This window comes from Clostridium guangxiense, assembly GCF_021043395.1.
Lineage (GTDB): Bacteria > Bacillota > Clostridia > Clostridiales > Clostridiaceae > Clostridium_S > Clostridium_S guangxiense.
On the sequence record NZ_JAJNKE010000022.1, the window covers coordinates 1 to 57671 of the forward strand.

At 30.4% G+C, this 57671-nt stretch carries 52 protein-coding genes, 1 pseudogene and 1 riboswitch (1 of these 54 running past the window's edge); of the genes and pseudogenes, 43 read left to right on the forward strand and 10 right to left on the reverse strand.

Annotation, left to right across the window (positions count from 1 at the left end):
• Nucleotides 1–282: 282 nt before the first annotated feature.
• From speC to LQK79_RS12985, 12 genes are all read left to right on the forward strand, one after another.
• Nucleotides 283–2436: an ornithine decarboxylase gene (gene speC / locus LQK79_RS12930; RefSeq protein WP_231016801.1), complete on the forward strand. Its 2154-nt coding sequence runs from the start codon at nt 283–285 to the stop codon at nt 2434–2436.
• Between the two features lie 259 nt (nt 2437–2695).
• Nucleotides 2696–3424, forward strand: a complete 729-nt coding sequence (locus LQK79_RS12935; RefSeq protein WP_053242997.1) for an ABC transporter ATP-binding protein — start codon at nt 2696–2698, stop codon at nt 3422–3424.
• Complete coding sequence (locus LQK79_RS12940; protein ID WP_053242996.1) at nt 3424–4170, forward strand: ABC transporter permease; 747 nt, start codon at nt 3424–3426, stop codon at nt 4168–4170. The genes LQK79_RS12935 and LQK79_RS12940 overlap by 1 nt, the downstream gene beginning before the upstream one ends.
• Nucleotides 4171–4210: 40 nt before the next feature.
• Nucleotides 4211–5035: a MerR family transcriptional regulator gene (locus tag LQK79_RS12945; RefSeq protein WP_231016802.1), complete on the forward strand. Its 825-nt coding sequence runs from the start codon at nt 4211–4213 to the stop codon at nt 5033–5035.
• A gap of 249 nt (nt 5036–5284) precedes the next feature.
• The gene (locus LQK79_RS12950) at nt 5285–6667 is read left to right on the forward strand and encodes a radical SAM protein (RefSeq protein ID WP_053242995.1); all 1383 of its coding nucleotides are present in this window, start codon (nt 5285–5287) and stop codon (nt 6665–6667) included.
• Nucleotides 6668–6740: 73 nt separating this feature from the next.
• A complete protein-coding gene (gene rbr / locus LQK79_RS12955; protein ID WP_053242994.1) occupies nt 6741–7328 on the forward strand; it encodes a rubrerythrin in 588 nt (195 codons plus the stop codon).
• Nucleotides 7329–7518: 190 nt separating this feature from the next.
• Nucleotides 7519–8589 carry a butyrate kinase gene (gene buk / locus LQK79_RS12960; protein WP_231016803.1) on the forward strand — a complete coding sequence of 357 codons (1071 nt, stop codon included), beginning with the start codon at nt 7519–7521 and terminating at the stop codon, nt 8587–8589.
• 137 nt (nt 8590–8726) lie between these two features.
• Nucleotides 8727–9500, forward strand: a complete 774-nt coding sequence (locus LQK79_RS12965; protein ID WP_231016804.1) for an alpha/beta hydrolase — start codon at nt 8727–8729, stop codon at nt 9498–9500.
• Nucleotides 9501–9574: 74 nt separating this feature from the next.
• A complete protein-coding gene (locus LQK79_RS12970; protein WP_053242991.1) occupies nt 9575–10450 on the forward strand; it encodes a metallophosphoesterase in 876 nt (291 codons plus the stop codon).
• Between the two features lie 385 nt (nt 10451–10835).
• Complete coding sequence (locus tag LQK79_RS12975; protein WP_053242990.1) at nt 10836–11831, forward strand: ABC transporter ATP-binding protein; 996 nt, start codon at nt 10836–10838, stop codon at nt 11829–11831.
• A 3-nt stretch (nt 11832–11834) separates the two neighbouring features.
• Nucleotides 11835–12653, forward strand: coding sequence for an ABC transporter permease (locus LQK79_RS12980; protein ID WP_231016805.1), 819 nt, complete (start codon nt 11835–11837; stop codon nt 12651–12653).
• A gap of 4 nt (nt 12654–12657) precedes the next feature.
• Complete coding sequence (locus LQK79_RS12985; RefSeq protein WP_053242989.1) at nt 12658–13449, forward strand: ABC transporter permease; 792 nt, start codon at nt 12658–12660, stop codon at nt 13447–13449.
• 487 nt (nt 13450–13936) lie between these two features.
• On the opposite strand, the gene LQK79_RS12990 is transcribed toward LQK79_RS12985, so the two are convergent.
• From LQK79_RS12990 to LQK79_RS13015, 6 genes and pseudogenes are all read right to left on the reverse strand, one after another.
• Nucleotides 13937–15568: an NAD-dependent malic enzyme gene (locus tag LQK79_RS12990; protein ID WP_231016806.1), complete on the reverse strand. Its 1632-nt coding sequence runs from the start codon at nt 15566–15568 to the stop codon at nt 13937–13939.
• 344 nt (nt 15569–15912) lie between these two features.
• Nucleotides 15913–16320 carry a beta-galactosidase trimerization domain-containing protein gene (locus LQK79_RS12995; protein ID WP_331000753.1) on the reverse strand — a complete coding sequence of 136 codons (408 nt, stop codon included), beginning with the start codon at nt 16318–16320 and terminating at the stop codon, nt 15913–15915.
• An 11-nt stretch (nt 16321–16331) separates the two neighbouring features.
• Entirely contained in the window at nt 16332–16811 is a 480-nt protein-coding gene (locus tag LQK79_RS13000) for a beta-galactosidase (RefSeq protein WP_231016808.1), read from the reverse strand.
• Nucleotides 16812–17158: 347 nt separating this feature from the next.
• Nucleotides 17159–18151: a Gfo/Idh/MocA family protein gene (locus LQK79_RS13005; RefSeq protein WP_231016809.1), complete on the reverse strand. Its 993-nt coding sequence runs from the start codon at nt 18149–18151 to the stop codon at nt 17159–17161.
• A gap of 102 nt (nt 18152–18253) precedes the next feature.
• Nucleotides 18254–18810, reverse strand: a pseudogene (locus tag LQK79_RS21080) (Gfo/Idh/MocA family oxidoreductase).
• A 154-nt stretch (nt 18811–18964) separates the two neighbouring features.
• Nucleotides 18965–20449 carry a BglG family transcription antiterminator gene (locus LQK79_RS13015; RefSeq protein ID WP_231016810.1) on the reverse strand — a complete coding sequence of 495 codons (1485 nt, stop codon included), beginning with the start codon at nt 20447–20449 and terminating at the stop codon, nt 18965–18967.
• 164 nt (nt 20450–20613) lie between these two features.
• On the opposite strand from LQK79_RS13015, the gene LQK79_RS13020 reads away from it, so the two are divergent.
• The 5 genes from LQK79_RS13020 to LQK79_RS13040 all read left to right on the forward strand — a co-directional run bounded on the left by LQK79_RS13020 (nt 20614) and on the right by LQK79_RS13040 (nt 23503).
• The gene (locus tag LQK79_RS13020) at nt 20614–20838 is read left to right on the forward strand and encodes a hypothetical protein (RefSeq protein WP_053242550.1); all 225 of its coding nucleotides are present in this window, start codon (nt 20614–20616) and stop codon (nt 20836–20838) included.
• A gap of 13 nt (nt 20839–20851) precedes the next feature.
• Nucleotides 20852–21481 carry an energy-coupling factor transporter transmembrane component T gene (locus LQK79_RS13025; protein WP_231016811.1) on the forward strand — a complete coding sequence of 210 codons (630 nt, stop codon included), beginning with the start codon at nt 20852–20854 and terminating at the stop codon, nt 21479–21481.
• Nucleotides 21469–22314, forward strand: coding sequence for an energy-coupling factor ABC transporter ATP-binding protein (locus tag LQK79_RS13030; protein WP_231016812.1), 846 nt, complete (start codon nt 21469–21471; stop codon nt 22312–22314). The genes LQK79_RS13025 and LQK79_RS13030 overlap by 13 nt, the downstream gene beginning before the upstream one ends.
• Nucleotides 22307–22723 carry an energy-coupling factor ABC transporter ATP-binding protein gene (locus LQK79_RS13035; RefSeq protein ID WP_231016813.1) on the forward strand — a complete coding sequence of 139 codons (417 nt, stop codon included), beginning with the start codon at nt 22307–22309 and terminating at the stop codon, nt 22721–22723. The genes LQK79_RS13030 and LQK79_RS13035 overlap by 8 nt, the downstream gene beginning before the upstream one ends.
• 96 nt (nt 22724–22819) lie before the next feature.
• The gene (locus LQK79_RS13040; RefSeq protein ID WP_231016814.1) at nt 22820–23503 is read left to right on the forward strand and encodes an isochorismatase family protein; all 684 of its coding nucleotides are present in this window, start codon (nt 22820–22822) and stop codon (nt 23501–23503) included.
• A 72-nt stretch (nt 23504–23575) separates the two neighbouring features.
• Here the strand turns inward: LQK79_RS13040 and LQK79_RS13045 are convergent, their stop codons facing one another.
• Nucleotides 23576–23950 carry a hypothetical protein gene (locus LQK79_RS13045; protein WP_053242554.1) on the reverse strand — a complete coding sequence of 125 codons (375 nt, stop codon included), beginning with the start codon at nt 23948–23950 and terminating at the stop codon, nt 23576–23578.
• Nucleotides 23951–24502: 552 nt separating this feature from the next.
• Between LQK79_RS13045 and LQK79_RS13050 the strand changes: the two genes are divergently transcribed.
• The 9 genes from LQK79_RS13050 to pdxT all read left to right on the forward strand — a co-directional run bounded on the left by LQK79_RS13050 (nt 24503) and on the right by pdxT (nt 33379).
• Nucleotides 24503–25201 carry a response regulator transcription factor gene (locus LQK79_RS13050; RefSeq protein ID WP_053242555.1) on the forward strand — a complete coding sequence of 233 codons (699 nt, stop codon included), beginning with the start codon at nt 24503–24505 and terminating at the stop codon, nt 25199–25201.
• Entirely contained in the window at nt 25177–26583 is a 1407-nt protein-coding gene (locus LQK79_RS13055; RefSeq protein WP_231016815.1) for a sensor histidine kinase, read from the forward strand. Before LQK79_RS13050 ends, LQK79_RS13055 begins: the two co-directional genes overlap by 25 nt.
• A 14-nt stretch (nt 26584–26597) precedes the next feature.
• Nucleotides 26598–28040 (forward strand): hypothetical protein, encoded by a 1443-nt coding sequence (locus LQK79_RS13060; RefSeq protein ID WP_231016816.1) that lies wholly within the window; start codon nt 26598–26600, stop codon nt 28038–28040.
• 59 nt (nt 28041–28099) lie between these two features.
• A riboswitch (FMN riboswitch) is annotated at nt 28100–28214 on the forward strand.
• Between the two features lie 158 nt (nt 28215–28372).
• Nucleotides 28373–29455: a bifunctional diaminohydroxyphosphoribosylaminopyrimidine deaminase/5-amino-6-(5-phosphoribosylamino)uracil reductase RibD gene (gene ribD / locus LQK79_RS13065; protein WP_231016817.1), complete on the forward strand. Its 1083-nt coding sequence runs from the start codon at nt 28373–28375 to the stop codon at nt 29453–29455.
• Between the two features lie 4 nt (nt 29456–29459).
• Nucleotides 29460–30101, forward strand: a complete 642-nt coding sequence (locus tag LQK79_RS13070; RefSeq protein ID WP_231016818.1) for a riboflavin synthase — start codon at nt 29460–29462, stop codon at nt 30099–30101.
• A gap of 11 nt (nt 30102–30112) precedes the next feature.
• The gene (locus LQK79_RS13075; protein WP_331000751.1) at nt 30113–31318 is read left to right on the forward strand and encodes a bifunctional 3,4-dihydroxy-2-butanone-4-phosphate synthase/GTP cyclohydrolase II; all 1206 of its coding nucleotides are present in this window, start codon (nt 30113–30115) and stop codon (nt 31316–31318) included.
• Nucleotides 31319–31346: 28 nt separating this feature from the next.
• On the forward strand, nt 31347–31811 hold the full coding sequence (gene ribH, locus LQK79_RS13080) for a 6,7-dimethyl-8-ribityllumazine synthase (protein WP_053242560.1): 465 nt from the start codon (nt 31347–31349) through the stop codon (nt 31809–31811).
• A 132-nt stretch (nt 31812–31943) separates the two neighbouring features.
• The gene (gene pdxS / locus LQK79_RS13085; RefSeq protein WP_053242561.1) at nt 31944–32813 is read left to right on the forward strand and encodes a pyridoxal 5'-phosphate synthase lyase subunit PdxS; all 870 of its coding nucleotides are present in this window, start codon (nt 31944–31946) and stop codon (nt 32811–32813) included.
• 2 nt (nt 32814–32815) lie between these two features.
• Nucleotides 32816–33379 carry a pyridoxal 5'-phosphate synthase glutaminase subunit PdxT gene (pdxT, locus tag LQK79_RS13090; protein WP_053242562.1) on the forward strand — a complete coding sequence of 188 codons (564 nt, stop codon included), beginning with the start codon at nt 32816–32818 and terminating at the stop codon, nt 33377–33379.
• A 97-nt stretch (nt 33380–33476) separates the two neighbouring features.
• On the opposite strand, the gene LQK79_RS13095 is transcribed toward pdxT, so the two are convergent.
• Complete coding sequence (locus LQK79_RS13095) at nt 33477–35510, reverse strand: methyl-accepting chemotaxis protein (protein ID WP_231016819.1); 2034 nt, start codon at nt 35508–35510, stop codon at nt 33477–33479.
• 122 nt (nt 35511–35632) lie between these two features.
• Between LQK79_RS13095 and LQK79_RS13100 the strand changes: the two genes are divergently transcribed.
• From LQK79_RS13100 to LQK79_RS13110, 3 genes are all read left to right on the forward strand, one after another.
• Nucleotides 35633–36010 (forward strand): GntR family transcriptional regulator, encoded by a 378-nt coding sequence (locus LQK79_RS13100; protein WP_053242567.1) that lies wholly within the window; start codon nt 35633–35635, stop codon nt 36008–36010.
• Nucleotides 36011–36046: 36 nt separating this feature from the next.
• Complete coding sequence (locus LQK79_RS13105) at nt 36047–37174, forward strand: DUF1648 domain-containing protein (RefSeq protein ID WP_231016820.1); 1128 nt, start codon at nt 36047–36049, stop codon at nt 37172–37174.
• 654 nt (nt 37175–37828) lie between these two features.
• Entirely contained in the window at nt 37829–39382 is a 1554-nt protein-coding gene (locus LQK79_RS13110) for a WG repeat-containing protein (RefSeq protein ID WP_231016821.1), read from the forward strand.
• A 103-nt stretch (nt 39383–39485) separates the two neighbouring features.
• Here the strand turns inward: LQK79_RS13110 and LQK79_RS13115 are convergent, their stop codons facing one another.
• Nucleotides 39486–41162 carry an acyl-CoA dehydratase activase gene (locus LQK79_RS13115; protein WP_231016822.1) on the reverse strand — a complete coding sequence of 559 codons (1677 nt, stop codon included), beginning with the start codon at nt 41160–41162 and terminating at the stop codon, nt 39486–39488.
• On the reverse strand, nt 41159–42433 hold the full coding sequence (locus tag LQK79_RS13120; RefSeq protein WP_231016823.1) for a 2-hydroxyacyl-CoA dehydratase subunit D: 1275 nt from the start codon (nt 42431–42433) through the stop codon (nt 41159–41161). The genes LQK79_RS13115 and LQK79_RS13120 overlap by 4 nt, the downstream gene beginning before the upstream one ends.
• A 327-nt stretch (nt 42434–42760) precedes the next feature.
• Here LQK79_RS13120 and ftsH point away from each other — a divergent pair, with 327 nt between their 5' ends.
• From ftsH to LQK79_RS13190, 14 genes are all read left to right on the forward strand, one after another.
• On the forward strand, nt 42761–44617 hold the full coding sequence (ftsH, locus tag LQK79_RS13125; protein WP_053243061.1) for an ATP-dependent zinc metalloprotease FtsH: 1857 nt from the start codon (nt 42761–42763) through the stop codon (nt 44615–44617).
• A complete protein-coding gene (locus tag LQK79_RS13130) occupies nt 44581–46755 on the forward strand; it encodes a HelD family protein (RefSeq protein WP_231016824.1) in 2175 nt (724 codons plus the stop codon). The genes ftsH and LQK79_RS13130 overlap by 37 nt, the downstream gene beginning before the upstream one ends.
• Nucleotides 46756–46903: 148 nt before the next feature.
• On the forward strand, nt 46904–47503 hold the full coding sequence (locus LQK79_RS13135; protein WP_407928534.1) for a GTP pyrophosphokinase: 600 nt from the start codon (nt 46904–46906) through the stop codon (nt 47501–47503).
• Between the two features lie 223 nt (nt 47504–47726).
• Entirely contained in the window at nt 47727–47891 is a 165-nt protein-coding gene (locus tag LQK79_RS13140; RefSeq protein WP_207642178.1) for a hypothetical protein, read from the forward strand.
• Between the two features lie 126 nt (nt 47892–48017).
• Nucleotides 48018–48881, forward strand: a complete 864-nt coding sequence (locus tag LQK79_RS13145) for a PhzF family phenazine biosynthesis protein (protein ID WP_053243059.1) — start codon at nt 48018–48020, stop codon at nt 48879–48881.
• 26 nt (nt 48882–48907) lie between these two features.
• A complete protein-coding gene (locus LQK79_RS13150) occupies nt 48908–49765 on the forward strand; it encodes an SDR family oxidoreductase (protein ID WP_053243058.1) in 858 nt (285 codons plus the stop codon).
• Between the two features lie 580 nt (nt 49766–50345).
• Complete coding sequence (locus tag LQK79_RS13155; protein ID WP_053243438.1) at nt 50346–50891, forward strand: GNAT family N-acetyltransferase; 546 nt, start codon at nt 50346–50348, stop codon at nt 50889–50891.
• 113 nt (nt 50892–51004) lie between these two features.
• Nucleotides 51005–51475 (forward strand): hypothetical protein, encoded by a 471-nt coding sequence (locus LQK79_RS13160; RefSeq protein ID WP_053243439.1) that lies wholly within the window; start codon nt 51005–51007, stop codon nt 51473–51475.
• Between the two features lie 159 nt (nt 51476–51634).
• Complete coding sequence (locus LQK79_RS13165) at nt 51635–52426, forward strand: multinuclear nonheme iron-dependent oxidase (RefSeq protein ID WP_053243440.1); 792 nt, start codon at nt 51635–51637, stop codon at nt 52424–52426.
• A gap of 399 nt (nt 52427–52825) precedes the next feature.
• Nucleotides 52826–53746 carry an ABC transporter permease gene (locus LQK79_RS13170; protein WP_053243441.1) on the forward strand — a complete coding sequence of 307 codons (921 nt, stop codon included), beginning with the start codon at nt 52826–52828 and terminating at the stop codon, nt 53744–53746.
• Between the two features lie 11 nt (nt 53747–53757).
• Nucleotides 53758–54672, forward strand: a complete 915-nt coding sequence (locus LQK79_RS13175) for an ABC transporter permease (RefSeq protein WP_231016826.1) — start codon at nt 53758–53760, stop codon at nt 54670–54672.
• A gap of 10 nt (nt 54673–54682) precedes the next feature.
• On the forward strand, nt 54683–55693 hold the full coding sequence (locus LQK79_RS13180; RefSeq protein WP_053243442.1) for an ABC transporter ATP-binding protein: 1011 nt from the start codon (nt 54683–54685) through the stop codon (nt 55691–55693).
• Nucleotides 55693–56676: an ABC transporter ATP-binding protein gene (locus LQK79_RS13185; RefSeq protein ID WP_231016827.1), complete on the forward strand. Its 984-nt coding sequence runs from the start codon at nt 55693–55695 to the stop codon at nt 56674–56676. Before LQK79_RS13180 ends, LQK79_RS13185 begins: the two co-directional genes overlap by 1 nt.
• Nucleotides 56677–57293: 617 nt before the next feature.
• Nucleotides 57294–57671: the beginning of a peptide ABC transporter substrate-binding protein gene (locus LQK79_RS13190; RefSeq protein WP_231016828.1), read on the forward strand. The gene runs 1275 nt beyond the window's last position; only the first 378 of its 1653 coding nucleotides appear in the window; it begins with the start codon at nt 57294–57296; the stop codon falls past the right edge of the window.

Sequence of the window (57671 nt, forward strand, 5' to 3'; positions counted from 1 at the left end):
AAGTGAAAAAGTTAGTTTTTTAATGAGCAGGGCGAATTAAAACCCTTCACTCAGCTCGACAAATTCCAGTTTAACAGGATAAACTTGATATTAGTAATTTCAATCTTTCACGTTGCCTATCTATATTAAGTGTATAAAATTCTTACTAAATACTAAAAATTATATATTGACAAAGGGATTTAAAAAATTATAAAATATGACCTTGGAAAGGTTTTATTTAACAATTGTAAAGCTGTAAAAAATACAGTTTTGCCATGTATTAAATACGTAGGAGGATTGGCCATGAAGTATCTAAAAATTGCTTGCACCAGTGAAGCAGAAGAGTATTTTTCAACTAGCAGAGATATAGTTCCAGCAGAAAATACTGACTATACCGATGTAGCTTCAGTTGTGTTGATTGATTCTAATGAGGAATTAATTAACAAGGTATACAATACAAAATTTGAAATACCTGTTTTTGTTATTTTGAAAAATATACATAAGCTTAACGATGAATTAACAAGCAAAATTTATAATTCTATAAACGTAAATAAAATTGACGTAAACCATTATAGTATGGATATAGAAGCTGCGGCAAGCGAATATGAAGATAGGGTATTGCCTACGTTTTTTAAAATGTTAAGTAATTATGCAACTCAGAAAAATTTACAGTTTGATTGTCCAGGGCATCAAGGAGGAGAATATTTTCGTAAACATCCAGCAGGAAGATGCTTATATGAGTTTTATGGTAAGAATGTTTTCCTTTCAGATATTTGTAATGCAGATGTTGAATTAGGAGATTTGCTTATACACGAAGGAGCTGCTATGCAAGCTGAAGTACATGCAGCTAAGGTATATAATGCTGATAAAACTTATTTTGTTATGAACGGAACAAGTACATCAAATTCTGTAGCTATAAATGCTGTAGTTGCTCCAGGAGATTTAGTGTTATTTGATAGAAATAATCATAAATCAGTTTATAATTCTGCCTTAGTCCAATCAGGAGGTAAGCCTGTATACTTAGAAACTGCACGTAATCCATTTGGATTTATTGGAGGTATAGATGAACACTGCTTTAATGATGAATATTTGCGCGGTTTAGCAGATAAAGCTGATCCTGAGAAAGCTAAAAATAAAAGACCATTTAGATTAGCAGTTATTCAACTTGGAACTTATGATGGGACAATTTATAACGCAAGGTATGTGGTTGATAAAATTGGACATCTTTGTGATTATATTTTATTTGACTCAGCTTGGGTTGGATATGAACAGTTTATTCCTATGATGAGGGATTGTTCACCTTTACTGTTAAAGCTTGGACCAGAAGATCCAGGTATTTTAGTTACTCAATCTGTTCATAAGCAGCAAGCGGGATTTTCTCAAACTTCCCAAATACATAAAAAAGATAGTCATATAAGGGGTCAAAAGCGCTATGTAGATCATAAGCGTTTTAATAATTCATATATGCTTCATGCTTCAACGAGTCCGTTTTATCCACTGTTTGCGGCTTTAGATGTTAATGCTAGAATGCAGGAAGGAGAAGCTGGAAAAAGGCTATGGGCAGATTGTATAAAGTTAGGTATTGAAGCAAGAAAATCAGTTTTAAAAAGATGTTCATTATTTAGACCATTTATCCCACCAATTGTAAACAGAAGGAAATGGGAAGAGTATGATACAGACAAGATTGCAAATAATATTGAGTTTTTTAAATTTAAACCAGGAGAAAAATGGCATTCTTTTGAGGGATATGGTGAGAATCAGTATTTTGTAGATCCAAATAAATTTATGCTCACAACACCAGGTATTAATGTTGAAAGTGGAGAATATGAAGATTTTGGTATTCCAGCTACAATACTTGCAAGTTATTTAAGAGAAAATAGAATTATACCAGAAAAGAATGACCTGAATTCTATATTATTTTTATTAACACCAGCAGAAAGTATTGAAAAAATGAATAAAATGATAGATCAGCTTGTTAAATTTGAGCAGCTCGTAGAAAAAGATTTACCATTGGAACAGGTATTGCCTAGACTTTACAATGATAATACAGAAAGATATAAAGGATATACTATTAGAATGTTGTGCCAAGAAATGCATGATTTTTATAAAGATAATGACGCAAAAACATATCAGCAAAGGTTATTTAGAGCAGATTCATTTCCAGAGCAGGTAATTACGGCACAGGAAGCTAATTGGGAATTGGTAAGAAATAATGCTAAACTTGTGCCATTAGAGGACATTGTAGGAAAAGTAGCATTAGAAGGAGCCTTGCCATATCCACCTGGAATATTCTGTGTTGCACCGGGTGAGAGATGGAATAAAGTTGCTCAAAAGTATTTTCTAATATTAAAAGAAGGGATCAATAAGTTTCCAGGTTTTGCTCCGGAGATTCAGGGAGTATACTTAGAAAGAGAAAATGGCATTATTAATGCTTATGGATATGTGTGGCACAAATAAGGCGAAGTAACAATGCTTCGCTCCCACGGTAGTTCAATGAAAAAATTATTTATAACTTTAATGTCATTTTCGCTTGAAGTAATGAAATATTCGTTATGCATTGTATTTACTTTTTCACCATGCTCAGTAAGTTTATAAAAAACATTTTTTTATTGTAAGGACTTTGATATTGTTCAATAAGTCCTTTTTTTATAAGCCTATTTGCTATTGACTTTGCCCTTAGGGGAAGCTTTAAACTTTTACAAGAGGAGTTGATAAAATGTCAAAGGATATTGTATTAGAGGTATCTAAGCTTACAAAAAAGTATGGTGATTTTACATCTGTCAAAAATTTAAGTTTAAAGGTATTGCGTGGAGAAATTTTTGGACTTCTTGGGCATAATGGTGCGGGAAAGTCCAGTACAATTGAATGCATTCTTGGAACTAAAAAGTTTGAGGAGGGAAAAGTAGTTCTTCTTAACATGAATCCGATAAAGAATAGAAAAAAACTTTTTGAGAGAGTAGGGGTTCAGTTTCAACAATCTAATTATCAAGATAAGATAAAAGTTAAGGAAATATGTGAAATGACAGCGTCATTGTATGTAAATCCAGTTAACTATGAAAGTATTTTAAAAGATTTTAAACTTTACGATAAAAGAAATAACTTTGTTTCTGATCTTTCTGGAGGACAAAAGCAAAAGTTATCGGTTTTACTTGCACTTATTCCAAAGCCTGAAATTGTATTTTTAGATGAACTTACAACGGGATTAGATACTAAAGCTAGAAGAGAAATATGGGGATACTTAAAGAAATTAAAAAGTAAAGGAATATCTATTTTTTTAACTTCACATTACATGGATGAGGTTGAATATTTGTGCGATAGAATTTGTATTTTAAAAGAGGGAAATATGGTTATTTGTGATACTGTGCAAAATGTAATAAAGATCAGTGGAAAAGAAAGGCTTGAGGACGCTTATCTATATTATACAGGTGAGGAGGAATTAGAATAATGAAAGCATTTAAAACTATGCTAAAAGTTGAAGGTATATTAGCTATTCGCAGTATGGATTCTATTTTTTTTGGAATAATTTTTCCAATGGTAGTTGCATTTTTAATTGGAATTATATATGGAAATAAGCCTGCTTTTAAGGGGGCAAATTATACTATGTTGCAAGCATCTTTTGCGGCAGTTGTGTCAATAGGAATTTGTGCAACGGGACTTATGGGACTACCGATAGTTATTTCAGATTATAGAAATAAAAGTATATTGAAAAGATTTAAGGTTACACCAGTTAGTCCGATGGAAATAATAGTAGTTCAAATAGTAGTATGTTTTGCAATTACTACTATTTCAGCTTTAGGAGTTTTTTTTGTATGCAAACTTGCTTTTGGATATACAATGAATGGATCTATAATTAAGTTTATGCTTACGTTTATATTAGTGACAATATGTATTTACAGTATTGGAGGGTTGATTTCGAGTTTAGCTCCTAATGTGAAAATAGCGAACTTAATATGTAATTTAGTTTATTTTCCAATGATATTTTTATCGGGAGCCACAATTCCATATGAAATATTACCCAGAAGTGCGCAGAAGGTTTCAAATGTAATGCCACTTACACAAGGTATAAAGCTTCTAAAGGAAACTTCTTTAGGAGAGCCAGTATATAACATTATGTTTTCGATAGTATTTATGATAGCTATAGCAGTTTTATGTATAGTTATCTCATTGAAGAGTTTTAAGTGGGAAGAGTAATATATGTAGTATATCGATAGACAAGAAAGAGGTGTACTAATTGTATACAATAGGTATGTTTTCAAAAATAAATAGGATAACTACTAAGACTTTAAGGCATTACGATGAAATAGGAATTCTTAAACCAGAACATGTAGATGAATTTTCTGGATATAGATATTACACAACACATCAGCTTCCCAAACTTCATCAAATATTGGCATTAAAGCAAATGGGATTATCCCTTCAAGATATAAAAGAGATTATTGATAATCCAATGGCATTAAATTTATTTTTAAAATTAAAAGAAGAAGAAATAAAAAGGAATATAAAAAATGAAGAAATAAAATTATCTCAGATAAGGAGTATTTCTAATTTAGCTAAAAGTGGTAGAATTAATCTTATGTATACACCAATTATTAAAGATATACCGAAGGTCATAGTTGCTTCTATAAGAAAAACTATAAAAAGCTATGATAAATTATTCTATATAAGTAATAATATTATGGAAAAAGAATTGAATAAACTTAAGTGTGAAAAATTTCAACCTAATTACTGTTTTACTATGTATCATGATGGTGAATATAAAGATGAAAATATAGATGTTGAAGTATGTGAGAGAGTAGTTTGTAAAAAAGAGAATAATAATATATTAAAATTTAAAGAAATTGATGGTATAGACAATGCAGTTTGTATTCTTCATAAAGGAACTTACAGCAAGTTTAGAGAAACTTATGCTTTTGCTTTTGAGTGGATAGAAGAGAATAATTATGAGATCATAGGAAACATACGAGAATCTTATATCGATGGAATATGGAATAAAGAAAGAGAAGAGGAATGGTTGACTGAAATTCAAATCCCTGTAAAGTTACCTGAATTCATATGAAATTAAAATGAAGTAGTATAGAGTAAAGGATTTTTAAAAATTCTCTATTCTATGCTACTTCATTCTGTCTGTTTCAAAAATGAATTTATTTTAAGTGTGTATAAATAAATTTTATGTGCTATAATTAGATATATGTAGAAAATGAAGCATATAATGTAATTGGGATAAATAATCGCTCTAATTAAGTTTTAAATAGGCAATAATTTATGAAATTATAGATTATTAAGTTTTAGTGGGAGGGAATTATTTATGGAAATCAAGAACAGTTTAGAAAAGGCAGCTAAGCAAGCAATTATAAATAAGATTGTTGGATATCTTGATAAGAATCCAGAAGAAAATGTCGATAAGATATTTAATGCAATTTATCATTTAACAAAAGACAAATCAGCAATAGCTCAGATCGATCATGTTTATAAGTATTATAAAAACGATAAGTCAAAGCATGATTTCATCCAAGATATTTTAAAAAATACTGATAATAGATGTTTAAAAAAGTTTTTTACTAATTTCTTTGCTAACGCCAATTGGTATGCAGGACCTAAAAGGGAAAAATATATGGAAAAGGAAAATACCAAAATTCCATTTGTTATGCTCATAAGTCCATCTATGAGATGTCCACTTCATTGCAAGGGATGTTACGCATCAAGTTTTAGTAAAAAAGATGATATACCACCTGAAGAGGTTGATAGAATAATAGGAGAAGCAAGGGACCTTGGAATTTATTATATTATAATACTTGGCGGGGAGCCTTTCTTTAACGATTACTTACTCGACATATATGAAAAGTATGATGATATAACATTTACACCATTTACTAGTGGACTTCTTTTAAATGAACAAATAGCAGACAGGCTTAAAAAATGTGGAAATGTTATACCGATGCTTTCAATTGAAGGCTTTGAAGAAGATACAGATGATCGTAGAGGCAAAGGAACATACAAAAAAGTTTTAAAAGCTATGGATTTACTTCATGAGAGAGGAATTTTGTTTGGAGTATCTTCAGCTGTAACAAGAACTAATATAAATACTGTGCTAAGCGATGAGTTTACAGATATGCTAATTGAAAAAGGTTCGAGAATGAGTTGGTACTTCTTATTTATGCCTGTAAATGGTGATGACAAAGATTTTGATATGATGCTCACGGCAGAGCAAAGGGATTTTCTTGGTAAGAGATCAAGAGAAATAAGAGCTACAAAACCGTATTTTACAATTGATTTCTTTAATGATGCTCCGTATGTTGGTGGATGCATTGCTGGTAAGTACTATTTTCATATTAATTCAAAGGAAGATGTTGAACCTTGTATATTTTCTCATTTTTCTACAGTTAATTTGAAAGGAAGACATCTTATCGATGCATTTAGGGATCCTTTCTTTAAAAAATTGAGATCAATTCAACCATATAATAAAAATATGTTAAGACCGTGCATGATGATAGATAATACAGATGTTATACTGCATGTATGCAAGGAAACAGGAGCTAAACCTGATGATTATGGTGCAGAAAAGATGCTTCATGATAAAGAATTTCATGAAAAGATAACTAAGAGTGCAGATGAGTTTGTGCCTTATGCAGAAAAGGCATGGAAGGAAGTCTTTGATGAAAAGGGAAATGATAACTTTGCTAAAGGATAAAATTTTTAGAAGGAATATTAGATAAAACGTCGAAAAATTAATTATAGGTTTATTTAAAAGGGAGTGATTTGTTATGAGTAATCTAAAGGGTACAAAAACGGCAGAAAATTTAATGAAAGCATTTGCTGGAGAGTCACAGGCTAGAAATAGATATACATTCTATGCATCTGTTGCTAAAAAAGAAGGATACGTTCAGATATCTAAGATTTTTGCTGAGACTGCTGAAAATGAAAAAGAGCACGCAAAAAGATTTTTTAAATTTTTAGCGGAAGATCTAAGCGGGGAAGCAGTAGTAATAAATGATGCCGGGTATCCAGTAGCCTTAGGAGATACAAAAACCAACCTTACGGCAGCAGCTAACGGTGAAAATGAGGAATGGACTGAATTATATCCTAAGTTTGCAAAAGTTGCAGAGGAAGAAGGATTCCAAGCTGTGGCAGCTGCATTTAGACTCATAGCTACAGTTGAAAAACATCATGAAGAAAGATACAGAAAGCTAGTACAGAATATTGAAAACAATAGTGTATTTAAAAAAGATAAAAAAGAATTATGGATATGCAGCAATTGTGGTTATATATATGAGGGCGAGTCAGCACCTAAAATATGCCCAGCTTGTCTGCATCCCCAAAGCTATTTCGAAATTTTAAGCGAGAAATATTGATTAAAGAGCGCCTGAAAAGTTTAAAATTTTTCAGGCGTTTTTTTATGTAAGATATTATTTTTTAATTTTATGGTGTAATCGTATAATAAAAAAAAATATGTCTATATTATTAATAGATGTAACATTAGATAATATAAGCATATATTGGTAAACGTTTACACAAAAATACAAATACTAGGAGGATGTTATTTTGAATTTTAGAATATTAGTTATTAATCCAGGTTCAACCTCAACTAAAATTGCAATATTTGATAATAATAAGAAAGTCTTAGTTGAAACTATAAAGCATTCAACTGAAGAGCTTCAAAACTACAAAGATATATGTGAACAATTTGAATTTAGAGAAAACGTAATATTAAGGATACTAGAAGAGAGAGATATTGATATTAATAGAATAGATGTTGTTGTAGCTAGGGGGGGGCTTTTAAAGCCTATAGTAGGTGGAACATATAAAATCAATGAAAAAATGCTTGAAGATTTAAAAATTGGAATTCAAGGTCAACATGCGTCTAACCTTGGAGGATTAATTGCAGATGGAATTGCAAATAAGCTGAATATCCCAGCATACATAGTAGATCCAGTAGTAGTAGATGAAATGGACGATATTGCAAGATATTCAGGAATACCTGAAATTCAAAGAAAAAGTATATTTCACGCATTAAATCAAAAAGCTGTTGCAAAAAGATATGCAAGAGAGTGTAGAAAAGAGTATGAGAGTTTAAGAATAATCGTTGTGCATATGGGCGGTGGAATATCTGTAGGTGCTCATAGGGAGGGAAGAATAGTTGATGTTAATAATGCTCTTGACGGAGATGGAGCTTTTTCACCTGAAAGAAGTGGAGGATTACCAGCTGGAGACTTAGTTAGAATGTGTTTTAGTGGAAGTTATACAAAAGATGAAATGTTGAAAAAAATAACTGGTAAGGGAGGATTTGTTGCATATCTTGGAACTAATAATGCTCTTGAGGTGGAAAAGGCTGCTCTTCGAGGTGACGAGAAAGCTAAAAAGGTTGAAGAGGCAATGGGATATCAAGTGGCTAAGGATATAGGAGCTGCAGCAGCGGTGCTTGATGGCAAGGTAGATGTTATAATATTAACTGGCGGTATGGCATATGGAAAACCAATAATCAACTTTATATCAAAAAAAGTTTCATTTATAGCACCAATAGTAGTGTATCAAGGAGAAGATGAAATGCTTGCACTTGCTGAGGGTGCTCTGGATGTTTTAGAGGAAAGAGAAAAAGCAAAAGAATACTTGTAAAAACCAGAGTGCTTGATATTTTGGGATTTTAGGTGGTTTATTATAATTATAATGTACCATTTTTATTGAAAAAAGTAATAAATTAATATATACTAAATATATTGAAATACTTTGAAATAAAAAAGGGGTGCATTAAAATGCAGCGATCAGTTGAAATAAAAAGCAGAGAATTAACATTAAGGGGCATGCTTCATATACCTGAAAAGGCAGATAAAAAGACACCTATAGTTATTATTTACCATGGGTTTGGTGGAAATAAAATGGGACCTCACTTTGCATTTGTTAAATTATCTAGGATTTTAGAAAAGCATGGCATTGCAAGTGCTAGATTTGATTTTATAGGCAGTGGTGAGAGTGATGGAGATTTTAGTGATATGACTTTCGCAAATGAAATTGACGATGCAAATGCCATTTTTGACTATGTAAAAGGCCTTGATTTTATAGATAGAGATAAAATAGGAGTGTTTGGTTATAGCATGGGAGGAGCTATTGCCAGTGTTATAGCTGGAGATAGAAGAGAGGAAATTAATACCTTATGCTTATTAGCGCCTGCAGGTAATATGGAGGAAATTGTTAAAGAAGTATTTATTGGAGACAAATATAATGAATATATTAGAGAAGGATGTTTTGATATACAAGGTTTTTTGCTTGGAAAGAATTTTATGGATGATATAAAAAATATAGATATATTTGAAAGAGCTTCTAGATACAATAAAAAATCTATGATAATACACAGTACTTCAGATGAGGTTGTCCCTTTTAATACATCGAAGATATATATGGATATATATAAGCAAAACTCAGAACTTAAGGTTATAGAAGATGCTAATCATACATTTGAAAACAATAAGTGGGAAAAGAAAATAATTAATTATGTAGTTGATTATTTTAACAAAAAGCTTGCAGATTAGAATTTGTATTGTAAACTTAAAAATGATACACTGTTTTTTTAATATATAAAATTTAGAAAGATAGCTGGGTAAAGATGATATTAAAACTTGGAATAATAATTTTAGTATGTATAACTACTTTAAAAATATATGTAGATAATAATTTTATAGAGATATTGAATTATAAAATACGTTTATCTAAAATACCAAAAGAGTTTAATGGTTTTAAGATATTACAGCTTTCAGATCTTCATAGTAAAAGTTTTGGAAAAGATAATATAAAATTAGTAAGAAAAGTTGAAGCAGTTAATCCTGATATTATAGTAATTACAGGGGATATGGTAAATGATGATTTTGATTATTCATCATTTGCTTGCATTGTAAGTAAGCTTGTAAAAAAATATAAGATATATTATATACTCGGTAATCATGAGCAAAATGTAATTAAAAGAAATCCTAGCGAATTTAATAATTTTATTAAGTCAATAGAAGATAAAGGAATCAATATAATAGATAATGAAAAAGTTGTAATAAATTTTAGAAAAAAATTTATAAATTTATATGGAATGTATATTGATTTAAAATACTATAGAGATTTTAGAAACAAGAATTCTAGAAGTGTAAATCTTAGTGTTGAAAGTATGGAAAAATTAATTGGAAAATGTGATAAAAGTAATTACAATTTATTGCTTTCTCATAATCCTGTTTATTTTAGTACTTACGCTAAATGGGGAGCAGATCTTATACTTACTGGTCACGTACATGGGGGAATGATAAAACTTCCGTTTTTAGGAGGAGTTTTTTCTCCAGAATACAGATTTTTTCCTAAGTATTATGAAGGCATATATAGGTATAATAATAGTTTTATGAATGTAAATAGAGGACTTGGAAGGGGAAGTTTTTGCATAAGACTTTTTAACAGACCTGAAGTTTCTGTAATAACTTTATACAATAAGCATGATAATTCATAGAAAATATATAGATAATAGACAAGAAAATGAAGGGGCGTCGCACTAAAAAATGATATGATACCTCCAAAGTAGATTTTGGTTATTTACCATGTCTACTTTGGAGGTATCATATCAAAAAAAATTGCGATAGCCCCCTCATTTTTTTAGAGAAGAATATTTTTAACTAGTTTTTCTATTTAACATTTTATTCTTATATGATATTAATGTAATCGGTACCTTAAAACCAGAAATGAAATATATTTAAAAATATCAAGGTGTAGCACCATTTCCTTATAGGAAGTATTGTAAGAAAAATATTTCTTGCAAACGATTGCGCACAGATATATAATATTAGAATAATCAGCATAAAAAACCTAATTAAGTTAAAAGTAGGGGGAAACATTAATTGATAGAAGTAAAAAATTTAAAAAGAGAATTTAAAATGAACAAAAAATATCCGGGATTTAAGGGTGCAATAAAATCATTTTTCTCAAGAGAATATACTATTAAAACTGCTGTTGATAATATAAGCTTTAATATTGATGATGGGGAAGTTGTGGGATACATAGGAGCTAATGGTGCTGGAAAATCTACAACAATTAAGATGATGACAGGAATATTAACTCCAACTTCAGGTAGTGTGCTTGTAAACGGTATTGTTCCTTATGAAAATAGAGAAGAAAATGCTAAAAGTATAGGTGTTGTTTTTGGCCAGAAAACGCAGCTGTGGTGGGATCTTCCGTTATCAGAGACATTTTCTCTTTTAAAGGATATTTATGATGTAGGGGACAAAAAATTTAAGGAAAGAATGGATTTTTTAAATGAAACATTAGGACTAAAAGATTTTATGCTTAGTCCAGTTAGAACGCTTTCATTGGGACAGCGAATGAGGGCAGACCTTGCAGCAGCTTTCATTCATAATCCTAAGGTTATATATCTTGATGAACCAACAATAGGATTAGATGTAGTAGTAAAAGATAATGTTAGGAAGGCTATAAAGAAAATTAATGAGGATTATGGAACAACTATAATATTAACAACACATGACTTAAATGATATTGAAGAATTATGCAATAGAATTATCATAATAGACAATGGAAAGAAAATATACGACGGAGGTTTGAATGAAATAAAAGAAAAGTATGGATACATGACTAGCATAGAAGCTCAAATGAAAGAAAAAGTAAAACTTGAAGAGATTAATTTTATTAAAGAATTAGATGTTCAAAATATAGAAATTAAAGTTATAGAAAATAAAATTAATATAACTTTTAATAAAAATAATATTTCAGCTGCAGATATAATTGAAAAATTAATTGGAAAGTTTCATATATTAGATTTTTCTATAAAAGAGACAAGCATTGAGGATATTGTTAAGAAGATATATAAAAGCGGGGTGTAGAAGGTGAAAAGAAGAAGTAAGTTGAAAATGTATCTACCCTTTGCAACTAATGTTTTCCAAAGGAAGTTATCTTATAAAGCTGATGTAATTATATTTTTGTTTGGACAATTTATGGTACTTGCAGTAAGTTATTATCTTTGGAAGGCTGTATATGGAAGCTCCTCAAAGACTACAATAAAAGGGTTTTCTTTAAATGAAATGGTTATATATATACTGATATCATTTCTTACAAGCTTAATGATTGGTGTTAGTATATTTAGTGACATATATTCAGAAGTAAAGGATGGATCTATTGCAGTTAACCTCATAAGACCTATTAGTTATGAAAAAAGAATGATGTTTCAAGCACTTGGAAATGTAATGTATAACTTTATATTAATATTCATAATTGGGTTTTCTGGCATAAATATATTGCTTTATAAGTATACTGGAGTTTTTAGTATCTCCAATATTTTATTGTATTTAATTAGTGCTATATTGGGATTATTAATTAACTTTTATTATAGTTATTGTTTTGCACTACTTTCTTTTAAGATAACAAACATGTGGGGTTTAACCCAAATAATGGGCGCTATAACAGATTTGCTATCTGGTGCATTGATACCAATAGTGTTTTTCCCTAAGATAATCCAAAAGTTTATTGAAGTTTTACCATTTAGTTCGTTAATATATACCCCATCAATGATATACTTGGGAAAATTAACAGGTATTTTTTTGATAAAAGCATTAATACTTCAAGTGATATGGCTGATAATTTTATCAGTTATTGCTAAGGTCATGTGGAATAGTTTGATTAAAAAGCTTACTATTCTGGGAGGTTGATATTATGAAGAGATATTTTAAATTATATATACAATTTCTTAAACAATATATAAAATCCTTGATGGAATACAGAATAGATTTTATATTAGGCTTGATAGGTTTTATCTTTGTTCAGTTTGCTGGTGTAGTTTTTATAAAGCTTATATTTAATAATATACCAAGTTTGGCTGGATGGAGTTTTTATGAAATTTTATTTATTTACGGATTTGCACAAATACCAAGGGGAATTGACCATGTATTTACAGACAATCTGTGGATGTTAAGTAGAAACATAATAGTACAGGGGCAATTTGATAGATATTTAATAAGACCATTAAATCCTTTATTTCAACTTATAGCAGAAAGGTTTCAGCCAGATGGCTTTGGAGAAATAATTATAGGTTTAATTTTAGTTGTGACCTCATGTAACAGGTTAAATATCAAGCTAACACCTTTGAATTTAGTACTTATGATAATTGTAATAATATTTGCAAGTTTTATATATACAGCAATTAAACTTGCTGTTGCAAGTATAGCGTTTTGGGTTAAATTTGCACAAAGCTATTTATTTATGACATATCAATTAAGTAGTTTTGCTAAATATCCAATGGGTATATATCCTAAAGTAATAAGTTCTATATTGACTTTTATTATACCTTTTGCATTTACAGGGTATTTTCCAGGAGCGTATTTTATTGGTAGGATGAGTTTTTTTTATGGTATAATGTTAACTTTGTTAATTAGTGTTATAAGTATTTGTGTAGCTTATTTTATATGGCTTAAAGGAATGAATAGATATGAAAGTTCAGGAAGTTAATATAGATAGATAATGTGAAACTTGAAAATTATAAGTTCCAGGTTTATCCTAATAAATTGGAATTTGTCGAGCTGAGTGAAGGGTTTTAATTCGCCCTGCTCATTAAAAAACTAACTTTTTCACTTATGTGAAAAGTGAAGGGTTTGACATAGCTTTGCTTGTCAAAGGTGAAGGTTTTTGCCACGGCAAAAGGTTAAGGAATATTTTTCTCCGTTTCTCTACGAAAAATAAATAATTTAAATACGTTAAAGATTTTCCGTAGGGAAACGGAGGAAAATCAACCTTAGCTTTTTATTGAAGATAAAAAAGTTCACCTTTTACGTGCACAGCACCGTAAAACCCTTCACCTTTCGCATAGCGAAAACCTTAGTCTTTTAACAAACGAAGTGAGTTAAAACCCTTCACTGTAGTGCTCGACAAATTCCAGTTTAACAGGGTTAATTTGGCATTAGTCATTTTAACCTTTCAAGTTGTCTATCTATATCTTTTATTTATATTTAGCCTCCCAAATTTCTTTTTCAACAGCTTCTTTCGCATCTGTTATAGGAGCTCTATTTAAATCATCTTTAATTGCTGCATTGACAACTGCGGTTGCAACTAACTTTGAAGCTTCTTTGAGTCTTGCAACAGGTGGAAGTATTGATGCACCAGGTTTTGAAAGATCTTGAAGAGTTGCAATTCCATGAGCAGCAGCAGAAAGCATTGCATCTGAAACTGTCTTTGCTTTTGCAACTATTATTCCAAGTCCCAGACCAGGGTAAAGTAGAGCATTGTTTGCCTGACCTATTTTGTAAGTAACACCTTTATATTTAACAGGAGCAGAAGGGCTTCCTGTTACAACTAGTGCTCTTCCATCAGTCCATTCTATAAGATCTTTTGCAGTTGCTTCTGCAAGCCTTGTAGGGTTTGAAATAGGCATAATAGCAGGTCTTTCATTTATTTCTGCCATTTTTCTTACAGCAGTTTCAGAAAAAGCACCATGAACTCCAGAACAGCCTATGAGAACTGTAGGTTTGACTGCTGCTACTATATCAGCAATATCAGTTAAAGGGGCTTCAAATTCTCCTTTTTTTCTAGCATATTTCTTTTGACCAGTTGTTAAGTTTTCCATATCTTCAGTAACAAGTCCGTATCTGTCTATAATATAGAAATCTTTTATTGCTTCCTCTTCAGCTTTTCCAGTTCTAACTTTTTCAAGAAGTATTTGATCTGAAATTCCAATTCCAGCAGTACCACCACCGAATACTAATACTTTGTGGTCTTTTACAGGAATTTTTGTGACTTCTGCAATGGCATTCATAGCAGATACCATCATTACGCCTGTACCCTGAATATCATCATTAAAAGTACAAATTTTTGATCTATATTTTTCTAGTATTCTGCTTGCATTTCCACGTCCGAAATCTTCCCAGTGAATTAGAACTTCAGGGAAAAGTTCTGTGGAGATTTTTACAAATTCGTCTATAAAATTATCGTATTTTTCTCCTGTAACTCTTTTATGTCTATTTCCTGTGTATAATGGATCATTTAAAAGTTTTTCATTGTTTGTTCCAGCATCTATTACAACAGGAAGAACATTTTTAGGATTAACACCAGCTGCAACAGTATATACTGCAAGTTTTCCTATGGAAATGTCAACACCTTGAACTCCCCAATCTCCAATTCCAAGAACACCTTCACCATCTGTGACAACAATAAGTTTAATTTCATCAAGATCTTTTAATCCTGCTTCAATGGATTTCTTTATGTTTTCAGGGTGATCGATGGATAAAAATACAGCATCTTTTGGAGTTTCATAATTTTTAGAATAATTTATAACTGCATCACCTATAGTTGGAGTATAGATTATTGGAAGAAACTCGGTAACATGTTTTCCAACTGTATAGTAAAAAAGAGTTCTGTTTATATCAAATAAATTCATAAGATAATTGTGTTTTTCAAGATTGTCTTCAAAAGCTTTTGTTCTTTCATATACAATTTGTTCCTGCTCTTCAATTGTTCTTACTGTACTTGGAAGAAGGCCTGTAATACCATATTTCTCTCTTTCTTCTTCTGTGAAGGCAGTTCCTTTGTTTAAAAATGGGTTCCTTAATAAATCTTGTCCTTTTAGGTTTATCATCCAATAACACTCCTTTAAATTTTAATCTTATCCAATAAATTTCAACCGTATAGAAACTAAACAAGCCATATATAGACAACTTGAAACTTGAAAATTTGAAGTTACAAATTTTGATTTGACAGGATACGTTTGGTACTTATAATTTCTATGTTCCAGTTGTTCATCTATAATAAAGTATATTATACCAAGAATAAAGTTTAAACTCCACCTTTGTAAGAGTTTGTGCTATTGATTTTCATTCAAACCATGGTGTAAAAACATAGCAGTGGCTATAGCATCTCCATTAAACTCAGAAAATATAGGAAAAGACCATATTTTTATTTTTCTTCTGTAATAAGATATCCCTAAGAAGAAAGTTTTGTTTTATCCCCACATTTAATGTTACCTTCAGTTAACAAATCTACCATGTTATATGGAGAAGTTATATATTCGTCATTATCAGAATAATTGAAATAAAATCTTATTTTATGATTTTCATCATTTACTGCTTCTTTATAGATTATAGGAAATTGCAAAGAATCATCTCGGATAATTCCAATTTTATCAGTATAATATCTTAATAGTGTGTTAATTACTTCTTTACTTGGAAGGCATCCAATGTATACTGAACTTCCGCTGCCATAGTTGTTTTCAGTAATAGCGGCGTATTTACCCCAGTGTTTATGCTCATATGTTGCTATAACATCAGCAGTATCAGGAATTAAAAGTTCCATCCAATCACTTATTTTTTTATCTATATCTTGATTAAATATTGAATTTAGTTTTAAGGTAGATTTTGAACGTTTTCACTGGAGGTTCCATAGTGTTTTGTTTCATTATCTATTTGATAGCCTATAACTGCTGGATGATTGGCTACATGCTTTATCATTTTTTTGATGATTCTTTTTGAGTATTTTAGAAATACTGGATTAGTAATATCCATTATTTGTCTTGAGCCATATTTCTTTTGACCATCTTTAGTTGTAACCATTATCTCAGGATATTTTTTTACAAGCCATGTTGGAAAAGCATAAGTTGGTGTTCCTACTATTACGCTAATGTTAGCTTTGTTCATAGCATCTAATACTTTGTCTAATGGAGAAAAGTCAAAGATACCATCTTGAAGTTCATATGTACTCCAAGTACTTTCCCCAATTCTAACAAGATTGATATTAGCCTTTTTCATCATAGCTATATCCTTTTCTAAACGGTCGTAAGGTAAGTATTCATAGTAATAAGCTGTTCCATATAATATTTTATCCAAATCAATAGAGGGGGGGGATTATGGAAAATTAAGGAATATTAGCAAATGCACATAGGTTACCAGTGTTAGATTGGAATTTATGCTTTTTGGGTGGTCATATTCAGAAAAGGGTATAAAAATTTAGCGCATTTTAGTTGTCAATTTAAAAGATGGAAAGAAATATCACCTAATAAATATCGCAAAACGGTTATTTAAAATGTTAATATATTGTATTAAATCTTGTAATATATTCTCAACAATTAAATGCTATTATATAAATATAGAAAATGAACAAAAACTGATGTTTTAATAATATGATAAAAGCAGTTGGAGCTTCACTTTTCCAACTGCTTTATTTTTTATAAAAGCTACCTTGAAGTGTTGTCTGCAGGAAATATAATTCCGCCTTTCTTTCTTGCAATTGTCAGAACATCACTAACTATTAAGCTGTGGTTAAGCAGGTTATAGCACTTATCTAGGTTGTTATTTTTAATGATGTCTATAAATTCGATAAATTCATTAACCATGCGATGCTCATAATTATTTTCATTGATTAGCTTGCTTGTTCCATCATTCATCAATAATTCGAATTTCTTGCAGATATTTGCTGGGGTATCTTGATATATACAGCCCTTATCTCCTTGAATATTGTTTGCAATAGGTGCTTTGCAATCTTTTGCTCCAATACAAACGCATTTGAATTTTTCATAATCCAACATCAAAATTCCAGAGGTATCTATTCCTTTTTCAATATTAGGATAATATTCAACATTTTTAGGCTTTCCAAATAAACCAACAATGTAATGAATATTATAAATGTTTAAATCCATTAGAGCACCACCAGAGAAATTAGGATCAAAGGATGGCAGTACAGAACCTGCTTTAAAGCTGTCATATCTTGTAGAGTATTGAGAATAATTACATTGGACAATTTTTATTTCGCCTAAGCTTGGAAGTAGTTCTTTTATTTTTTTATAATTAGGCAGGTATTGATTTGTAATTGCTTCAAATATGAATAAATTTTTTTCCCTAGCTAGGTTACTTAAGCTTAAGGCTTCTCTATAGTTTGAGGTCATAGGTTTTTCTACAATAACGTTTTTATTTGCTTCTAATGCTATTTTAGAAAATTCAAAATGCAGATTATTAGGAAGGGCAATATAAACCGTATCAACATCACTGTTTAATAATTCATTGTAGTCAAAAAAAATATTTTTAATTTTATATTTATTTTTTAGTTCCTTCATTATTTTTTTATTATTTTTTCGTCCGAAGATAGCTTCTAATTCTAAATCTTTTAAATGGGAAGTGATTGTCAAGAAATCATTAACAATCATACCAGCGCCAATAATACCTAACTTCATTTTTATCCCTCCAAGTTTATATTTTTGAAATTATTATGTATAGCTATTAGCTCAATTAAATAAGCAATATTTCTTCCTTCACCTTCGTTTCCTCAATATTTTTTATTTTAAGTTTTTTATTCCTGTTTCTAATATTTCCATTTGTAATAAGGTTTGAGCATCTGTTATAGTTTTATTTTTGCCGTTTTTAATTGTTTCATACAAATCATCATAGACTCTTCCATAGTCACCATTTACGAATTTTACCTTTTCCTCATGCATATTTCCGCTGCTGTCAATGTAGGTAAGCACACCATAGTGTTCAAGGGTGTCAACTCCAAAATCTTTATTTTCTGGCATATAAAACAGTTTTAAATGCTCTTCCTGGCGATCTTTTTTTCTTTAATAAAACAGCCTTTTTTACCATGATCTAGTACCATTTTTGCATATTCATAGTGACTGTTATGCAGTGCGCAAACCACAATCAATTATATTTCCTTGTCCTTTAATAAGTCATCTAAATTAGAGGTGTAATTTATGCCTTTAATTCTAGCCCATTTTTCGTGTTTAGGATTTCTCTCATAAATAGTTTTTACCTTGATATTTTTCCTTTGTAAAACGAAGGGTAAATGATATCTGTTGGTGCTTTTACCATTTCCAATATAATCAATTGTAAGCATATTACTTCATCTCCTTTAATTAAATTATAGTAGGCTACTATTTTTCCTACAAACTAAAATATGTCACCATAAATAGTGAAAATCTTTATACGTTATTTCACAATACTATTAAAGGGGTTATCGTAATAAAAATATATATTAGTATAATGGCTATTTACCTTTTTTTGTAGGTATCAAGGTATTCTTTTATCATATCAAGGTCATTTTGTTCAATTTCAGGGTTTATTCTGATGAAGGGAATGTCTGTAATATCGGCTATAGTTGAGGTAGTAATTATAAGCTCTACTTCTTTTAGTTTTTCTTTTTCTTCGTACATAAATTCCTGATAATCATAAAACCTAGTTATTTTTAATTTTTCTCCAAAGCAATCTTTGATTTTGTCCTTAATAAAACTTAATATAGACTCGTCATAATCACAAACGATTATGGTATTAAACTTATATTTCCACAATCCACACATTGATACTAGATGCATAGTTATATAGGCTAAATCAATCATTTTTATATCAAGCTTTAGTTTTTCTTTTATTATATATTTAAGTTCTATTGCCATTTTAAATTCAGTTTTGTAGGTTTCAATAATTTTTTTATCTATACTATTAGGTATGCAATGCATATATTTTAAGCGATTTATCATTGGAGCAACATACAGAATTAATTTATATCTATTATCTGGCTTAGCACTTAAATTTATGTTGAATTCTTCCTTTAAGGTTAAAAAAAACTTATCCACTATAAAAGCAGTTTCTTTCGTTTCCACATTTTTAATATCTGTTCCATGAAGAAATTGCTTTGATTTAAAACATTGCTCTAAATTAAGCCAATCTGTTTCTGGCAAATTTACATTTAATTTCATTTCTAGTTTTTCTCGTATAGCAGCCATAATTGGTATAAGCTTATCTTTTGTATCATGGAAAGAATTTAAATTGAAGCCTAAATTGCTGCGCTTAATTGCAACTAGTATTTCATAGCATAAAAGTTGAGCACTATGTCCGGATAAACAATAGCCATATTTTTTTGTTTCGGTATTGACTAACTGGTAAATAGCTCTAGCCTTTGAGATAACGTCTTTATCGTCAAATAAGTAGTTCCAATATTTTAATACTGAGCTTATATTAAGTCTTATTGCTAAAACCCAGCTGATAATATTTCTTTTTTCTATTTCATTTGCCTTAAGTGTAAAGCCTTTATTTAAAGAGTAACCTATTCTTAATTTTAAATTGCTTTTTAACCATTTGTTCATTAGAGCAACATCGTTATTTACAGTAGCTTCTGACACATATAAAGTTTTTTCTAATTCTTCTAAAGAAATATGTTTTTTAGTTGTTAATTTTAACAATATATATATTTGTCTGTCTAGTGGTGAATTTGGAACTTCGATTATATATTCATAATCTAATACTTTTCTTATAAGATTACTTTCTTTCAAAACATTCTTGCTTTTTTTATTAAGAAAGTACCCCTTTTTTAAACTAGAAGTTATTTGAGAATCGTATTCCTTTAAGGTCTCATTAATTTTTTTTATGTCTCGCCTTATTGTCCTGAGTGTAACGTTACAAAGCTTAGCTAATTCATTTCCAGTAATGTAGTCCTCTGTGTTTAAGATTAAATTTAAAATATCTCTATGTCTTCGATTCAATTTACGTTCACCTACTTACTTTGCAGAAGATATATTATAAGAAGCTTTATGTTAATTACCGAATTTTTATTATATTATATCAAAATAAATATTACTTTGCCCTATCGTTTTAACTTTTAAAACTTTTACTTTGTCTTGATTCAATAGGAACGATACTTGCAGGAATGCTTTCAGGACTAATTGTTGGAGCTATATGTGGTGCAATTAACAACATAATTTATGGACTAACAATATCGCCAGTAAGTTTTATATATGGATTTACAAGTGTTGCAATTGGACTTGTTGTTGGTATGCTTGCATACAGTGGTTGGGTTAAGAATATTGGAAGAGCTGTTATGCTTGGAATTATAGCTTCAATAGTATCAGCAATTCATAATGCACAAAATTGATCCGATTACTAAAATGCTGTATATAATTTTGGCAATCGCAATACCTATAATTCTTCCAAGCAGAATTACAGCTTTAACTTTTATAGCTTTAAGTTTAATATTTTTATGCATTGGAAAAGTTTTAAAAAGGGTTGTGCCAATTATAGGATTTAGCTTCATTGTTTTACTTTCAGTTATCTTAATTCAAGGATTATTTAAAGCTGGAAATAAAACCGAATTATTCAGATTTGGCAGTTTGATTTTTTATAAAGAAGGACTGCTTTATGCACTCACAATTTGTCTACGCGTTTTAAATATATTGTGTTCTGTTGCAATACTTATACTTACCACTAAACCATCGGATTTGATTGAAGCCTTTGTGAGAAGAGGATTATCTCCTAAGATAGGATATGTTTTGAACTCTGTGCTTCAGTTAATACCAGAAATGACTTTAACTATGAATAAAATTACAGATGCCCAAAGATCAAGGGGAATGGAAACAGAGGGGAGTGTCATAGTGAGGATTAAAGCTTTTGATTCAAAGGTTAAAAAAACATTTTTAAATGAAGAAGAGATTTATACAGGCAGTAAATTTATAAGATTGGCAATGATAATGTCATTTGCGGCGGCAATTATTTGGAGGATACTTATATGGAAGAAATAGTTGTACAGAATTTAAAATACAAATATCCTTTGACGGATAAATTGGCATTAAATGACATAAGTTTTAAAGTAAAAAGAGGAGAATTTATATGGATAATAGGAAAAAATTCATCTGGAAAATCAACTTTATGTCAGGCACTAGTAGGGCTTATTCCTCATTTTTATAAAGGAGCTTATGGTGGTAAAGTATTTGTTTGTAATATGGAGGTTTTAAACAGCAGAATAAGCGATATCGTAAAAAAGGTTGGATTGGTTTTTCAAAATCCTTTTACACAAATTACGGGCTCAAAGCTTTCCGTATATGAAGAAATTTCATTTGGACTTGAGAATTTAGGAATGCCTAGAAATGAAATGATAGAGAGAATAGATTATTCACTAAAATTACTTGATATATATAAGCACAAGGATAGAAGTCCATTTGAATTGTCAGGTGGTCAAATGCAGAGAGTTGCCGTAGCTAGTGTTATTTCTATGAGTCCAGAAATAATAATATTAGATGAACCAACCTCACAGCTTGATCCACAAGGTTCAGAAGAGGTGTATAAAGCAATTGAAAAGTTAAGTGAAGATGGAAAAACTGTAATAATGGTTGACCACAAGATGGAGAAAATTGCAAAGTATGCATCTAAAATAATGCTGCTAAGTGAAGGTAGGATAGTAGATTTCGATGTTCCGGAAAAAGTTTTTTCAAAAGAAGATTTAGAAAGTTATGGAGTTACGCCGCCTGTTTATACTAAAATATGTAGGGGATTAAAATTAAAAGATATGAAGACAGGCTTGTATCCAGTAACTTTGGAGGATGCTTGCAGCTTGGTGGTGAAGAATAATGAATAATATAGAAATCAGAAATCTACATTTCTATTATGATAAAGAAGAAGAAATACTAAAGGGGTTGAATTTAAACTTCGATGAAAGGTCTACGGCTATAATAGGTCAAAATGGTGCGGGAAAAACCACATTTGTTAAATTGCTTAAAGGGCTATTAAGACCTAAAAGTGGAGATATAATTATAAATGGAATAAATACAAAGTCCGTAAGCGCAGCTAAGCTTTCTAAACACATTGGAATGGTATTTCAAAATCCAGATGATCAAATATTTAAAAATAAAGTTATTGATGAGGTGATGTTTGGACCTTTGAATATAGGTCAAAGCAGGGAAGAAGCTAAAAAAACTCAAAACTTGCTCTTGAGGAAGTTGGCATATCTTATGAGATTAATAAAAATCCATATGATCTTAGCTTAGCTGAAAGAAAACTTATAAGTATTGCCTCGGTAATAGCCATGGATACAAAAATTATTATATCTGTAGAAGAATTTTTACAAAGAGGAGATGTGTTTTATGGAAAAAATAACTGATAAGGATAAGTTCATAGAAAAATCAAAGGAAAGTTTATTAAGGATATTAGAATCCTTTGAGAAATTGCCAATATTAAAGGTGAGTGACTTTAGTCCAGAAAATACTGTAATAGTAAATGTAGATTTAATAAATGGTTTTTGCAGAGAAGGAAATTTAAGCTCAGAATTAGTTGCAAAGATAATACCGTATGCGGTTAAAGTTAATGATTATTTTAAAGAGTATCATAAGATATTTTTTGTGGATAAGCATACTAAAACCTCAGCTGAGTTTAACTCTTATGTGGAGCACTGCATAGAAAATACAAGTGAAAGTGAGATTGTTGATGAATTACAACTATTTGTGGATGAGAACAGCACGATTTGTTTTAAAAACAGCGTAAATGGATTCCTATGCGAAGATTATTCAAAATGGCTTGAGAATAATATGGACAAAACAAATATAATAGTTTTGGGAGATGTTACTGATATATGTGTTTTGAATTATTGTCTTACTCAAAAAACTTTTTTTAATGAAAAGAATATAAATTCAAGAATAATAATACCTATCAAAGGGGTTGAAACTTACGAATTAGAAATAACTAATCACAATGCTGAGCTAATGAATTTATTTGCATTGTACAATATGAGAATGAATGGAATAGAAGTTGTTGGGGAGATTGAAAAGTAATTTTTATTTTAATAGGGTTTTGATAAAGAAGCTTACAGCAAGTTTAACTGTAAGCTCTTTTCTATTTTTTTACTAAGTTCTTTTCTTAAAGGATGTACCGCACTTCTTGCAAGTTATAACTATTTTTCCTTGTTTTTTTGGAACTCTTAATTTTTGTGAACAATTTGGACATTTAAATATTTTATATTGACTTGAGTGTCCTATGCCTGGCTTGAAATTGTGAAATTTGTTTTGCAAACCATTTAAAAAATTTTCAAATCCTTTAAGTTCTCTTTGACGACTGTAGATATTTTTAGAAATACTTCTTATTGTGCTGAAAATTATTAGTGCAAAGCCTATGACCGCTGTGTATTTGGTGAATAAAAGAATAGCACCAATGGCATATAAATATTTTGAGAATTTATCTACTCCGTAAGAACCTCTAAAATAATCCCTTAATTTATTCAAAATAACGTCACCCCACTATTATAAATAAAGAACTTGAAAGGTTAAGATTAGCACTACCAAGTTCATACTGATAAACTGAAAGTTGACTCAGAGTACAGATGACAGAGTACAGTGAAGGTGGATTTACCTTTTGTTTCTCTCAGGTAAATCTTAGAACTTGATAGTGTCAGCTGCGCTGAGCACTATACTTTATGCCATGCGTAAGCATTAAACTTAAGATTTTTCGAAGCGATAGCGGAGAAAAATCATCCTTCACTGTACTCTGTACTCCGTACTCTGTGCTCTTAGATAAATACCAGTTTCACAGGATAAAACTGGTATTAGTCATTTCAAACTTTTATGTTGTCTACTTATAAAATATCACATGTATTTTTATTATTCAATGTACATTTTGTTAACGTATTAATAAATGTTTATATATATTAAAGTTACAAAATAGTTACAATAAATAGATAAGAAATAAGTTTGAAAATAAAGTGTGATATAATTACATTGAATTTATGTAATTTTTTGAAGAAAAATGATTTTTTTATTGCTAGTTAGAGGTGAAATATGGGAAAAAAAGTATTGATAGTTGAAGATGAAGCATCCATAAGAGGATTTATTAAAATAAACTTTAAGAGAAACAATTTTATTGTTATTGAGGCGGAATCAGGAGAAGAAGGAATTGAAAAAGCTACCATTGATAAGCCAGATATTGTAATATTGGATGTTATGCTTCCAGGAATGGATGGTTTTAAAACTTGTGAAATTCTTAGAAAAAAGTTTTGCGATATTGGAATAATAATACTTACCGCAAGAAGTCAGGATATGGACAAAATCATGGGACTTGAATTTGGGGCGGACGATTATATGGTAAAGCCTTTTAATCCACTTGAACTTATAGCAAGGGTAAATGCTATCCTGAGGCGTATGGATAATGAGACTAAAAATAATGATAACATTTTAGTTTCAGGTGTTTTTAAAGTTGATAATTTAGCTAGAAAAGTATATAAGAGTGACAAGGAGCTGGATTTAACACCAAAGGAATATTCACTTGTAAAAATATTTATAGAGAATTCTGGAAAAGCCTTAAGTCGTGCTGAACTTTTGGATCAAGTTTGGGGATACAGCTATCTTGGAGATACAAAAATAGTTGATGTTAATATAAGAAGGCTTAGAGAGAAAATAGAAGACGATTCATCTAACCCTAAATATATTGAGACAGTTTGGGGAATAGGATATAGATGGAGAAAGGAGAGTCAAGCTTGAAGGGCATAAGAGCTAGACTACTTGGAAGTTATCTTTTTTTAATAACCGTAACTGTAGTAAGCTTTGAACTTTTCTTTATTGTTGCTGTGGATAAGTATTACTATAATAATATTGAAAATCTTCTTCTAAACCAAATAAAAGTTTCAGCTAATTTTTACGATATGTACTTGTCTACAAATACACTTAAAGAAAATGTTCAAAATAATGCAGATGTATTTTGGAATAATACACATGCAGAAGTGCAAATAATAGACAAATCTGGCAATATGCTTATGGATTCTATTGGGAATTTTACAGAAGAGAAGGTGAAAAGCAAGGATATAAAAAAGGCACTGCAGGGTGAAGCCGGAAAAGTTATAGAGAGAGACGAAAACTCTAAGGAGAAGATACTTTGCATATCCTATCCACTAAAGTCAAAAGGAAAAATAGAAGGAGTACTAAGATTTATAACATCTGTACAAGATGTTGATATGACCATAATAAAGATAAGCTTTATTCTTATATTAATAGGCATTTGTATAATTGCAATTGGCGGAATATCAAGCATGTTTTTATCTAATTCTATAGTAAAACCTCTAAGAGAAATTACAGAAATGGCTAAGAAGATTTCCTCTGGAAACTTTAATGAGAGAATAGTAAAAAAGAGGGATGATGAGATAGGCGAATTGTCTGATACTATTAATGTTATGGCTGACGAAATATTAAAAAATGATAATTTAAAAAATGAGTTTATGGCATCTATGTCACATGAGCTTAGGACCCCATTAACATCCATAAAAGGATGGGCATCAACAATACGTACTGGAAATTTAGAGGATAAAGAAGAGATGATTTCTGGACTCAATATAATAGAAACTGAAAGTGATAGATTATCAAAGCTTGTAGAAGAACTTCTTGATTTTTCAAAATTTATTTCAGGAAAAATAGTTCTAAAAAGAAATAATGTTAATATTGTAAATACAATTTTATATATACAGAAGCAAATGTCGCTTAAAGCGTTAAGAAACAATATTAAATTTATGGTAACAGTGGATGATAACATTCCTATTGTACTTGTAGATGAAAACAGAATAAAGCAACTTTTAATAAATATCCTTGATAATGCATTTAAATTTACAGAAGAAAATGGTACAGTTGAGCTTAAAGCTAAAACTAAAGACGATAACTTAATAATAATTGTAAAAGATTCTGGAATTGGTATACCGGAAAGCGATTTGCCAAGAGTTACAGAAAAGTTTTTTAAGGGGAAAAGTAGTAAATCAAGTAATGGCATAGGCTTATCTATTTGTAAGGAAATAGTAGAACTTCATAGTGGTAAACTTGAAATTAATAGTAAGCTTGGAAAGGGAACCGAGGTGCGTATAATACTACCTATATTATAGAAAAAGGTGATAATTTGAAAAAAATTAATACTATAATTTTCGTTTTTGTAATCGTAACAGCTTTTTTGCTTTACAAAAATATGAATTTGTATTTTAATGTTAGAATTGCACCTACTAAAACTTCAAGGGTTCCATTATATGGTGAGTGGACAGTTTCTAAGTTTGTGAAAGCAGGGCAAACAAATTTAACAGATGAAAAAATTAAAAGTATTATAGGTAAAAAAGCTATTTTTAGTAATTTTGAAGCAAGATTTAATAATGATATTTGTAAAAAACCCAACTATAAGATAAAAGTAGTTGACACTGAAAATTATTTTGAATCTAATTTTAAAATAAAACCTTCTCAACTTGGAATAGATGAGAAGGAGGTAAAGGTTGTAACTATTTCCTCTAGAAATTCATTTTATGATGAATATATACAAGTTAGTGATAACCTTATATTGAAGAATTATGAAGGCGTGTTTTTTTTCTTAAAGAAAAATGGAACAATAAAAATTAATAAAAATAGGTCCAAAGGACCTGATGAAAATAAACTTACAGATGGCGATAGAAAGAAAAAAGTCATGGCACAAAATGGTGTGCTTATAGGATTAAGATATAGTACTGATTATGGCTATCAATATAAGACAATTTGGATAAATAGTAATGATAAAAATCAATTTGGCATAAAGGAAATGAATAATTTAATTGTTCCAAGAAAAAATGGTTTTATGATGGTTGGAGTTGATAAGATAAATGAAAATGGGGTATATGTTAGGGATCAAATTTGGACAGGAACACTTAATACTGCTGCAAATAGTATAGTTAAAAATGTAAGTTCTGCTAAACAGGATAATACTATTGATTATAAAATAAACTTTGTTGGAAATGAGTATATATCTCTTGAGAATAGTGAATTAAAAACAAACAGTTATGGCAAATATGTATCAAAAACTTATCTTTCTGTATTGCCATTGGATAACATTTATGGCAATAGTGTTGCATTTTCAAAAATAATAGGAAATAACAATAATGATTTACTAAGTAGAAATGCAGAGGAATACCTTGTAAAGACAGGTAAATCTGATTATAAGTTAGATAAAGATGAACTTGAGACCAATTGGGGAATTGTAAGATCTAAAGGAAAATGGATAATAAGAGGAAGAATTGCAAATGAAGATTTCAATGTAAATATAGAGGTGCCTAAAATATTGACTACTTATGATCGTTTATTTATTCCTTTTAAAACCATTCAATACAAGTTTCCGGACGTTCTAGATGCGTATACATCTTTAAATAACAATTTTATGATTACAATAACGGACAATAAGATAAATATAGTAAGTATTGAAAATAATTCAATAGAAAAAATAGAGAAAACTATAGCTGTTGATGAAAATGCTCAGGTAGTTATGTCCCAATGGGCAACTGGCTCATACGTTGATAAGTGGGATAAGACTTTTCAGAATATAAAGTAGAGAGTAATATTATTGACATAATTAAATTACAATGGTAAACTAAAAATAATTAAATAGAGATTATCCTTCGGGGTTGGGTGAAATTCCCGATCGGCGGTAAAGCCCGCAAGCCATTTGGCAGATCCGGTTAAATTCCGGGGCCGACAGTTAAAGTCTGGATGAAAGAAGGAAAGAAAGTATGTGTTTTTGATGCATATTTTTTGGTATTCAAGTCCCTGAAAGATAATTTTAGGGGCTTTTTTGTGCGCACAAAATTTTTAGTCCTACTTTAGTAAAAGTATATTTAAGGTTTAATAAGTATTGGTAGGTGATTTGAAATTAACGATTTTTTTATGAAAAGAGCTCTTGAACTTGCGGCAAGGGGGAGAGGGCGTGTAAATCCAAATCCAATGGTTGGGGCAGTTATAGTAAAGGATGGAGAAATAGTTGGAGAAGGATATCATGAATATTTTGGAGGAAATCATGCGGAAATTAATGCATTAAATATAGCAGGAAAAAAAGCAATTGGTGCAGATATATATGTTACTTTAGAACCTTGTTCGCATTTTGGAAAAACACCTCCATGTGCTTTGGCATTAGTTAAGGCAGGAATAAGGAGAGTAATAATTGCTATGAGGGATCCTAATCCGCTTGTTAGTGGAAAAGGAATTGAAATACTTAAACAAAATGGAATAGAGGTTTTAAATGGGGTACTTCAGAAAGAAGCTTTAAAATTAAATGAGGTATTTGTTAAATATATAACTACGAAAAAACCTTACGTTATTATGAAAACAGCTTCAACCTTAGATGGAAAGATATCAACTGTAACTGGACAATCAAAGTGGATAAGTTCAGGAGCTTCTAGAAAATATGTGCATTATTTAAGGAATAATATTATGGGAATAATGGTTGGGATAGGAACTATTATTGCAGATGATCCACTGCTTACAACAAGATTAGAAGGGGAAGTTTGCAAAAGCCCAACTGCTATAATTGTAGATTCAAAGCTTAGAATACCCTTGAACTCTAAAATATTAGATACTTTAAAATATAGAAAGATTATTATTGCAGTAACAGAAAAAGCAGATAAAGTTAAGCTGAAGCAGCTAAAAGATATAGGAGTTTTAATAATTGAAACACCAACAAAAAATAAAATGGTTGATTTGAATTATCTTATGATGAAGCTTGGAGAGCTTAATATAGATAGTATTTTGCTTGAAGGTGGAAGTACTTTGAATTTTTCTTGTATTAAGGAAAAAATTGTAGATAAAGTTATGTGTTTTATATCGCCTATACTGCTTGGTGGTGAAGAAGCTAAAACAACCATTGGTGGTGCTGGAATAGAATGCTTAAGTAAAGCTATAAAAGTTTCAAATATAAAACTAAAAAATATAGAACAGGATATTTTAGTAGAAGGGTATATAAAAGGAGTGTGAGCAGTTGTTTACAGGTTTAATAGAAGAAGTTGGAGAAATTAATACAATTAGAGAATCGGCTTCTTCAATAAAATTAGGAATTAAGGCTGCAAAGATAATGAAAAATATAAGCATTGGAGATAGTGTTGCTGTAAATGGCGTATGTCTTACTGTTACATCTATAGAAAAAGGTGAATTTGATGTTATGCCAGAAACAAAGCGGATTACAAGCTTAAAAAATTTAAAAATAGGAAGCAGGGTTAATCTTGAGAGAGCATTAGCACTGGGAGATAGATTTGGTGGTCACATAGTAAGTGGACATGTAGATGGAGCTGGAATTGTTGACAAAATTAGAAAGGATGATATAGCAATTGAGTTTGTAGTAAAAGTGGATACTGAACTTGCAAGTAAGTTAATTTACAAAGGGTCAGTAGCTGTGGACGGTGTAAGTTTGACTTGTGGAGAAGTTGGAACAAGTTGTTTTAAATTTTATTTAATACCACATACTCAGGAAAAAACTACTTTGACAGGGATAAGAGAAGGCAATCTTGTAAATATTGAGTGTGACATTGTAGGTAAGTATATTCAAAATTTTATAAATATACAGAATGTTCGTAAAAAACGTGGTATTACAGAAGAATTTTTAACAGAAAATGGATTTGCTTAGGAGGGGTAGTAGTGGAAGATAAGTTTAATACGATTGAGGAAGCTATAGAAGATATAAAATTAGGAAAAATGATTATAGTTGTTGATGATGAAGATAGGGAAAATGAAGGCGATCTTGTAATGGCAGGAGAAAAGGTCACTGGAAAAACACTTAATTTTATTGCAAAATATGCAAGAGGACTTATATGCACTCCAATGGATGGAGAAACAATGGATAGACTTGATATAGATCAAATGGTTGATAAAAATACTGAATATTTTGGAACAGCTTTTGGTGTTTCTGTTGATGCAGTTGGAACCACAACAGGAATTTCTGCCTTTGAAAGGGCGTATACCATTAATAAACTTGCAGATAAAAATTCAAAGGCAGAGGATTTTTTAAAGCCTGGACATACATTTCCGCTTCGTTCAAGAAAAAATGGCGTACTAGATAGAACAGGTCACACGGAAGCTACAGTAGATATAGTTAAACTTGCTGGTTTTAAAACAGGAGTTGGAGTATGCTGTGAAATTATGAATGAAGATGGTCATATGGCAAGGCTTCCACAGTTAATTGAATTTTCAAAAGAACATAATATTAAAATTATATCTGTTGAGAAGCTTATTGAGTATAGAAAGAGAACAGAAAGCTTTGTAAAAAGAGAAGCAGAGGCCAAGCTTCCAACTAAATATGGTGAATTTAAGGTTATTGGATACAGGAATATTGTTAATGGAAAAGAAAACTTAGCGATAATAAAAGGAAATATTGATGGTGATGATGATGTTCTTGTTAGAATACACTCAAAATGCTTGACGGGAGATGTATTAGGTTCCTTAAAATGTGATTGTGGGGATCAGTTAGCTATGGCACTTAAAATTATAGAAAAGGTTGGCACAGGTGTAGTTTTATACATGGATCAGGAAGGAAGAGATATAGGACTATTAAACAAGCTTAAGGCCTATGCACTTCAAGAAAAAGGAATGGATACGGTAGAAGCAAACTTAGCACTTGGTTTTGCACCTGATTTGAGAGACTATGGAAGTGCAGCTGAAATGCTCAAGGATCTTGGCATAAAAAGAGTGAGATTAATTACAAATAATCCCGAAAAAATAGAGGGATTAAAAAAATATGGAATTGACGTATCAGAAAGGGTTCCAGTTAATACACAGCATTTCAAGGAAAATAAATTTTATCTTAAAACTAAAAAGGAAAAAATGGGACACATGTTAGAGATTTAAAAGTAAATATTAAAGGAGATTAAGGATTATGAAAATATATGAAGGAAAACTTGTAAGTGAAGATTTAAAATTTGGTATAGTAGCAGGTAGGTTTAATGAATTTATAGTATCAAAACTTATATCAGGTGCTTTGGATGGATTAAAAAGACATGGATGTAAAGATGAGAATATTGAAATGGCTTGGGTTCCTGGAGCATTTGAAATTCCACTAGTAGCTCAAAAGATGGCCGCTTCTAAAAAATATGATGCTGTAATATGTTTAGGAGCAGTTATAAGAGGAGCAACTCCACATTTTGATTATGTAGCATCTGAAGTATCAAAGGGAGTAGCACAAACTTCACTTAAAACTGAATGTCCTATTGTATTTGGAGTGCTTACAACAGATAGTATTGAGCAGGCAATTGAGAGAGCAGGTACAAAATCGGGTAATAAAGGCTTTGACGCTGCCGTAACAGCAATTGAAATGGCGAATTTAATAAAAGCTATGATTTAAAAAAACATTAATTGTATCCATACACTTTTTGATAATGAGCGCTATATGTATAATTATAATATAGCGCTTATAATTTTATATTAAGGTACCTTAATATAATAAATTTTATATTAAGATTGAGAGGTATTTTTTATGGAAAGACTTGAAATAAACAAAAATTTAGCTCAGATGTTAAAGGGCGGAGTAATAATGGATGTAGTTAATAAGGAACAAGCTATAATTGCAGAAAAAGCTGGTGCTTGCGCTGTTATGGCATTAGAAAGAGTTCCATCCGACATCAGAAAAAATGGTGGAGTTGCTAGAATGTCAGATCCAAAAATGATAAGAGAAATAAATGAAGCAGTAACTATACCTGTTATGGCAAAGGTTAGAATTGGACATTTTGTAGAAGCGCAAATACTACAAGAATTAGGAATAGATTTTATAGATGAGAGCGAAGTACTTACTCCTGCTGATGATGCATACCACATTAATAAACATGATTTTAAAGTTCCATTTGTATGTGGAGCTAGAAATTTAGGGGAAGCACTTAGAAGAATTGGTGAAGGTGCAGCTATGATAAGGACAAAAGGTGAAGCTGGAACTGGAAATGTAGTTGAAGCAGTAAAGCATATGAGAACGGTTATGGATGAAATAAGAAAAATAAAAAATGCATCAGAGCAAGAACTTATGACATTTGCAAAGGAACTTCAGGCGCCTTATGATTTGGTACAATATGTTTGGAAAAATGGTAAGCTTCCAGTTGTAAATTTTGCTGCAGGTGGAATAGCAACACCAGCCGATGCTGCTTTAATGATGCAATTAGGATCGGAAGGAGTTTTTGTTGGTTCTGGAATATTTAAATCGCAAAATCCAGAGAAAAGGGCAAAGGCTATTGTTTTAGCTACTACTTATTATAATGATCCTAAAGTGCTTGAAGAGGTTTCAGAAGATTTAGGTGAACCAATGTCCGGACTTGAAATAAGTGATATAAAAGATAGATATGCAGAAAGAGGCTGGTAAAAATGAAAATCGGTGTACTAGCATTTCAAGGAGGAATAGAGGAGCATATTCATCATATAGAAGCTTTAAATTGTGAAGCGATTAAGGTAAAAAAAGTTATCCAATTATCTCAAATAGATGGCCTTATAATTCCAGGTGGAGAAAGCACTACTATGGGAAAGTTCCTTCATTTTTCTAATATTCTTGAACCATTGAAACATAAAATATCAGAAGGAATGCCAGTATGGGGAACATGTGCAGGAATGATACTTCTTGCAAAAAATATAGAAAACTCAGAAATAAATTCTCTAAATGCTATTGATATAACAGTTAGGAGAAATGCTTATGGAAGCCAAATTGATAGTTTTAGAGAAGATACTTTAATTCCAGAAGTTTCAGACCAGAAGATTCCATTAGTTTTTATAAGAGCGCCTTTTATTACACATTTAGGAGAAGGAGTCAAAAGCTTGTGTAAAGTAAAAAATAATGTAGTGGCTGCAAGATGCAAAAATGTTCTTGTAACTTCATTTCATCCTGAGCTCACTGATAATCTTGATTTTCACAAATACTTTTTATCTATGTTTTAAGAAAATAATATTAAGTAACAGTATCTTGGAATATTAATTTTATTTAAATTATTCCAAGATACTCAAAATTAATTGTGAAGTGATTTATCTATATATATTATAGTGTAAATTTTTCAATTATTTTATTTAGCTTATTTGCATTGTCTTTATTTTCTTCAGCACATTTTGAAATATCTTTAAGTTTTTGTATTATAGATAAATTCTTTTCTGAAATATTTGATACCCCATAAGCACCATCACTAGCAGTTTTAGCTACATTACTTATTGCTGAAGAAATTCCAGTGATTGATGCATTTAACTCCTCAGAAATTGCACTGAAATCTAACATGAAATTATTAATGGTATCTGCATCTTTATCATATTGTTTTGCCGTTTGTATAAAGCCTTCATAGTTTTTAAGGACATCCTTATCAATAAAAGTAAGGAGTTTTTGAGAATGCTTACTAAGGTTATTTACAGAATTAATGACTAAGGTTACAATGTTTTCTATTTCTTTAGTAGTGCTTGATGATTGCTCTGCAAGTTTTCTTACTTCATCTGCTACTACAGCAAAGCCTTTACCAGCTTCTCCAGCACGAGCAGCTTCTATAGCTGCATTGAGCGAAAGTAAATTGGTTTGTTCAGTGATTTCAAGTATTGATTTTGTTAATTCATTAATTTTATATACTGAAGTAGAATCGTTTATTGCTTTTTCGAAATTTTTTCTTACGCTTTCATAAAGCTTTTTTGTATCAGTATTAGAGTTAATAGATGTATTCATTAAATTATTTGCACGTTTTGATATATCTCCTGCCTCAAGTGAGCCATCATTTGCTTTAAGGGCCATTGAATTAATAGCACTTTTTATTTCACTGGAGGAAGCGGATACTTCTTCGGAAGAGGCGGCGGTTTCTTCCATACCAGCTGAAAGTGTTTCGGTTTCTGCGCCAGTTTCTTCAGCAAACCCTTTTAATTCAACTGTAAGTTTATCTACTAATTCTGCATTTGAATTTAAGGTAATTGATGTATTTTTCAATAGAACAACCACATCTTTTAGTATTTTTCTCATAGTCCATATTGAATTAGCTATGTCTCCAACTTCATTATTGTATTTCATTAAGTAATCATACTTAGAATCATCATCAAGTTCAAGATTAGAAGTTTTGTTTACTAAATCTTTTAATTTTGATATAGGGTCAGTAATATTTTTAGATAAAGCAATTCCTATGGCTGCCGCAATTATTGTTACAACTAAGGATATTAATAGTATTGTGAAGATTAAGCTGTATATAGATTTTGTAACTTCATTTTTATTAACAGAAATGACTATTGTCCAGTGAGTATTTGGAATTTCACCATAATATGAAAGCTTTTTTTGGCTATTAAAATTATATTCTATTGAAGTAGCTTTTATTGCATTACCTTTTTTTATAGAATTAACCACGTTTTTTATAGCAGTATTTTCAACAGGTTTACCTATTTTCGATTGCGTAGGGTGGTAAATTACATTTCCTTTTTCATCAACTAAATAAGTATAACTTGAATTAAGGTCTGGCATTTTTATATTTTTTAGATATTTTGAAAAACTTTTAGAGTACAAACCTGAAGCTATAAATCCAAGTATTTTTCCATTATATTTAATTGGACTTGCAAACACTACTATTTGTGTATTACTATCTTTTGAAATTAAGGTTTCACTTATGGCATCATTTCCGGCAAGAGCTTCTTTACAATATGATCTGCCAGAAATATTCTTGCCAAGAGTGTTTGCTGAACTATCAGAATAAATTATTGAGTTTGAATCTACTATAAAAGTATGTTCAATATATTTAGCGTCAGCTACATATTTCTTTAAGCTTTTGTTGCTTTGCGACACTAAATTTTTAAACTCTTCTGATTTACCATCGCTTTGCCTTTTTAAAGCAAGTTCAATAACAGCTTTGCTTTGAGCGAGTTTTTGTATTTCAGTTTTTTCTTTTTCTATCATAACTTCAATTGTATTGTTAGCACCTCTTTCTGTTAAAGCCATTTGAGAATTAATTTGATGTAGCATTATATTGTTGGTCTTATAATAAGTAAATATTGAAGTCGTTATCATTGACGATGTTATGAGAATTATTATGACTGTAGGGATTTTTTTCGTAAGTTTCATGCTAAACACCTCCATTTGTTCTATAATATATATATCGTAGATATGTTTGATGGAATTAAATAATTACGATATAATAATTTAAGAATTAATATTAGACATAAATAATGGAAGAAGGTGGTTTTTTGCTGATAAAAATAGATTTTGAGTCAGAAACACCAATATATGAACAATTAAAGCGTCAAATAGTTAAAGGAATTGCTAAAGGCGAACTTAAAAAAGGAGAAAGCCTTCCTTCTGTAAGACAAATGGGGGAGGATATAGGAATAAATCTTCATACTGTAAATAAAACATATAATATATTAAAACAAGAAGGATATCTTAATATAGATAGAAGAATAGGTGCAGTTGTAAGTGAAAATATGCCTATAAACAGTGAGGAATTTAGCGAAGAATTAAAAGAAGAATTGGAATATGTCATAGCCAATTGCGGCTGCAGAGGAATAAAAAAAGGTGAATTTTTAGATTTATGTAAGAAAATCTATGATGAATATAATTATTGAATTGTTTTATACTTATATTAAGTAGGAGTGGTTTTTATGAATGATAAATTATACTTGAGTTTAATATCCATGTTCACCATGTCAATACTTATTTTGGTGCAAATAATTTCTTTAAACTCCTCCAAAAGAGATATATTTTTGGGAGTGCGAATACCCCAAAATGAAAGAAACAGCGATGAATTAAAAAAATTAGGAAAGAGATATATAGTTTCAAATTTGTTTATAGGCATTCCAGTAGCCATTATATTTTCTGTACTTGTATATAATTCTATTCATGTATGGTTATTTGTAGTATTATTGTTTACTTTTATTTTTATAAATTTTTTAGTTTATTATAGATATAACAGAATTGTTTTAAAACTTAAAAGTGAAAAAGGTTGGCTTAAAACAAAAAAGCAATTTGTTGTTATAGATACTAACTTTACTAAAGAAAACTACAGTAAAATTATGCCATCAACTTGGTGGTTTTCAATATCCTTTCTTATAATAGCTGCGTGTATAATTATAAATATTATTCAATATCCTAAGCTTCCATATAAATTTCCTACGCATTGGGGATTTAATGGTGAACCTGATGGATATTCGATAAAATCTTATAGCAGTATATTTTCAATGCCAGTGGTACAGTTATTTATGCTTGTTGTTATGTTTTTTTCATATAAAACAATAGGATGGAGTAAGAGGGAGATAAATCCTAAAAATCCAGAAGAGTCAAAAATAAGAAGTATTAAATTTAAAAGAATATGGGGAATATATCTCATAATAATTAATTATGTAATGCAAATTCTTCTTGTAATTGGAGATTTGCAAACTATGCAGATTATTAACCCTAATATGAAATTTACCTTGTTTTTTATACTTATTGTTTTCTTTGGTGTTACCGCTGGGTCTGTAGTGCTTTCAATTAAAGTTGGACAGGGAGGGAGCAAATTAAAAATTAATAAAGAGAGTAAAATTTATGATGTTGATATTAGAGATGATGATAAATTTTGGAAGCTTGGAAATACCATATACTATAACAAAGATGACCCGTCCGTATTTGTTGAAAAAAGATTTGGCATAGGATGGACGGTAAATGCAGCAACTACTTTAGGTACTATATTTTATATATTTATAATCGTAATTTTAATCTGTTCCCTTATTCCGTTATTTTTTATTAGGTAATAAGAATATGCTAAAAAATATCGATAAAAATAATATGGTAGAAAATATTAAAATTTTCTACCATATTTGTTTAGAACTTAAAATCATCTTATTATGACTTATATATATAGTTACACACTTAAATAAACCTTTTCATTTTTTATCTAAGCATCTCATTACACATATAAATCTTCATTCGACTTAGTAACATACCTTAAAAACTATATTAATATTTCAATTAATATAATCTTTAACTTAAAATTGCATATAAGCTATTTATAAGCCTGCGGAACATTAATAAATCTTCGCTTGACCATTACATATCTTTTAAAACCTTATAAAGTTTAATTCAATATAAAGCTCTATGAAAACATATAATAATCGTCCATTGACATAAATAAAACCTCGCATCAAATTACAATTTTAAGAAAAATTATTAACAGATACTAATGTGATCTTATTTATATCGCAAGTCGAATAAATTCGAACCTACAAATTGAGATCCTAATTACTCTTCGCTCAACGATTTTAAATCCTTAACAGTAATTAGAATGCCCTTATTATTTTTTTATATTCATAAATTTAAAATAATAATAATAATATTATTATAGGGTATATGAAAACTACATTAACTGTGCATTGTGAATTGATTTTAAGTAGGAGATGAAAAAAATTATGGCCATTAGATTGGAAATTGATAAACTTGAAAATGCGCTTAAAAGAGATCCCTTTGAGGACTATAAGGAATATGAGAAAAGAATATTAAATATAAAGTCAATGCCAATTGGAAAAGGAAGTTTAAGCGAAAGTGATTTTGATTCCGAAACTGGGTTTTGTTACATAAAGATACAATGGTATGGAGTTAATTATATTGAGAAAATCAGCAGTAAATACTTTTTTTGTGTTTTAAGTAAAGAAAATTTAAATGGATATATAGATTTTAGTAGCAAATATGATGTATATGCTTCTTTTACCGCTGTTGGAGATAAGGTATATATAAATGAAGATAATGTAATGATAAGTATTAATGGATATGATTATAAAGTATATTGTATGAATTTAGTCAAAAGTTTATTTGAAGATGAAGAACAATTTGGACAAAGGATAAGAAATATGGGTGAAATACCCATTGGAAAGATAAGGATAAATAAGTATAAGTATGATATAAAATCAAAATCAATTATTTTAGAAGTTATGTGGAATATTATAGATGAAGTAATTGTACCTGCAGTATATGGAATTTTCGCTGTAATAGATAGCTCAGAAATAAAAAAATTATATGAAAATAATATGGAATATACCCTTTATGGAAAGTTAATGAGTTTAAATAAAAAGATAAAAATTGATATGGGAAGTATGAACATTAAAGTCGATAACAGTGAAATAAGAATATATGCTATTACTATTAACAAAAATGATTTTTATGATGAAAATAATTTTAGAGAAAATTTATTAAAATTAAACTGCACTAGTGCTGGAAGAGCAAAATTAAATCCAGCTAGTTATGATTATGAAAACAGCATGCTAAGTTTTGGCGTTACTTGGAAAAAGTGGACAACAAACTTTGTGTCAAATTTATGCTCGTTTTTTATAAAAATTTCTAGAGATGAAGTAAAAAAACTGTTTATGGGTGGAAATGAGTATGATATTTATATAAATTTTAAAATTGAAGAAAGCAGCATTACAATTGGAAAAATAATCATGATAAATTTTTATAAAGATATAGAAGTTAAATTTAGAATTAAGGATGAAGAAGTAAGTATGCAGGAAATGATAGAAGCTGCTATAAGTGATGAAAAGTGCGAAAAGTTAAATCTTATGAGATATATAAATGAGAAGGGTAAATATGGATACATGGACAGTACAGAAAGAAAAGTAATAATAGAGCCTAAATTTGATTATATAGGGATTTTTACAGATGAGGTTGCTAGGGTGAATATAAACAATGCTTGGGGTTTTATTGATAAAAGTGGAAAAGTAATAATAGAGCCTAAATTTCAACATGTAAGGGATTTTCATGAAGGTTTTGCAGCTTTTATGGTAAAAAGATTTGGAGTGAAAAAATGGGGATATATAAACAGAGAAGGTAAGGTTACAGTAAAACCAATATATGATGAAGCAGGGGACTTTAGAAGTGGTATTGCAAATGTAAGATTAAAAAAACCATTTGGAGAAAGCAAGGAATTAATCATTGATTGTAATGGAAAAATAGTATCAATTAATGGCTAACTAAAAAACTATTTAGAAAAATTGCGAAGTAATACTAAAAAGTAGTATTACTTCGCTTTCACAGTAGCACAAATAAAAAATTTCTTCGTAATTTTTTATTGTTCTAAATACTTTCAATAGCAATCAATGCTGCGCCTATTGCGCCCACTATTTGAGGTTCTTCTGGTATAAATATTTTGCTTTTCAGTTTTTCTTCAAGGCATTTTACAACTCCTATATTTTTTGCAACTCCTCCAGTCATCATATAGCCTTCTTCTTTTCCAACTCTGTTTACAAGAGCAGAGGTCTTGGTTGCTACTGCTTTGTTAAGACCGTGAATTATGTCTGGAATTTCCTTATTTTGAGCGATTAAGGATACTACTTCAGATTCTGCAAATACACTGCATATACTTGTTATATCTATATCTTCTTTCCAAACTAGAGATTTTTCGCCCATTTCATTTAGAGGAACTTCAAGACTGTGGCTCATCATTTCAAGAAATCTTCCAGTTCCGGCAGCACATTTGTCATTCATAGCGAAATCAACTACATTTCCTTTATCATCAAGTTTTATTGCTTTGCTGTCTTGACCACCTATATCAACTATGGTTCTTACAGAATCGTTCAAAAAGTAAGCAGCTTTTCCATGACAGGTGATTTCGGTTACTTCTTCATCAGCGAAAGGAATGCTTACACGTCCATAACCTGTTGATATTATTTTTGAGAGTTTGTCTTTGGTTAGATTTAATTTATCAAGAGCTTCTTTCATTGCACTTTCTGCACCATTTTGACTTTTGGCACCAGTTCTTACTATAGAGGAGGAGAGTATTTCTCTATTTTTATTCATTATTACTACATTAGTAGAAGTTGAGCCGCTGTCTATTCCAGCTACTAAAATGTCTGCATTTGTATTGGCAAAATTAACTTTTTTACAATTGTCATTTTGATTATTTTTTGTCTTAAGAGTTTCTACAAAAGCTTCTATTCTTGTTTTCATTTGACCATTACCCTTCTCTGTATAATCAGTTTCGATTTTTAGCATTGGCACTGAAATTAAGTTCTTTAACTTTGCATATTCAAAGGAATAAGCATCACAAAACTTTGTAGTATGATATATTATGCCGTCTATATTACTTAAATTTTCATTTAAAACTTTAATTCTATCGCCGTTTTCAACCATTCTCATGCATGGAAATGAATTTAATAAAAATGATGAATAATTTAAAAGATAATCTTCTTTTGCATTAAGCTTAGTTGATTTTGAAAAATTGCCAGTGCATGTGAAATTAAAATTTACGGCAGCACCCGCGTCTTCAATTTGATTTAATGTTGTATCTTTTACCCTAGAGCCCATAAGAGCAATATTTAAACTTGCCTCATCTTGTTTTTTAGGTTCAGCACCTGAATTAACAAGGTTGATAAATTTGTCATCGTCAAAATCATTTCCTGTGAAGTCTTCCATTGCCTTTATAAATTTTGTGATTTCTTTTTTCATCATTAAATCGGAGGCTTTATTCCTTTTTCTTGGAACGTCTATAAGGTAAACAAAATTAAATTTATCATTGCTTTTTAAAACATCATACAGTCTTTTTATACTATCACAGCAATTTACAAGAACTATATTGTATAGGTTTGAATTTATGCATTCTTCAAGTACAGCTTTTGCATAGGTGCATATATTAGGATGCATTAAGGTTTCAGCTTTGTCAAAACCTCGAACGTGTGGGTCTATTTTTATAGCTTTTTCTCCAAAGGCTTCTATAATGTGAAAAGGTGTATACTTACAAACATAACCTATCATTTCGCTACCCCCGATTTACTTTCAAGTATTTCCATAAATGCTTCTAGTCTTGTTTTTATTTGACCTTCATGAGCATTTCGTTTGTCAACGCCATCTCCATCTATTGAAAGATAAGGTATATCTTTTTTCTTTAAAGCTTTTTTTAAAAGCATAGTTCCACCGCTGCATTCTTTACAGCCAAAGGAGCATAAATTTATAACTCCATTTGCTTTAAAATCCTCGGCCATTTTTGTTAGATTTTCTATTTTTCTTTGAAAGGGACCATTAAGTCTGTTTGAAAGAAGTTTTTTTGCAACTGCCTCATAAGGATGGTTAAAATCCATGCTGTCAATATTATCAAAATTATAATCGCAGGCTAAAATTTGATAATTAGGGTTAAGGTTAAAATATTTTTTTAAAGTAGGGCTGTAAAATGGCATCACATGACTCCATAAAATTCGTTTTCCAGTATAAGCAGGAGAACTTTCTATATCATTAGCCTGCATTTTATAAAAATCAAGAACTTCTTTTGTACCAAGACCTGAATGGGAGGCAAATAATCTGTACATTTCCAAAGTTAAAGTGTTTGGAAAGTATTTTTCTTTAAGACCATCATAAAATTTACGCATATATTTTTTTGTTTCATTTTCAATACTTATTACTTCTTTAAACTTTTCTTCATCAAATTTTGAAGAGGTTATGTCTTCTATAAATTTAACTATTTCATGAAGCTGCTCTACTACGTATATTTCTGTATCTTTATTATTGTCATAGGGTATGTCAAGATAATAATAAGGAATTTTATATTTATTAGAAATAAATCTAACTGTATTTAGATTTCCGTCACATATCATAGAAGAGGTTAAAGCAAATTTTGCTTTTGGTATTACGTTGGCTTCTACGGCTCCTACAAAGGCTTTATGATAACTGCAAAGTGTATCTGATATTCCCGATTTTTCTGCGTAATCTATAAAGGCATCTTCACATTCAATACCAGAAAGAAAAGAAGAAAAGCCTTCCATTAAAAATGGATTTATATTAAAAACATGAAGTATTTCAGTTGGTGCAAATATAGTTACAAAAGCTGAAGTTGATGGATTTTTAATAGGATTAACTATAAAGTTTAAGCAAAGCTTATTTAAATAATTAAGTGAAGGGGGGAGAGCTTTGTCTTTTAGATGGGATACTAAAAATTTTTCTAGTGAAAACCCTGCCTTTAAAAGGCTTAAGGCTTTAGATGGGTTATCAATATTTTGTTTTATATACTTTCCGTACGATTTAACTAAATTCATTTTTATATCCTTTCTATAGATAAACCTTGTAACCTAACGAAATTTATGTTCATCTAAATGTCTCCAAGACGACATTTTGGTACAAATGAATTTCGAGTTTTCAAATGGTTTATCTCTATTCCTTTATAAGAATAATTTTACAATTATAAATTATTAATGTCAAAATTTAAATTATTGCCTTGGCAATAGTAGTAAAATACTCATAAATACATTATAATAGAAACCTAGGATTTAGCACGTGAATATTTAAATTAATATTTAAAGTTTATTAATAAAATTAACAGTATTTTATGGTATTATAAATAATACAATGGGAGGGAAAAAAACGTGTTTGATAATAAAGATTTTAAAGATAAAAAACTAAAGTATGCAATATTCTATTCCTTAGGTGTTATGATATTTGTTTTAATTATCAACTATGCATCTGCTGCAATAAGAACTCAGGAAATAACTTATAATAAATTTCTTGATTTACTTCAAAATAAAAAAGTTAGTCAAGTAGAAGTGTCAGATGATAAAATTGTTGTTATTCCTAAAGATGGGGTGGGTTTCAATAAGAAAATTTTATATACTGGAAGGATATATGACCCTGATTTAAAGGATGAGCTTAGAAAATCAGGAGCAGAAATAAAGGCTACACTTAAAAATGATGACCCTATTAAAAGCTTTTTATTTACATGGGTACTTCCTATGGGATTTTTGCTTATAGTAGGTAAAATTATTTTTGACATGCTTGATAAAAAGCTTGGAAATGGCGTTATGTCATTTGGAAAGAACAATGCAAAGCTTTACGCAGAGAACGAAACAGGAAAAACCTTTGCAGATGTAGCAGGACAAGAAGAGGCTAAGGAATCTCTTGTAGAGATTGTAGATTTCCTTCATAATCCTGATAAATACACAGAAATAGGCGCAAGGCTTCCTAAAGGAGCACTCTTAGTAGGACCTCCGGGAACAGGAAAAACTCTTCTTGCAAAAGCCGTTGCAGGAGAAGCGCATGTTCCTTTCTTTTCTATGTCAGGCTCTGATTTTGTTGAAATGTTTGTAGGTATGGGAGCTGCAAGAGTAAGGGATTTATTTGAGCAGGCCCAGGAAAAGGCTCCTTGTATAATATTTATAGATGAAATTGATGCTATAGGAAAAAGCAGAGAAAGTGGAATTGGTGGCTCTAATGATGAAAGAGAACAAACTCTAAATCAGCTTCTTGCTGAGATGGATGGTTTTGATTCTTCCAAGGGGGTTGTAATTCTAGCAGCAACTAATAGACCAGAAGTACTTGATAAAGCTCTCTTGAGACCTGGAAGATTTGATAGACGCGTAATTGTCGATAGACCAGATTTAAAAGGTAGAGAAGCTATACTTAAAGTACACTCAAAGGATGTTAAAATGTCAGAGGAGATATCACTTGAATCTGTAGCTAAATCGACTCCAGGAGCTGTAGGAGCAGATCTTGCAAATATAGTAAATGAAGCAGCACTTTTAGCAGTTAAACAGGGAAGAAAAGAAGTAGAACAAAATGATTTGGAAGAGGCAGTTGAGGTTATAATAGCTGGTAAGGAGAAAAAAGATAGAATTCTATCACAGCAGGAAAAGAAAACTGTGTCTTATCATGAAGTAGGGCATGCTCTTGTGGCAGCACTTTTAAAGCATACAGATCCTGTTCATAAGATTACAATTGTCCCGAGGACTATGGGAGCACTTGGATACACTATGCAGCTTCCAGAAGAAGAAAAGTATCTTGTTACTAAAGAAGAAATGTTTGATCAAATAACGGTTATGCTTGGTGGGAGATCAGCGGAGGAAGTTGAATTTGGTACAATATCCACAGGGGCATCTAATGATATAGAAAGAGCAACAAAGACGGCAAGAAATATGGTTACTATATATGGAATGACAGATGAATTTGATATGATGGCACTTGAAAATACAAGCAGTAGATATCTCGATGGAAGGCCAGCCCAAAATTGTAGTGATACCACAGCGGCAAAAGCAGATGAAGAAGTACTTAGAATTATTAAAGATGCACATAATAAGTCTAAAAGTATACTTAAAGAAAATAGAGACTTATTAAATAAACTTGCGGAAATACTACTTGAAAAAGAAACCCTTATGGGAGATGAATTTATGCAGGTTGTAAAGGAGAGTTCGTCATGGAAAGAGAAGGAACAAGAGACATTGATACAATAGTCAAAGATAAGGAAAAGGAGCAAGAGTTTCTTGAAGAGGCTGATAAGTTAAAAGGTGTAATTGAAATTATAAATAGAGAAATTTTAAGTTATATTAGAAAGAGAAAAGATATATCAAAATATATAATTGAAGCTAGAAAGAAAAATATAGAGCAGTTTGAGGATGACGAAGATAAAATAATAGAATATTTTGATCATGAAAGATATGTAAAAGAAGAAAGTTTTAGAGTAATAGATAAAAGATTAAAAGAATTTACTATACTTTTAGCTTCCCCATATTTTGGAAGAGTTGATTTCAATGAAGAGGAATATGGAGAGGATAGAATATATATAGGTAGATTTGGAGTTACTGTTGAGGTGAGTTTTGCTCCACTTGTGGTTGACTGGAGAGCCCCTGTTGCTTCACTTTTTTATACGGCATCTCTTGGAGAGGCTAAATATACTTCTCCAGAAGGAAATACGGACGTTGATATTTTAAAGAAAAGGCAGTATGTCATAAAAAAAGGAGAATTAAAAGGACTTTTTGATTCAGAAGTTGATGTTAAAGATGATATACTTCAGATGGTTTTAAGTGAAAATTCGGGAAGTAAGCTTCGTGACATAGTTATGACAATACAAGCGGAACAGGATAACATAATAAGGCAGCCTAGAAACAAAATTGTAGTGGTAAATGGTACAGCTGGAAGTGGCAAAACAACTATAGCGCTTCATAGAGTTGCATATCTTTTATATAACTATAGAAAAATACTTCAGGATAAGGTTTTGATTTTAGGACCAAATCAAATTTTTATGGAGTATATAAAAGATGTTTTGCCTACACTTGGCGAGGAAGGAATAAATCAGGAGACTTTTGTTGATTTTGCTTTAAATATGCTTGAATTAGATACTGGAGACATTATGAGCACTAAGAATTACATGGAGCATGTATTAAGTAATGACAAAGAGTTTATAGAAGAAACAAAGCATAAGATGTCAGATGGGTATATAAATGAACTTAATAAAATTATAGAAGATTTAAATTTAAAATATGAAGCTGGTATGAACTCAGTAAAATACTATGATAAAGTGGTTATGCCTGAAGATGAGGTAAAAGAGCTTTTTAATAAGTATTATAAGGATATGCCTTTATATAGAAGAAATAAAAAAATAAAAAGAATAATTTTTGGAAAGCTTAAAGATGCTAGAGATGAAAGAGTAAGAGTTATAGAAAGAGAATATAAAAAGCTCATTGAAAGTTGTACACCAGATGAAATTAAGTTAAATGGAAATCAAATGGCATATAAAAGAAAATTAAAAATAAGAGAAGCTGTGGAGATGGTTATGAAGGCTAAAAGGGAACTTCAGTTTCTTAATGAAGCAGATTTACTTGAAATTTATAAGACTATTAATGGTGAAAAGATGTACACAATTGATGATTTAGCACCGCTTCTTTACTTAAGAATTAAGCTTGAAGGCATCAACATGGAAAAAGAAATAAAACATGTTGTAATTGATGAGGCACAGGATTACAGTAAACTTCAGTTTATGGTTATAAAGGAAATTACAAAGTGTCTTGGTATGACTATTGTAGGAGATTCTAACCAGAGGATTATACCATTAGTTTCAGAGAAGGTTCCTATGGAAGAAATTATTGAAGTTTTTGATGAAATGGAGGGGGAACTATTTAAGCTTAATAAAAGCTATAGGTCTACAGCCGAAATAATGAAATATGCTAATAAATTTTTAAATGATGATACCATAGTTCCACTTGTAAGAAAAGGTGAAGAAGTTGAAGAAATTACAGCTCAAAGTGATGATAAGTTTACTTCTATTGTTGATAAGCAGATATTAAATATGAAAAACAGTGGCATTGAAACGATAGGAATAATATGTAGGAATATGGATGAAACAAAGTATTTTGGAAGTCTTCTTAAAAATAATCAATATATAAAGGTAATAGATAAGGAAAATTTAATTTACTCTGGTGGGGAAGTAGTAATTCCGTCATACCTTGCTAAAGGGCTAGAATTTGATGGTGTAATTATGATTAACACAGAAAAATTCAATGAAGAAGATAAAATATCATATGTAATGGCAACAAGAGCACTTCACAAGTTGTGTGATATTTATATTGATTATAAGTGGAATGAAAATAAATAACTAAAGGAAGCTTTGTTTTAAATAAGTGTGAAAGAGAGCGTTTATTTAAAACAAAGCCATAGATTAACATGGGGAAGGGATAATCATGGATAAATCAAAGGCAGTAAGTACTAAAGTGCCTTTTATTGAAGAAAATATCAAAGAAGAAATGCAGGAAATGCAAGAAACCTTAATGGTTTATAGAGCTGCTATAAAAGAGGTTAGCACTAAACTTGATATATTGGATTATGAATTTAAAGTTAGAAGACAAAGAAATCCAATAGAATATATGAAGTCAAGAGTTAAATTGCCTGACAGTATAATGGGTAAACTTAGACGTAAAGGACTAGAGGAAAGTATTGAATCAGCAAGGAAAAATTTAAATGATATAGCGGGAATAAGAGTGGTTTGCTCATTTGTTAGCTATATATATGAGATTGCAGACATGCTAAAAAAACAGGATGACATTACGTTAATAAAAGAAAAGGATTATATAAAAAATCCTAAACCTAATGGATATAGAAGTCTTCATATGGTTTTGGAAATCCCTATATTCTTCTCAGATCATGTAGAGCCTGTGAGAATTGAAGTTCAAATACGAACAATTGCAATGGATTTTTGGGCAAGCCTGGAGCATAAATTGTATTATAAATCAGGTGAAGGTAATTCAATACATATAAAAAATCAATTAAAAGAATGTGCAGATATCATAACAGAAACAGATATGCGGATGCAGAGTATACAAAGAGAAGTGGAGAAGTTAAATTAGCCATTTACTTTATGTTAAAATAGCATAACAGAAGTTTTATTAAGGATGCATAACGAAATATTATTTCAATGCAGCCTGTTTTTTTTACGTTTTAACAGGTTGAGAGAGGTCAATAAACATAAACTAAAGCGAGTGATATTAAGTAATTAGTATGATTACTATTTTTCAGAAATATGTACCAAAAGATAAGCGAGGAATGATTTTTAGTCTATTTTCAATTATTATGAATTTATTAACACCTATTTCACTGCTTTTTTCTGGAATTGTGCTGGATTATATTAGCACACCTAGTACCCTTTCTATTTGTGGATTAACTTTAATAATTGGAGCTGGATTTTTAATAAAAAGTTTATTAGATTTAGACAATTTTAATAAGCTCGACACTTAATAATAAGTGATGTAAAATTACATTATAAGGAAGATTATTAATAGTTTGAGGAGTGATGGGTTTAATGGGTAATAGTAAAATTATAGTATATGAAATTCGATTAAATATTAGTGAGGCGAAATATATATGAGCATAAAAGTTTATACGTTGAATTCTTTTGCAAAAACAGAAGGAGGAGGAAATCCAGCTGGAGTTGTTTTAAATGCAGATCATTTATCGGTAGATGATATGCAAAAAATTTCAGCAAAGGTTGGTTTTTCAGAAACAGCTTTTGTAAAAAAATCGAATAAAGCCGATTTTAAGGTTGAATTTTATACGCCGAATTCGGAAGTAGATATATGTGGACATGCAACTATTGGGACTTTCACTTTGTTGGCCTATAAAGGCATTATAAATAAAGGACAGTATACTCAGGAAACAAAGGCGGGTATTTTAAAGATAGAGTGTAATAAGAATAATGTAATTTATATGGAACAGAAAAAACCTGAGTTTTATGAAATACTTGATAAAAAAGAAATAGCGCAGTCATTAAACCTTGATGAAACTGATATTATGAGTGAACTTCCTATTCAAATTGTATCTACAGGTTTAAAGGATATTTTAATTCCAGTAAAGTCACTTAAGGTACTTAACAATATAAAACCTGATTTTAATAAAATTTCATGTATTAGTAAAAAGTATGGTGTTGTTGGGTATCATGTTTTTACTTTAGAAACGCAAAATAATGGAACTGCTCATTGCAGAAATTTTGCTCCCTTATATGACATACCAGAAGAGGCAGCAACGGGAACTTCAACTGGAGCATTAAGCTGTTATTTATATAGGCATGGAATTATTAATGAAAAAAGTTCACGAAGTTTAGTTTTTGAGCAAGGATATTCGATGAGAAGACCTTCAGAAATTTTAAGCAGCTTAATAATTAAAAATGGTGAAATTAGTGAAGTAATGGTTGGAGGAACAGCATTAAATATTGAAGAACGATTTTATTAATAGCATTGATTAAAAGGAGAATTTTAATGAAAACAATATTAGTTACTGGCAAAGATGGTTTTTTTGCTTCTAGATTTATTGAATATTATAAGGAGAAATACAACATTATTGGATTTAGTCATAGTGATTTAGATATAACGAATGAAAAACAAACAGTTTCAATAATATCAAAATATAACCCTGATTATTTAGTGCACGCAGCCGCTATATCAGATACAGGTACCTGTGAAAGAAATCCAGAAAAATCTTTTGAAGTAAATGTTAAAGGTTCAATTAATGTTGCTAAGGCATGCTTAAAAACAAAAGCGAAATTAATATATTTAAGTTCAGATCAAGTATACAATGGAAACGATGAAGAAGGACCATATGATGAAAAAAGTTTTAATCCTAATAACGTATATGGAAAACATAAGATTGAAGCGGAAAAAGAAATACTTGAAATAATGGATAATGTAGTTATCTTAAGGTTTACATGGCTTTTTGATCTTCCACAAAGACATAAGAAAACAAATTCTAATATAGTATGGAATATAGTAAAAGCATTAATGGAAAATAAGGCTATAAAATTTCCGGCAAATGAATATAGAGGAATTACATATGTGTATGATTTAGTAAAGAACTTTGATAAAATTATTGATTTGCCAGCTGAAGTCTATAATGCAGGAAGTGAAAATAATTTAAGCACATATGAAGTAGCAGAAAAAGTTGTTGCTGCAATGGGATTAAGCTGTAGAGTTAGAGAAATTTTAATAAAAGATATTGAAAGATATAAAGAAAAAAATAGAGATTTAAGAATATCAAATAATAAACTTAAAAATCATGGTGTATTTTTTAGTAGCACAGAAGAAGCAATTGAAAATTGCATAAAGGATTTTTTATCTTAAGTATTTGATGGAAAATGCACTGATACAACAATTTATGTTTATTATCCAATTGAAGATAGGTATCAAGAGGTTGCTAAAAACTTTGAGGAGTGGGCAATAGGATTGCTTTCTGGGAGGATAAAGAGTTAGTATAGACAAACTGGAATTTGTCGAGCTGAGTGAAGGGTTTTAATTCGCCCTGCTCATTAAAAAACTAACTTTTTCACTTATGTGAAAAGTGAAGGGTTTGACATAGCTTTGCTTGTCAAAGGTGAAGGTTTTTGCCACGGCAAAAGGTTAAGGAATATTTTTCTCCGTTTCTCTACGAAAAATAAATAATTTAAATACGTTAAAGATTTTCCGTAGGAAAACGGAGGAAAATCAACCTTAGCTTTTTATTGAAGATAAAAAAGTTCACCTTTTACGTGCATAGCACCGTAAAACCCTTCACCTTTCGCATAGCGAAAACCTTAGTCTTTTAACAAACGAAGTGAGTTAAAACCCTTCACTATAGCGCTCGACAAATTCCAGTTTATCGGGATGAGTTTATATTAGCAATTTAAATATTTCAGCTTATTTATCCATGCATTGGAGGGGTATAATGATATTTTGTAAAACAGAAAGATTAATAATTCGAAGTTTAGAAGAACGAGATAAAAGTCTCATAGTTAAATGGCTATCTGATGACAAGGTTCTTAAGTATTATGAGGGAAGAGATAACCACTTTGATGAGAAAATGGTTGAAGATAAATTTTATGCTAAGGATAGTGATGTAACAAGATGTATAATTGAATTCTCTAATATTCCTATAGGATACATACAATTTTATATTATTGATGAAGATGAACGTAGGGAATATGGATATGAAGAGGTTAAAGATGATATATTTGGTACAGATCAATTTATAGGAGAAACTAGATGTTGGGGACAAGGCATGGGAAAAGAATTAATGAAGGCAATGATTAATTTTTTAATAAAAGAGAAAGCTGCGAGCAAAATAGTGCTAGATCCTCAAGCCTGGAATGAGAGAGCCATTAAATGTTATGAGAAAAGCGGATTTGTAAAAGTAAAAATACTTCCAGAGCATGAATTACATGAAGGGGAATTAAAGGACTGTTGGCTTATGGAATACAAAGTAATGAGATAAGGTTTGTTATAGCTAATAATAAAATTTTTATAAAAAAACTATTAAAATGTACAAATTGGAAAATTGAAAGAGTACAATTAAAGTAATAAAATACGAAGGAGGAATGGATAAACATGTCAGTAGATGCAGTAGCTCAGCTTATGCAGCAAAATGCATTACAAAATTTATATGGTACGAATAGCGGTAGTAATTCAGGTAATGATATTGATTTTTCTACATTGCTTGGGGATGTTATGCAAACTTCAGCTAAAGAGAACTCTACAAGTGCAACAAAAGTGAATGGAAGTACAAAAGTTGATAGTGCTGATACATCATCACAAACGAGTAAGCTGGATGAATTAGAAAAATTACTTCAATTGCAAAGTTTGCAAAGCATGTCAGGTGCATATAATACAGCTGATAGCTTAGGGAGTATTGATGATAGTGATGACGATAGCAGTAGTAGTTTAGGGGTAGGCAATAGTGGTGACTACGGCAATGAAATGATGAATTCTATATTTCAACTTTTAAGTCAAAATCAAGCCAGCAATAGTAGTAATGTAAATGAAACTACAAATGATGCTTTAGCAAGTAATTTAATTTAGAGTTTAAATACAAGGTAAGTTTTATACCTTGTATTTTTTATATATGGAATAGTATAATAATAACATGTTTTGATGCTTGTACAATATTAGGAAAAATGTGTTTTCAATATTTAATAGCATAGAAGCGTAGATATTTTAAGAAGGTAGGTGAATTAAGTTATGTATATAGGATGTAATTGGTCAAAAGAGTTAAGAATGCTTTTAGAAAAGAATGCTGTTAAAGTTGATTATGTTAAATCAGGCGCATTTGGAAACTTTGATAAAGAATTTGAAACTATGCGCTCAATGCGTCCAGTTTTGCTGCATGGATTAGGTTACTTTGAAAATACCGGAATGAAAAATATAGAAGTTATAGATTTTAACCGTGCAAATAACCTTATTGAAAAATGCAATTCATTTCATTATGGAGTTCATCTTGCAATCAGAAATATAGACATGGGTAAGGGGATGAGCGATGTAGCTATATATGAACATTTATCTAAAAATATTAAAATTTTTAAAGATAATTTAAATGTACCACTTCTTATAGAAAATTCTCCAGATACCACTATAGAGCGCAAGAAATACGATTTCTATCCATATTTCACGCCTCAGAGGATTTCAGAACTTAGCGTGAATAATGATGTCTATTTTCTACTTGATATAGCACATGCAAAAATTACGGCAAAAGATCATGGATTAGATGTCTATGATTATATTAAAAAACTTCCACTTGATCGCATTAAAGAAATTCATCTAGCTGGATCAGGTTATAATAAAGATGGTTTTCCAATAGATACTCATCAAGCTATGAAAGATGAAGACTATAAATTATTAGATTGGGTACTTAATTATTCAAAACCTGATGTGGTTACATTAGAATACAATGGAATAAGTGGAGAGAACGAAGAGTTAATTACAAAGAACCTAGAAGAACAACTAAACAAAATAAATAGAATATGTAGAAATTAAGTTTAAAAAGTATAATATGATAAATAGAATGTATTATTAAAAAATAAGTAAAACTAAATATTTAAAAAAATGTGTGTTTATATTATGTATGGATAATAAACCCACATTTTTTTAAATATAAAATTGTAAAAAAAACCAGTTGTTGAAAATCATTAATGTGATGGAAATAAGACCATATTGAGAAAAGTATAAAATAATAGTAGGATATAAACGTAACTAATAAATGATTGTTTGTTTTGAATTATTATTAACAAATTAATAACAATTTATTAATAATATTATTAATTGAAAGACAAAAAAACACAGATAATAGTTTTTAATTTAAATAAAATTCTGTGTGTACAATATAACTTTTAAATTACAAAATAATACAAAACAATAAATATTTGGAGGGACAAAATGCTCAAATATATTTTAAAAAGACTAGTTTCAAGCATTATTACAATTTGGTTTGTAATAACAGTAACATTTTTTTTAATGCATGCTATTCCAGGAGGTCCATTTACTGGAGATAGAAAGTTACCACCAGCTGTAGAGCAGAATTTGAATATAAAATATGGACTAAATAAACCATTAGGAGTTCAATATGAAAAATATTTAACTGATTTGTTGCATGGGGATTTAGGACCATCTATGACTACGGAGGGACTTACAGTTAATCAAGTTATAGGAAACTCATTTCCATCATCACTAAAGGTTGGAATTTGTGCTATTTTATTTGCACTTTCAGCCGGGCTAATTCTTGGAATAATTGCGGCACTTAAACAAGGTAAATTTTTAGATAATTTATGCATGATGATATCTACTGTAGGGGTTGCCGTTCCAAGTATGATATTAGCACCTGTTTTAATATATGTTTTTGCCGTAAAATTTGGCATTTTGCCAGCAGTAGGATTGGACAAACCTTCAAATTATATAATGCCAGCAATAGCACTTGGATTATACTATATGGCGTTTATTGCAAGATTAATACGTTCTAGTTTAGTTGAAGTTATAAGAACAGATTATGTAAAAGTTGCAAGGGCCAAGGGATTGTCAAAGGGAAAAATAATTTTAAAACACGTGCTTAGAAATTCATTAATTCCATTAGTGACATACCTTGGACCAATTACAGCAGGTTTACTTACTGGAAGTTTCGTAATTGAAAGTGTATTTGGAATTCCTGGAATTGGAAGAGAATTTGTACAAAGTATATCTAATAGAGATTATACAACAACCTTAGGTGTAACTGTATTTTTCTGTGCATTTTTAATAGTTGCAAATTTAATAGTGGATTTATTATACGTTGTTATTGATCCAAGAATTAAACTACATGATTAGGAGGAATATACATGGAATTTTCTAAAGATATGTTTGAAGTTGTACCTAAGGAAGAGAAAAATTCTCAAAAAGTTGAAAGACCCAGTTTGAGCTATTGGCAAGATGTGGTGAGAAGACTTAGAAAAGATAAATTAGCAATGCTTGGTTTGAGTTTTATAATATTAATAACATTAGCTGCAATATTTGGACCGATGCTATCAAAATATAATTATACATCTCAGGATTTGGCTTCGGCTGATCTGGGACCAAGTTTATCACACTGGTTCGGTACAGATAAATTTGGAAGAGATTTATTTGTAAGAGTTCTAGAAGGTGCTAGAGTATCACTTATTATAGGACTTGTTGCAAGTATATTAAGCATTTTCATTGGTGTAATATATGGTGGAATATCAGGATATTTTGGTGGAATTGTCGACAATATCATGATGAGAATTGTTGAGGCAATATACGCTATACCAATGACTATATATGTAATACTTATAATGGTTGTTTTGAAGCCTGGTTTAAAAAGCATAATAATAGCACTTACAATTTCCTTTTGGGTGACTATGGCGAGGATAGTTAGAGGACAAATTATGTCTTTAAGGCAGCAGGAATTTGTTCTTGCAGCAAAGACAATAGGAGCTTCTAACATGAGAATAATTTTGAAACACCTTATACCAAATTGTTTAGGACAAATAATTGTTACATTAACACTTTCAATACCAGATGCAATATTTCAAGAGGCATTTTTAAGTTTTATTGGTCTTGGAATTGCACCACCACTTGCATCCTGGGGAAGCTTGGCATCTGATGCCTTGGGAGGATATCAATTGTATCCATATCAATTATTCTTTCCAGCTTTAGCAATTTGTCTAACAATGCTTGCATTTAACTTATTAGGGGATGGACTAACATATGCATTAGATCCAAAAATGAGAAAGTAGGAGGAAGAGTATGGAAAAGCTACTTCAAATTAATAATATACACACATCGTTTCATACACATTTGGGTGAAGTGCAATCTGTAAGAGGAGTTACTATTGATTTATATAAAGGCGAAGCAATAGGAATCGTTGGTGAATCTGGAAGTGGAAAAAGTATAACTATGATGACAGTTATGCAGCTTTTAGACAGCAATGGTGAAATAAAAGAGGGAGAAATTTTATTCGAGGGAAATGATTTAACCAAGCTTTCAGAAAAGGATATGGAGAAAATTAGAGGAAATGCTATAGGAATGATATTTCAAGATCCTATGACCTCTTTAAATCCAGTGCTTACAATTGGAGATCAGCTTAGTGAATCTTTGATTAAGCATAAAAAGATGAATAAAAGTGAAGCTAGAAAAAAAGTTATAGAAATGCTTGGTTTAGTTGGTATACCTAGTCCGGAAAAGAGAATAAAACAATATCCACATGAGTTCTCTGGCGGAATGAGGCAGAGAGTAATGATAGCTATGGCTCTTATTTGTGGTCCTAAACTGTTAATTGCAGATGAACCAACTACAGCACTTGATGTTACAATTCAGGCTCAGATATTGGAACTTATGAAAGATCTTAAGGAAAAATTAAATATGTCAATTATACTTATAACGCATGACTTAGGTGTTGTAGCAGATGTATGTTCGAGGATAAATGTTATGTATGGTGGCGTTGTAGTTGAAAGTGGAAGCTCAAAGGACATTTTCTATAATGCAAATCATCCATATACTTGGGGCCTCTTAAGAAGTATTCCAAATCCAAAATTGGACACAAAGGAAAGACTTAAGCCAATTGAAGGAACGCCGCCAGATTTATTAGCGCCTCCAAAAGGATGTCCATTCGCGGCAAGATGTGATTATGCTATGAAAATATGTTTTGAGAACAAGCCTGAACAATACAAAATTAATGAAGGACATTATTCTAGCTGCTGGCTTAATCATCCTAATGCACCAAAAGTTGAACGTAATATTAAAAGGAGTGAAGGCTAATGGAAAAAAGCAATAATCTTATTGAGATAAAAAATCTCACTAAGTTTTTTAGCATTAATAAAGGTATTCTTTCAACTAAAAAAAGCTATGTAAAAGCAGTAGATGATGTTTCTTTTAATATAAAAAAGGGTGAAACTTTAGGACTCGTTGGCGAATCTGGATGTGGAAAGACTACAACAGGAAGAACTATATTAAAGCTTTATGAACCAACAAGTGGACAAATTATCTATGATGGCAAAGATATAGCCAAGCTTAAAAACAAGGAAATGCTTTCATATAGAAGAAAGATGCAAATGATATTTCAAGATCCGTATGCTTCTTTAAATTCTAGAATGACGGTTGGAGACATAATAGGGGAACCAATAGAAATTCATAAGCTAATGGGTAAGAAGGAAAAGCATGAAAGAGTTCAATACTTATTAAATAGAGTTGGATTAAATCCAGACCATGCAAATAGATACCCTCATGAATTTTCAGGGGGACAAAGGCAGAGAATTGGTATAGCAAGAGCACTCGCCGTTGAACCAGAATTTATTGTATGCGATGAGCCTATTTCAGCACTTGATGTATCAATACAAGCACAGGTTGTAAACATGCTTGAAGATTTACAGTCTGATTTGGGACTTACTTACCTATTTATAGCACATGATTTATCTATGGTAAAACATATATCAAATAAAATAGGTGTTATGTATTTAGGAAAGTTGGTTGAAATAGGGGAGAGCAGTGAGCTTTATAAAAATCCATTGCATCCATATACTAAGGCACTTCTTTCAGCTATACCAATTCCAGATCCAGATATGGCAGAAAAGAATAAAAGAATAGTGTTAGAAGGTGAAATACCATCACCAATAGATCCTCCAAAAGGCTGCAGATTTAGTGGAAGATGCAAATATGCTAAACCTGAATGCATGGAAGGTGATTTGGAGCTTAAGGATGTTGGTGGCGGTCACAGGGTTGCATGTAATTTGTATTATAGATAGACAACTTGAAACTTTAAAATTGCAATCTCCAAATTTATCCTGATAAACTGGAAGTTGATTCAGAGCACAGAGTACAAAGTGCAGAGTACAGTGAAGGTGGATTTACCTTTCGTTTCTCTCAGGTAAATCTTAGAACTTAATAGTGTCAGCTACACTGAGCACTATATTTTAAGCGCTTTGCTTGCATTAAGTTTAAGATTTTTTGTAGCGACAGCGGAGAAAAATCATCCTTCACTGTACTCTGTCCTCTGAGTTAAATTCCAGTTTGTAAGGATAAATTTGGTATTGATAATTTAAATATTTCAGCTTGTTTATCTATATGGACGAACAACTTGAAACATAGAAATTATAAGCACCAAATTTATCCTATTAAATTAGAATTTGTAACAGAGTAGAGAGTAGAGAGTAGAGAGTAGAGTGAAGGATGATTTTTTTCACTAACACTCTACTCTGAGTTGTTTATCCATAGTACATATTATAAGAAATGTATAAATTGAGGTTAGAGTTGTTAACACTATAGATGAAACTCAAACTATTTATGTTTCCAGATTTCAGTTTTTAAGTGATTACGTACATAGTAAGTTTCAATATATTAAAAAATATAAGGGGGCAATTAAATGTTGAAAAGTAAAAAATCAAGAATTATAGCTATTGCCATGTCTACTTTATTAGTATCTTCACTATTAGCTGGATGTGGAAATGCAAGTAAATCAAACACAAAAAGTGCAGAACAAATCATAAGGTATAATTTAGGTGCAAATCCTAAAACAATAGATCCAGGATTAAATAGTTCTGTTGAAGGAGGAACTGTAATAGCCAATGCTTTTGAAGGTCTTACAGATGTTGATGCAAATAATAAAGCATATCCAGGAGTAGCAAAAAGTTGGGATATATCATCAGATGGAAAACACTATGTATTTCACTTGAGAAAAGATGCAAAGTGGTCAGATGGTAAAGCTGTAACTGCAAAGGATTTTGAGTATGCATGGAAGAGA

Excerpts from the sequence above, each read along its gene's own strand:
- speC (WP_231016801.1), top strand. The coding sequence starts at position 283 with ATGAAGTATCTAAAAATTGCTTGCACCAGTGAAGCAGAAGAGTATTTT.
- LQK79_RS12935 (WP_053242997.1), top strand. The coding sequence starts at position 2,696 with ATGTCAAAGGATATTGTATTAGAGGTATCTAAGCTTACAAAAAAGTAT.
- LQK79_RS12940 (WP_053242996.1), top strand. The coding sequence starts at position 3,424 with ATGAAAGCATTTAAAACTATGCTAAAAGTTGAAGGTATATTAGCTATT.
- LQK79_RS12950 (WP_053242995.1), top strand. The coding sequence starts at position 5,285 with ATGGAAATCAAGAACAGTTTAGAAAAGGCAGCTAAGCAAGCAATTATA.
- rbr (WP_053242994.1), top strand. The coding sequence starts at position 6,741 with ATGAGTAATCTAAAGGGTACAAAAACGGCAGAAAATTTAATGAAAGCA.
- LQK79_RS12965 (WP_231016804.1), top strand. The coding sequence starts at position 8,727 with ATGCAGCGATCAGTTGAAATAAAAAGCAGAGAATTAACATTAAGGGGC.
- LQK79_RS12970 (WP_053242991.1), top strand. The coding sequence starts at position 9,575 with ATGATATTAAAACTTGGAATAATAATTTTAGTATGTATAACTACTTTA.
- LQK79_RS12985 (WP_053242989.1), top strand. The coding sequence starts at position 12,658 with ATGAAGAGATATTTTAAATTATATATACAATTTCTTAAACAATATATA.
- LQK79_RS12990 (WP_231016806.1), bottom strand. The coding sequence starts at position 15,568 with ATGATAAACCTAAAAGGACAAGATTTATTAAGGAACCCATTTTTAAAC.
- LQK79_RS13005 (WP_231016809.1), bottom strand. The coding sequence starts at position 18,151 with ATGAAGTTAGGTATTATTGGCGCTGGTATGATTGTTAATGATTTCTTG.
- LQK79_RS13020 (WP_053242550.1), top strand. The coding sequence starts at position 20,614 with ATGCTTTCAGGACTAATTGTTGGAGCTATATGTGGTGCAATTAACAAC.
- LQK79_RS13025 (WP_231016811.1), top strand. The coding sequence starts at position 20,852 with ATGCTGTATATAATTTTGGCAATCGCAATACCTATAATTCTTCCAAGC.
- LQK79_RS13030 (WP_231016812.1), top strand. The coding sequence starts at position 21,469 with ATGGAAGAAATAGTTGTACAGAATTTAAAATACAAATATCCTTTGACG.
- LQK79_RS13035 (WP_231016813.1), top strand. The coding sequence starts at position 22,307 with ATGAATAATATAGAAATCAGAAATCTACATTTCTATTATGATAAAGAA.
- LQK79_RS13040 (WP_231016814.1), top strand. The coding sequence starts at position 22,820 with ATGGAAAAAATAACTGATAAGGATAAGTTCATAGAAAAATCAAAGGAA.
- LQK79_RS13050 (WP_053242555.1), top strand. The coding sequence starts at position 24,503 with ATGGGAAAAAAAGTATTGATAGTTGAAGATGAAGCATCCATAAGAGGA.
- LQK79_RS13055 (WP_231016815.1), top strand. The coding sequence starts at position 25,177 with ATGGAGAAAGGAGAGTCAAGCTTGAAGGGCATAAGAGCTAGACTACTT.
- ribD (WP_231016817.1), top strand. The coding sequence starts at position 28,373 with ATGAAAAGAGCTCTTGAACTTGCGGCAAGGGGGAGAGGGCGTGTAAAT.
- ribH (WP_053242560.1), top strand. The coding sequence starts at position 31,347 with ATGAAAATATATGAAGGAAAACTTGTAAGTGAAGATTTAAAATTTGGT.
- pdxS (WP_053242561.1), top strand. The coding sequence starts at position 31,944 with ATGGAAAGACTTGAAATAAACAAAAATTTAGCTCAGATGTTAAAGGGC.
- pdxT (WP_053242562.1), top strand. The coding sequence starts at position 32,816 with ATGAAAATCGGTGTACTAGCATTTCAAGGAGGAATAGAGGAGCATATT.
- LQK79_RS13095 (WP_231016819.1), bottom strand. The coding sequence starts at position 35,510 with ATGAAACTTACGAAAAAAATCCCTACAGTCATAATAATTCTCATAACA.
- LQK79_RS13105 (WP_231016820.1), top strand. The coding sequence starts at position 36,047 with ATGAATGATAAATTATACTTGAGTTTAATATCCATGTTCACCATGTCA.
- LQK79_RS13110 (WP_231016821.1), top strand. The coding sequence starts at position 37,829 with ATGGCCATTAGATTGGAAATTGATAAACTTGAAAATGCGCTTAAAAGA.
- LQK79_RS13115 (WP_231016822.1), bottom strand. The coding sequence starts at position 41,162 with ATGATAGGTTATGTTTGTAAGTATACACCTTTTCACATTATAGAAGCC.
- LQK79_RS13120 (WP_231016823.1), bottom strand. The coding sequence starts at position 42,433 with ATGAATTTAGTTAAATCGTACGGAAAGTATATAAAACAAAATATTGAT.
- LQK79_RS13130 (WP_231016824.1), top strand. The coding sequence starts at position 44,581 with ATGGAAAGAGAAGGAACAAGAGACATTGATACAATAGTCAAAGATAAG.
- LQK79_RS13135 (WP_407928534.1), top strand. The coding sequence starts at position 46,904 with ATGCAGGAAATGCAAGAAACCTTAATGGTTTATAGAGCTGCTATAAAA.
- LQK79_RS13140 (WP_207642178.1), top strand. The coding sequence starts at position 47,727 with ATGAATTTATTAACACCTATTTCACTGCTTTTTTCTGGAATTGTGCTG.
- LQK79_RS13145 (WP_053243059.1), top strand. The coding sequence starts at position 48,018 with ATGAGCATAAAAGTTTATACGTTGAATTCTTTTGCAAAAACAGAAGGA.
- LQK79_RS13150 (WP_053243058.1), top strand. The coding sequence starts at position 48,908 with ATGAAAACAATATTAGTTACTGGCAAAGATGGTTTTTTTGCTTCTAGA.
- LQK79_RS13155 (WP_053243438.1), top strand. The coding sequence starts at position 50,346 with ATGATATTTTGTAAAACAGAAAGATTAATAATTCGAAGTTTAGAAGAA.
- LQK79_RS13160 (WP_053243439.1), top strand. The coding sequence starts at position 51,005 with ATGTCAGTAGATGCAGTAGCTCAGCTTATGCAGCAAAATGCATTACAA.
- LQK79_RS13165 (WP_053243440.1), top strand. The coding sequence starts at position 51,635 with ATGTATATAGGATGTAATTGGTCAAAAGAGTTAAGAATGCTTTTAGAA.
- LQK79_RS13170 (WP_053243441.1), top strand. The coding sequence starts at position 52,826 with ATGCTCAAATATATTTTAAAAAGACTAGTTTCAAGCATTATTACAATT.
- LQK79_RS13175 (WP_231016826.1), top strand. The coding sequence starts at position 53,758 with ATGGAATTTTCTAAAGATATGTTTGAAGTTGTACCTAAGGAAGAGAAA.
- LQK79_RS13180 (WP_053243442.1), top strand. The coding sequence starts at position 54,683 with ATGGAAAAGCTACTTCAAATTAATAATATACACACATCGTTTCATACA.
- LQK79_RS13185 (WP_231016827.1), top strand. The coding sequence starts at position 55,693 with ATGGAAAAAAGCAATAATCTTATTGAGATAAAAAATCTCACTAAGTTT.